This window comes from Acutalibacter sp. 1XD8-36, from assembly GCF_009917525.1.
Taxonomy (GTDB): Bacteria; Bacillota; Clostridia; order Oscillospirales; family Acutalibacteraceae; genus Acutalibacter.
The window spans coordinates 1-52798 of record NZ_QZDU01000001.1 but is presented as its reverse complement, the minus strand read 5'-3'; the positions used below and the strand labels follow the sequence as shown (position 1 = coordinate 52798).

Annotated in this window: 76 protein-coding genes (1 of these 76 cut by a window edge); 4 read left to right on the top strand and 72 right to left on the bottom strand. The window is 52.8% G+C overall.

Translation table 11 applies throughout. From position 1 onward, the window contains the following. The 45 genes from D5270_RS00385 to D5270_RS00155 all read right to left on the bottom strand — a co-directional run. Positions 1 to 400, bottom strand: the beginning of a protein-coding gene (locus D5270_RS00385; protein WP_166542234.1) for a baseplate assembly protein. The gene continues 755 nt to the left of window position 1, outside the view; the window shows 400 of its 1155 coding nt (coding positions 1-400); its start codon is at positions 398 to 400; the stop codon falls past the left edge of the window. Beyond that, a complete protein-coding gene (locus D5270_RS00380) occupies positions 393 to 704 on the bottom strand; it encodes a GPW/gp25 family protein (RefSeq protein ID WP_166542233.1) in 312 nt (103 codons plus the stop codon). The genes D5270_RS00385 and D5270_RS00380 overlap by 8 nt, the downstream gene beginning before the upstream one ends. Positions 705 to 715: 11 nt before the next feature. Next, a complete protein-coding gene (locus D5270_RS00375; RefSeq protein ID WP_161474324.1) occupies positions 716 to 1111 on the bottom strand; it encodes a phage tail protein in 396 nt (131 codons plus the stop codon). 14 nt (positions 1112 to 1125) lie between these two features. Beyond that, positions 1126 to 1617, bottom strand: coding sequence for a hypothetical protein (locus D5270_RS00370; protein ID WP_161474325.1), 492 nt, complete (start codon positions 1615 to 1617; stop codon positions 1126 to 1128). Between the two features lie 10 nt (positions 1618 to 1627). Then, positions 1628 to 2656 carry a phage late control D family protein gene (locus tag D5270_RS00365; RefSeq protein ID WP_161474326.1) on the bottom strand — a complete coding sequence of 343 codons (1029 nt, stop codon included), beginning with the start codon at positions 2654 to 2656 and terminating at the stop codon, positions 1628 to 1630. A 2-nt stretch (positions 2657 to 2658) separates the two neighbouring features. Further along, positions 2659 to 2883 carry a tail protein X gene (locus D5270_RS00360; RefSeq protein ID WP_161474327.1) on the bottom strand — a complete coding sequence of 75 codons (225 nt, stop codon included), beginning with the start codon at positions 2881 to 2883 and terminating at the stop codon, positions 2659 to 2661. Between the two features lie 11 nt (positions 2884 to 2894). Then, positions 2895 to 6155: a phage tail tape measure protein gene (locus tag D5270_RS00355; RefSeq protein ID WP_166542232.1), complete on the bottom strand. Its 3261-nt coding sequence runs from the start codon at positions 6153 to 6155 to the stop codon at positions 2895 to 2897. A gap of 168 nt (positions 6156 to 6323) precedes the next feature. Beyond that, positions 6324 to 6689: a phage tail assembly protein gene (locus D5270_RS00350; RefSeq protein WP_166542231.1), complete on the bottom strand. Its 366-nt coding sequence runs from the start codon at positions 6687 to 6689 to the stop codon at positions 6324 to 6326. 33 nt (positions 6690 to 6722) lie between these two features. Continuing rightward, a complete protein-coding gene (locus D5270_RS00345) occupies positions 6723 to 7247 on the bottom strand; it encodes a phage major tail tube protein (protein ID WP_166542230.1) in 525 nt (174 codons plus the stop codon). A 6-nt stretch (positions 7248 to 7253) separates the two neighbouring features. Next, a complete protein-coding gene (locus D5270_RS00340) occupies positions 7254 to 8741 on the bottom strand; it encodes a phage tail sheath family protein (protein WP_166542229.1) in 1488 nt (495 codons plus the stop codon). After that, complete coding sequence (locus tag D5270_RS00335) at positions 8742 to 9044, bottom strand: hypothetical protein (RefSeq protein WP_166542228.1); 303 nt, start codon at positions 9042 to 9044, stop codon at positions 8742 to 8744. Continuing rightward, positions 9041 to 9595 (bottom strand): hypothetical protein, encoded by a 555-nt coding sequence (locus D5270_RS00330; protein ID WP_166542227.1) that lies wholly within the window; start codon positions 9593 to 9595, stop codon positions 9041 to 9043. Before D5270_RS00330 ends, D5270_RS00335 begins: the two co-directional genes overlap by 4 nt. Beyond that, positions 9592 to 10191 (bottom strand): phage tail protein, encoded by a 600-nt coding sequence (locus D5270_RS00325; protein WP_166542226.1) that lies wholly within the window; start codon positions 10189 to 10191, stop codon positions 9592 to 9594. Before D5270_RS00325 ends, D5270_RS00330 begins: the two co-directional genes overlap by 4 nt. Next, positions 10188 to 10523, bottom strand: coding sequence for a hypothetical protein (locus D5270_RS00320; protein ID WP_166542225.1), 336 nt, complete (start codon positions 10521 to 10523; stop codon positions 10188 to 10190). Before D5270_RS00320 ends, D5270_RS00325 begins: the two co-directional genes overlap by 4 nt. After that, positions 10520 to 10885: a DUF2190 family protein gene (locus D5270_RS00315; protein ID WP_166542224.1), complete on the bottom strand. Its 366-nt coding sequence runs from the start codon at positions 10883 to 10885 to the stop codon at positions 10520 to 10522. The genes D5270_RS00320 and D5270_RS00315 overlap by 4 nt, the downstream gene beginning before the upstream one ends. Positions 10886 to 10900: 15 nt before the next feature. Then, complete coding sequence (locus D5270_RS00310; protein WP_166542223.1) at positions 10901 to 12451, bottom strand: phage major capsid protein; 1551 nt, start codon at positions 12449 to 12451, stop codon at positions 10901 to 10903. Positions 12452 to 12453: 2 nt separating this feature from the next. Beyond that, complete coding sequence (locus D5270_RS00305) at positions 12454 to 13062, bottom strand: HK97 family phage prohead protease (protein ID WP_166542222.1); 609 nt, start codon at positions 13060 to 13062, stop codon at positions 12454 to 12456. Next, positions 13028 to 14587 carry a phage portal protein gene (locus tag D5270_RS00300; RefSeq protein WP_166542221.1) on the bottom strand — a complete coding sequence of 520 codons (1560 nt, stop codon included), beginning with the start codon at positions 14585 to 14587 and terminating at the stop codon, positions 13028 to 13030. Before D5270_RS00300 ends, D5270_RS00305 begins: the two co-directional genes overlap by 35 nt. Before the next feature lie 5 nt (positions 14588 to 14592). Next, entirely contained in the window at positions 14593 to 14847 is a 255-nt protein-coding gene (locus D5270_RS00295) for a peptidylprolyl isomerase (RefSeq protein WP_243150027.1), read from the bottom strand. A 77-nt stretch (positions 14848 to 14924) separates the two neighbouring features. After that, positions 14925 to 16757 carry a phage terminase large subunit family protein gene (locus D5270_RS00290; protein WP_166542220.1) on the bottom strand — a complete coding sequence of 611 codons (1833 nt, stop codon included), beginning with the start codon at positions 16755 to 16757 and terminating at the stop codon, positions 14925 to 14927. After that, positions 16754 to 17374 (bottom strand): hypothetical protein, encoded by a 621-nt coding sequence (locus D5270_RS00285; protein ID WP_243150025.1) that lies wholly within the window; start codon positions 17372 to 17374, stop codon positions 16754 to 16756. Before D5270_RS00285 ends, D5270_RS00290 begins: the two co-directional genes overlap by 4 nt. After that, positions 17371 to 18759 (bottom strand): site-specific DNA-methyltransferase, encoded by a 1389-nt coding sequence (locus tag D5270_RS00280; protein WP_243150023.1) that lies wholly within the window; start codon positions 18757 to 18759, stop codon positions 17371 to 17373. The genes D5270_RS00285 and D5270_RS00280 overlap by 4 nt, the downstream gene beginning before the upstream one ends. A gap of 13 nt (positions 18760 to 18772) precedes the next feature. After that, positions 18773 to 19243 carry a hypothetical protein gene (locus D5270_RS16660; protein WP_243150021.1) on the bottom strand — a complete coding sequence of 157 codons (471 nt, stop codon included), beginning with the start codon at positions 19241 to 19243 and terminating at the stop codon, positions 18773 to 18775. Positions 19244 to 19925: 682 nt separating this feature from the next. Next, positions 19926 to 20288, bottom strand: coding sequence for a hypothetical protein (locus tag D5270_RS00270; RefSeq protein WP_166542219.1), 363 nt, complete (start codon positions 20286 to 20288; stop codon positions 19926 to 19928). Between the two features lie 20 nt (positions 20289 to 20308). Further along, positions 20309 to 20725, bottom strand: coding sequence for a VRR-NUC domain-containing protein (locus D5270_RS00265; RefSeq protein WP_207709264.1), 417 nt, complete (start codon positions 20723 to 20725; stop codon positions 20309 to 20311). A gap of 149 nt (positions 20726 to 20874) precedes the next feature. Beyond that, positions 20875 to 21603 (bottom strand): hydrolase, encoded by a 729-nt coding sequence (locus D5270_RS00260; RefSeq protein WP_207709263.1) that lies wholly within the window; start codon positions 21601 to 21603, stop codon positions 20875 to 20877. A gap of 351 nt (positions 21604 to 21954) precedes the next feature. Next, entirely contained in the window at positions 21955 to 24669 is a 2715-nt protein-coding gene (locus D5270_RS00255) for a DUF927 domain-containing protein (protein WP_166542218.1), read from the bottom strand. 87 nt (positions 24670 to 24756) lie between these two features. After that, complete coding sequence (locus D5270_RS00250) at positions 24757 to 25638, bottom strand: hypothetical protein (RefSeq protein ID WP_166542217.1); 882 nt, start codon at positions 25636 to 25638, stop codon at positions 24757 to 24759. Positions 25639 to 25640: 2 nt separating this feature from the next. Beyond that, the gene (locus D5270_RS00245; protein ID WP_166542216.1) at positions 25641 to 26168 is read right to left on the bottom strand and encodes a hypothetical protein; all 528 of its coding nucleotides are present in this window, start codon (positions 26166 to 26168) and stop codon (positions 25641 to 25643) included. A gap of 17 nt (positions 26169 to 26185) precedes the next feature. Beyond that, entirely contained in the window at positions 26186 to 26623 is a 438-nt protein-coding gene (locus D5270_RS00240; RefSeq protein WP_166542215.1) for a gp33 family protein, read from the bottom strand. Between the two features lie 12 nt (positions 26624 to 26635). Further along, positions 26636 to 26938 (bottom strand): hypothetical protein, encoded by a 303-nt coding sequence (locus D5270_RS00235; RefSeq protein WP_166542214.1) that lies wholly within the window; start codon positions 26936 to 26938, stop codon positions 26636 to 26638. Beyond that, the gene (locus D5270_RS00230) at positions 26935 to 28299 is read right to left on the bottom strand and encodes a ParB/RepB/Spo0J family partition protein (protein ID WP_166542213.1); all 1365 of its coding nucleotides are present in this window, start codon (positions 28297 to 28299) and stop codon (positions 26935 to 26937) included. Before D5270_RS00230 ends, D5270_RS00235 begins: the two co-directional genes overlap by 4 nt. Before the next feature lie 12 nt (positions 28300 to 28311). Then, positions 28312 to 28701 (bottom strand): beta-sandwich lipoprotein, encoded by a 390-nt coding sequence (locus D5270_RS00225; protein ID WP_166542212.1) that lies wholly within the window; start codon positions 28699 to 28701, stop codon positions 28312 to 28314. A gap of 216 nt (positions 28702 to 28917) precedes the next feature. Continuing rightward, complete coding sequence (locus D5270_RS00220) at positions 28918 to 29268, bottom strand: hypothetical protein (protein ID WP_166542211.1); 351 nt, start codon at positions 29266 to 29268, stop codon at positions 28918 to 28920. Positions 29269 to 29341: 73 nt separating this feature from the next. Beyond that, positions 29342 to 31021, bottom strand: coding sequence for a DNA cytosine methyltransferase (locus tag D5270_RS16655; protein WP_243150019.1), 1680 nt, complete (start codon positions 31019 to 31021; stop codon positions 29342 to 29344). Next, positions 31018 to 31215, bottom strand: coding sequence for a hypothetical protein (locus D5270_RS00200; RefSeq protein WP_166542210.1), 198 nt, complete (start codon positions 31213 to 31215; stop codon positions 31018 to 31020). Before D5270_RS00200 ends, D5270_RS16655 begins: the two co-directional genes overlap by 4 nt. Continuing rightward, positions 31215 to 32540 (bottom strand): DEAD/DEAH box helicase, encoded by a 1326-nt coding sequence (locus tag D5270_RS00195; RefSeq protein WP_166542209.1) that lies wholly within the window; start codon positions 32538 to 32540, stop codon positions 31215 to 31217. Before D5270_RS00195 ends, D5270_RS00200 begins: the two co-directional genes overlap by 1 nt. A gap of 49 nt (positions 32541 to 32589) precedes the next feature. After that, positions 32590 to 33135, bottom strand: coding sequence for an HNH endonuclease signature motif containing protein (locus tag D5270_RS00190; protein WP_166542208.1), 546 nt, complete (start codon positions 33133 to 33135; stop codon positions 32590 to 32592). Next, complete coding sequence (locus D5270_RS00185; RefSeq protein WP_166542207.1) at positions 33132 to 33488, bottom strand: hypothetical protein; 357 nt, start codon at positions 33486 to 33488, stop codon at positions 33132 to 33134. The genes D5270_RS00190 and D5270_RS00185 overlap by 4 nt, the downstream gene beginning before the upstream one ends. 180 nt (positions 33489 to 33668) lie before the next feature. Next, positions 33669 to 34052, bottom strand: a complete 384-nt coding sequence (locus tag D5270_RS00180) for a hypothetical protein (RefSeq protein WP_166542206.1) — start codon at positions 34050 to 34052, stop codon at positions 33669 to 33671. Between the two features lie 84 nt (positions 34053 to 34136). Then, positions 34137 to 34370: a hypothetical protein gene (locus tag D5270_RS00175; protein ID WP_166542205.1), complete on the bottom strand. Its 234-nt coding sequence runs from the start codon at positions 34368 to 34370 to the stop codon at positions 34137 to 34139. After that, positions 34358 to 34648 carry a hypothetical protein gene (locus D5270_RS00170; RefSeq protein WP_166542204.1) on the bottom strand — a complete coding sequence of 97 codons (291 nt, stop codon included), beginning with the start codon at positions 34646 to 34648 and terminating at the stop codon, positions 34358 to 34360. Before D5270_RS00170 ends, D5270_RS00175 begins: the two co-directional genes overlap by 13 nt. Next, positions 34632 to 34916 (bottom strand): hypothetical protein, encoded by a 285-nt coding sequence (locus D5270_RS00165; protein ID WP_166542203.1) that lies wholly within the window; start codon positions 34914 to 34916, stop codon positions 34632 to 34634. The genes D5270_RS00170 and D5270_RS00165 overlap by 17 nt, the downstream gene beginning before the upstream one ends. Before the next feature lie 14 nt (positions 34917 to 34930). Continuing rightward, complete coding sequence (locus D5270_RS00160) at positions 34931 to 35119, bottom strand: hypothetical protein (protein ID WP_166542202.1); 189 nt, start codon at positions 35117 to 35119, stop codon at positions 34931 to 34933. Positions 35120 to 35155: 36 nt separating this feature from the next. Then, complete coding sequence (locus tag D5270_RS00155) at positions 35156 to 35329, bottom strand: hypothetical protein (RefSeq protein ID WP_166542201.1); 174 nt, start codon at positions 35327 to 35329, stop codon at positions 35156 to 35158. A 150-nt stretch (positions 35330 to 35479) separates the two neighbouring features. On the opposite strand from D5270_RS00155, the gene D5270_RS00150 reads away from it, so the two are divergent. After that, positions 35480 to 36037: a helix-turn-helix domain-containing protein gene (locus tag D5270_RS00150; protein WP_166542200.1), complete on the top strand. Its 558-nt coding sequence runs from the start codon at positions 35480 to 35482 to the stop codon at positions 36035 to 36037. A gap of 53 nt (positions 36038 to 36090) precedes the next feature. Continuing rightward, positions 36091 to 37722 carry a recombinase family protein gene (locus D5270_RS00145; RefSeq protein ID WP_166542199.1) on the top strand — a complete coding sequence of 544 codons (1632 nt, stop codon included), beginning with the start codon at positions 36091 to 36093 and terminating at the stop codon, positions 37720 to 37722. On the opposite strand, the gene D5270_RS00140 is transcribed toward D5270_RS00145, so the two are convergent. Genes D5270_RS00140 through D5270_RS00130 form a run of 3 tightly spaced genes read right to left on the bottom strand, consistent with a single transcriptional unit; the run spans position 37702 to position 39456 of the window. Beyond that, positions 37702 to 38865, bottom strand: a complete 1164-nt coding sequence (locus D5270_RS00140; protein ID WP_166542198.1) for a tyrosine-type recombinase/integrase — start codon at positions 38863 to 38865, stop codon at positions 37702 to 37704. The two genes, D5270_RS00145 and D5270_RS00140, sit on opposite strands and share 21 nt — an antisense overlap. Then, positions 38865 to 39113 carry a helix-turn-helix domain-containing protein gene (locus D5270_RS00135; protein ID WP_166542197.1) on the bottom strand — a complete coding sequence of 83 codons (249 nt, stop codon included), beginning with the start codon at positions 39111 to 39113 and terminating at the stop codon, positions 38865 to 38867. The genes D5270_RS00140 and D5270_RS00135 overlap by 1 nt, the downstream gene beginning before the upstream one ends. Further along, a complete protein-coding gene (locus D5270_RS00130) occupies positions 39103 to 39456 on the bottom strand; it encodes a helix-turn-helix domain-containing protein (protein ID WP_166542196.1) in 354 nt (117 codons plus the stop codon). Before D5270_RS00130 ends, D5270_RS00135 begins: the two co-directional genes overlap by 11 nt. A 93-nt stretch (positions 39457 to 39549) precedes the next feature. Between D5270_RS00130 and D5270_RS00125 the strand changes: the two genes are divergently transcribed. Continuing rightward, positions 39550 to 39837 (top strand): hypothetical protein, encoded by a 288-nt coding sequence (locus D5270_RS00125; RefSeq protein ID WP_166542195.1) that lies wholly within the window; start codon positions 39550 to 39552, stop codon positions 39835 to 39837. A gap of 255 nt (positions 39838 to 40092) precedes the next feature. Here D5270_RS00125 and D5270_RS00120 read toward each other — a convergent pair whose 3' ends face one another. From D5270_RS00120 to D5270_RS00040, 18 genes are all read right to left on the bottom strand, one after another. After that, positions 40093 to 40536, bottom strand: a complete 444-nt coding sequence (locus tag D5270_RS00120; protein WP_166542194.1) for a hypothetical protein — start codon at positions 40534 to 40536, stop codon at positions 40093 to 40095. A 13-nt stretch (positions 40537 to 40549) separates the two neighbouring features. After that, positions 40550 to 41143, bottom strand: coding sequence for a hypothetical protein (locus D5270_RS00115; protein ID WP_166542193.1), 594 nt, complete (start codon positions 41141 to 41143; stop codon positions 40550 to 40552). Positions 41144 to 41146: 3 nt separating this feature from the next. After that, positions 41147 to 41407, bottom strand: coding sequence for a phage holin (locus D5270_RS00110; RefSeq protein ID WP_166542192.1), 261 nt, complete (start codon positions 41405 to 41407; stop codon positions 41147 to 41149). A 53-nt stretch (positions 41408 to 41460) separates the two neighbouring features. Further along, a complete protein-coding gene (locus D5270_RS00105; protein ID WP_166542191.1) occupies positions 41461 to 41616 on the bottom strand; it encodes a hypothetical protein in 156 nt (51 codons plus the stop codon). A 10-nt stretch (positions 41617 to 41626) separates the two neighbouring features. Then, positions 41627 to 41923, bottom strand: coding sequence for a DUF4406 domain-containing protein (locus tag D5270_RS00100; RefSeq protein ID WP_243150017.1), 297 nt, complete (start codon positions 41921 to 41923; stop codon positions 41627 to 41629). Between the two features lie 43 nt (positions 41924 to 41966). Then, positions 41967 to 42224, bottom strand: a complete 258-nt coding sequence (locus D5270_RS00095; RefSeq protein WP_166542190.1) for a DUF2829 domain-containing protein — start codon at positions 42222 to 42224, stop codon at positions 41967 to 41969. A 32-nt stretch (positions 42225 to 42256) separates the two neighbouring features. Next, positions 42257 to 42592 (bottom strand): hypothetical protein, encoded by a 336-nt coding sequence (locus D5270_RS00090; protein ID WP_166542189.1) that lies wholly within the window; start codon positions 42590 to 42592, stop codon positions 42257 to 42259. A 15-nt stretch (positions 42593 to 42607) separates the two neighbouring features. Then, positions 42608 to 42847: a hypothetical protein gene (locus D5270_RS00085; RefSeq protein WP_166542188.1), complete on the bottom strand. Its 240-nt coding sequence runs from the start codon at positions 42845 to 42847 to the stop codon at positions 42608 to 42610. A gap of 182 nt (positions 42848 to 43029) precedes the next feature. Next, positions 43030 to 43161, bottom strand: coding sequence for a CD1375 family protein (locus D5270_RS17020; RefSeq protein WP_279286456.1), 132 nt, complete (start codon positions 43159 to 43161; stop codon positions 43030 to 43032). A gap of 47 nt (positions 43162 to 43208) precedes the next feature. Then, positions 43209 to 43346 (bottom strand): CD1375 family protein, encoded by a 138-nt coding sequence (locus D5270_RS00080; protein WP_166542187.1) that lies wholly within the window; start codon positions 43344 to 43346, stop codon positions 43209 to 43211. Positions 43347 to 43417: 71 nt separating this feature from the next. After that, the gene (locus tag D5270_RS00075) at positions 43418 to 43594 is read right to left on the bottom strand and encodes a hypothetical protein (protein ID WP_166542186.1); all 177 of its coding nucleotides are present in this window, start codon (positions 43592 to 43594) and stop codon (positions 43418 to 43420) included. A 47-nt stretch (positions 43595 to 43641) separates the two neighbouring features. Further along, a complete protein-coding gene (locus D5270_RS00070; RefSeq protein ID WP_166542173.1) occupies positions 43642 to 43932 on the bottom strand; it encodes a hypothetical protein in 291 nt (96 codons plus the stop codon). 14 nt (positions 43933 to 43946) lie between these two features. Next, positions 43947 to 45083, bottom strand: a complete 1137-nt coding sequence (locus tag D5270_RS00065) for a reverse transcriptase/maturase family protein (protein ID WP_442858581.1) — start codon at positions 45081 to 45083, stop codon at positions 43947 to 43949. A gap of 159 nt (positions 45084 to 45242) precedes the next feature. Continuing rightward, on the bottom strand, positions 45243 to 45572 hold the full coding sequence (locus tag D5270_RS00060) for a hypothetical protein (protein ID WP_442858580.1): 330 nt from the start codon (positions 45570 to 45572) through the stop codon (positions 45243 to 45245). A 23-nt stretch (positions 45573 to 45595) separates the two neighbouring features. Continuing rightward, positions 45596 to 46330: a DUF6353 family protein gene (locus D5270_RS00055; RefSeq protein ID WP_166542185.1), complete on the bottom strand. Its 735-nt coding sequence runs from the start codon at positions 46328 to 46330 to the stop codon at positions 45596 to 45598. Between the two features lie 48 nt (positions 46331 to 46378). Beyond that, on the bottom strand, positions 46379 to 46537 hold the full coding sequence (locus D5270_RS00050; protein WP_166542184.1) for a hypothetical protein: 159 nt from the start codon (positions 46535 to 46537) through the stop codon (positions 46379 to 46381). 181 nt (positions 46538 to 46718) lie between these two features. Then, complete coding sequence (locus tag D5270_RS00045; RefSeq protein WP_166542183.1) at positions 46719 to 46928, bottom strand: hypothetical protein; 210 nt, start codon at positions 46926 to 46928, stop codon at positions 46719 to 46721. 22 nt (positions 46929 to 46950) lie between these two features. Then, a complete protein-coding gene (locus D5270_RS00040) occupies positions 46951 to 47265 on the bottom strand; it encodes a DUF6431 domain-containing protein (protein WP_166542182.1) in 315 nt (104 codons plus the stop codon). Between the two features lie 286 nt (positions 47266 to 47551). Between D5270_RS00040 and D5270_RS00035 the strand changes: the two genes are divergently transcribed. Beyond that, the gene (locus D5270_RS00035; protein ID WP_166542181.1) at positions 47552 to 48616 is read left to right on the top strand and encodes a hypothetical protein; all 1065 of its coding nucleotides are present in this window, start codon (positions 47552 to 47554) and stop codon (positions 48614 to 48616) included. A 566-nt stretch (positions 48617 to 49182) separates the two neighbouring features. Here the strand turns inward: D5270_RS00035 and D5270_RS00030 are convergent. From D5270_RS00030 to D5270_RS00005, 6 genes are all read right to left on the bottom strand, one after another. Then, the gene (locus D5270_RS00030) at positions 49183 to 49518 is read right to left on the bottom strand and encodes a hypothetical protein (protein WP_166542180.1); all 336 of its coding nucleotides are present in this window, start codon (positions 49516 to 49518) and stop codon (positions 49183 to 49185) included. Positions 49519 to 49732: 214 nt separating this feature from the next. Next, positions 49733 to 50641: a hypothetical protein gene (locus D5270_RS00025; protein WP_243150016.1), complete on the bottom strand. Its 909-nt coding sequence runs from the start codon at positions 50639 to 50641 to the stop codon at positions 49733 to 49735. Between the two features lie 352 nt (positions 50642 to 50993). Further along, positions 50994 to 51197, bottom strand: a complete 204-nt coding sequence (locus tag D5270_RS00020; protein WP_166542179.1) for a helix-turn-helix domain-containing protein — start codon at positions 51195 to 51197, stop codon at positions 50994 to 50996. Next, on the bottom strand, positions 51169 to 51627 hold the full coding sequence (locus tag D5270_RS00015) for an RNA polymerase sigma factor (protein ID WP_166542178.1): 459 nt from the start codon (positions 51625 to 51627) through the stop codon (positions 51169 to 51171). Before D5270_RS00015 ends, D5270_RS00020 begins: the two co-directional genes overlap by 29 nt. Before the next feature lie 358 nt (positions 51628 to 51985). Next, on the bottom strand, positions 51986 to 52159 hold the full coding sequence (locus D5270_RS00010; protein ID WP_160208122.1) for a cysteine-rich KTR domain-containing protein: 174 nt from the start codon (positions 52157 to 52159) through the stop codon (positions 51986 to 51988). After that, positions 52156 to 52566, bottom strand: a complete 411-nt coding sequence (locus D5270_RS00005; RefSeq protein WP_166542177.1) for an FMN-binding protein — start codon at positions 52564 to 52566, stop codon at positions 52156 to 52158. The genes D5270_RS00010 and D5270_RS00005 overlap by 4 nt, the downstream gene beginning before the upstream one ends. Positions 52567 to 52798: the final 232 nt, after the last annotated feature.

Genomic DNA, 52798 nt, shown 5'->3' with positions numbered 1-52798 from the left:
TATTACCGTTGGTCACTCTGGTCTCCGCCGGGATGGCGCTGGCGTAGGGCTTCTCCGCCGAGAGGGTGAATCGCAGGGTCGTCCGGGCGGGGCTGGCCCCATGCCGGGTGACTCCCCTGGTACCGGCCAGGTTGTCCAGAAAGCCGCCGTAGCTGTATTTGAGAAGGTCCTGCTTCCCGGCCCTGTCCACAAACTGCTCTATCTGGTACAAATCCAGGGCGATGGCGTAAAGCTGTACCCGTACCGGGTCGGCGGCCCCCAGGCTCACAGTTTTCCCGGTAACCTCCTTGTACCGCTTCTCGTAGTTGCTCACCAGCCTCTGCATCATGGCGTCCAGGCTGTCGTTCTCAATGAAGGAAATATCCGGCAGGTCATACACCGATTTTAAGAGGTTATCCACTTCCAATCACCACCTTAACCCCCAGATTCCCGGCAGGGTCCGGGACAAAGCTCACATCCCGCACACGCACACGAGGCTCCCATTTCTCTATGGCGTCTATCACCTCCACAGCCATCATGCTTTGGGCCGTGTCCAGGGGGTAGTCCAGCACGGAGGTGTCAATGCCGAAATCCCGGTAGAGCGGGTCGGTGCCCACCGGGGTCAGAAGAATATTCTCAATGTTGCGGACGATCTCCCGCCGCTGGGCCTCATCGCCCCCAGCACGGTCAAAGGAGATTTCTATCCCGGACAGAGTGATACTCATACACGCACCCCCTACAGGTATTCTTCCATCGTCACGGTCACTTTGGCCCTCACCAGCTCGCCCCGGTTCAGCACGGTTTCCCATGCCTCGCTGAGATTGGTGATGCGCCACTTGTTTTTCCCTATGCGCCGGCTGCCTATCACCAGAGGGTACACCCGGCCAGTTTCCGCATACTCGCAGAGCTTATCCAGCATGGCCCTGGGCCGCACCCCCAGAAGGGCGTTGAGTTCCATCGTGAAGGTCAGCTTCTGCAGGGCCGGCCGGAGATACTCGACTTGGTCCTTCAGCCCGATCCGGCTGTGGGTGGCCCACTCGGAGGCCACAGTCCGGCTCATATCGTTAAAGGTAAGTACTTTCTTATCGCTGACAGAAAACACCAGGCCTGGCCCCCAGCTGCCGATTGGCATACGCACACCTCCCCTTAATGCGGCCCACTTGTTCCACCATGCACACCGGTGTGGGTGTGGCCTGTAAGGCTGATTCCGCTGGCTATCACATCGCCGTTTACAGTCACATTGCCCGGAACAATGATATTGATATTCCCGCTGTCCCGGTTCATTTCCAGGATGCAGGAGCCGACCTGAATCTTATACACCCCGGTGTTGGCGTCGTACCTTTCATAGGCTTCCCCAGGCTTTTTGTAGTTGTACTCCTTGCGGTACAGTCCCTTGAAGCCCTCCGCCGGGCGCCACTCGTTATGCCAGGTAGGCCCCAGGATGAATGCCATGCCGGTACCGTTGGACAGATGGGCCACTAGCACCTGATCCCCAACCTCCGGCATCATGTACTGCCAGGAGAGGAAAGGGAACTCGGCGGTGGTGCTGCCGCCCTTATCCTCGTAGGTCACACGGGCCGTGCCCTTTGGGTAGTTGAAGCTGGAGATTTTTCCGATGCGTAAGTATTGGGTCTGCATGGCGTCCTCCTTACGATACCGTACTGGATGCTGATTTTGCGGCCGTCACTCTGGGCTGCACCAGCCGCATATCCAGAGCCATCTTGTAGCCGCTGCCGATATCGTGGTCTATCTTCTCCACATAAAACTTGCCGGAGAGCTTGCCCAGGCCCCTGATTTCCACACAGTCGGAGGCAATCAGTCCGGGCCGGGCCATCATGGTGATGCTCATGGTGGTGGCCCCCCGGTTGGCCTTGTTCAGCGCGGCCAGGGCGATCAGCGTGGCTTCCCCCAAGTTTTCAGCGGCATCGTTCACTTCCAGAATGCGGCCCCCGCCTCCGGCGGTCACCGTGAAGGTGCGGTTCTTCTCACTGTTGGTGTACTGGTACTTCACCCCGGTATAGGTCTGGTCCAGCTTGGTATTCCATGACCAGCCGGGTTCAAAGTCCTTTTCGGTGAGGATGAGTTTGGGGGCCTTATCCTCGTACTTTCCTTCATCGAACACCACCAGCTTGTCATTGTATATTTTCAGCGCGTATCCGTACTTCTCCACCAGGGAGCCGAAGAACGCGCAGTCGGTCTGGTTGTTCTGCTCCACCTTCTCGATGCTCACGGCCCCGGCCTCATAGTGCAGGGCTACTTTGGCCCTGGCGGCCACGATTTGGCCGATTTCCTTAAGGGTGGTACTCTCATAGGTTTCTGTGCGTTCAGTGGCCTTAAAGCCGCTGTCAGCGGGCAGAGCGAGGCCCTCCAAATCCAGCCGGATGGGCCCGCCCTTAAAACTGAAATCATCCACCAGGAACTTCCCGCAGGGAAACTTGCCTTTCTGCCCGTCACGCTCCCAATTAAGGGTTTCTATGGTGGGCTGCAGCCGGTCCCCTTTTTGGGGGAACCAGCCGTTTATCCACCTGCGGTCCCGGTCATTGATGGAGATACTGATACTGTCGCTGGAGCCGGAGGCCACATCCGTGTATTTGAAGGAGCTGAGATAGGGGGCCAGCTGCACATTGGCGTTGGTACCGTTATACAGCAGGGCCACCCTAGCTTTTCTCGGATCCATAGCTACTTCCTCCATTCAGGCAGGCTGTCCGCTGTCTCATAGTCATCCACGTCCGGCACAGCGACCACGATGCCAGTGGGAAACACCTGGTAATCCAGGAGCCGGATATTCTCCCGAGCCTCCATCAGAAGCTGCGTGTGCCGGGGCAAAGCACGAGGTTCCCCGCCGTAGGCTCTCAGCGCGATGGTGTCCCAGGTGTCGCCCATTATGGTGGTTATAGTATTCATGGCCGCGCCTCCTAGAAGTCTTTCCTGCTATGGTCTTTCATCCACTTGTTCATCATCTCATTGAACTTGCTCTGGGACATTTCCTCCGCGCCCTCCAGGTCGTCTTTGGTGGGAGCCTCGCCCTGGAAGTAATACTGCGGTGCGTAGGTGATCTGCATGGGAGGCCCGCCTGCGGTTGCAGGCTGCGGCCCACCTTTCACGCCATCCAGCAGGCCGGAAAAGGACAGCCGCCGGCTGTTTTCCGCCAAGCCTAGCTGCTGGCCCAGAGCGTTGATGCGCTCACGCACACCGCCGGCAGATTCAGCGAACATCCCCCGCATCTGCTGCCAGAGCGTGGAAAGGGGCAGCACAGCCTCTTTCCCTGCCTCGCCGCCGCCCAACAGGCGGTTGCCCTGCATCCCGAATATCTGGGCGCCGCTCAAAATACCGCCCTCTTTGTACCAGCTCACACTGAAATTAGGGGCCGTGGGCGGCTGCAGGCTGAAAGCCCCACTGATATTCACATGGGGCACCTTTAGATGCGGAAGTGACCAGGAGAAGTTCATGGCCGCCCGCATTTTGCCGATGGCGTTAGTAACCGCTGTGGCTGCCGCGTTCATCTTGGTTTCCACGGCGGATCGCACCCGCTCAAAGCTGGATGTGGTCTGCTGCACCACAGCGTCACAGCCGGTCTGAGCCGCGCTCTGCACCCCCGGCATACCGCTCTGCAGTCCGGCGGTCATGCCGTCCGTGTAAGCGGTGCCGGAAGCTACGGCGGAGGTGTTCACCGAGGCCAGCCCCTGATTGATGGAACCGTTCAGGGAGGCTGTGGCGGACGTACCCATGCTGGCCACCGTACTGTCCAGCTGGCCCGCGCCAGACGCTACCCCGGAGTTGATCCCGCTGGTAAGCGCCGCGCCAGCCGCGTTGGCGCTGGCGGTCATGCTGGGCAGGGAGGTGCTCAGGCTGTTCTGCATCCCGGTCACAGCGGATCGGCCCACTCCGCTGGCGGCTTCTTGAACCGCCGGAGTGGTGCTCTGTATGGCGGCTGCGGTGCTGTCGCCAGTTTCCTTGCCCTTGCCGGTGAAGAAGCTGGTCACATTGTTCCAGATATTCCCCACAGACTCGAACAGGCCACCGACTGCGGACAGGATGCCATCTTTAATTGCGTTAAGGATATCCATGCCCAGCTGGAGCCAGTCGATGCTTAGAACGCCATCCACTAAGGTCATGAAGATGTCCCAGCCCACCTGCAGCCAGTTCACGGAGGTAAGTGCGGTAATAATCGACCAGGCTATCTGGGGGATAGCCGCCAGCAGGGAGGGGATAGCCTGTAAAAGCCCCTGGGCCAGCGTTACAATAAGCTGCACACCGGCCTGCAGGATGGTGGGAATATTGGATATAATTCCGTTCGCCAGGCTGGAAATGATGGAGGGCACCGCCGAGATAATTGCCGGCAGCCCCTGCATCAACCCGCTCACCAGGCCGTTGATAAGGGCAAGGGCCCCGTCAATGAGCATCCCCGCGTTGGCGCAAATGGACGCTACCAGGTCGACCACCATCTGTACACCCTGCTGAATGACCGTGGGAAGGTTCGCCTGAAGCTGGGAGCCAAAGTCGCTCATCAGCGTAAAGGCCGCGGCGGCTATCTGGGGTATGGCGGTAAGGATCCCCTGCACCAGCTGGCCTAAAATCTGGCCGCCCATTGAGAGCAGCTGGGGCAAAAGCACACCGATCCCGCCGATGAGCTGGACAATGATGTCCGTACCGGCAGACAGGATGGTGGGGAGGTTCGCTGTAATTCCGGCTCCCAGGCTTTGCATTGTCTGGGAGCCTATGGCAATTACGTTGGGTATCTCCCCGGCCATGCCTTGTAGGAATTGGGCCAGAAGTGCCGCCCCGGTGCTCCAGAATTCCGAATAGAAACCCGCAAAGGCTCCCAGCCCTTGAACGACCAGCTGGGAGAGGCCCTGGGCCAGTACAGGGCCGTTCTGTACCAGTCCGTTCAGCAGGCTGGTAGCGATGACCGAGGCCATCATGATAAACTGCGGGGCAAAGTCCACCACCTTTGTGAAAGCATTGCTTAGCACATTGCCCACGGCAGAGGCCATGCCCTCAAAGCCACCATTGTTGAGTGCGTCTGATAGGGTGTAGATTTGCTCTGTAGCGAATTGCGCCGCGCCCCGGAGGGGCTCTTGCAGGTTCTGGTATACCCGTATCCCGGTATCCTCCAGGGCCGATTGCAGGGTAGCCAGGTCGCCGTTGAGGTTGTCCAGTTTGGTCGCCCGCATGGTTTCCAGTGCGCCATCCGCATTGTATAGCTGCTGGCTTAGGGCCTCCCATTCAGACACACCGTCCGCTGTAGTAGTGTTGAGACCGGACATCAGGTCGTTCAGCGCGTCAATGTGCTGCTTGCCTCCTATGGCCGCAAGGGCCGCGTTGCGCTGTTCCTCCGAGAGCCCAGCCGTGGCCTGGTTTACTTTCTGAAGGGTCGCTTCCAGGCCGATAAACTTCCCCTCACTGTCAAAGGCAGAAATCCCCAGGCTTTCCATCATCTTGCCCGCCGCGCCTGTGCCCGTGGTTAAGTTCGCCATAATGGCGTTCAGTGCGTTGCCCGCCTCCGAGCCCTTGATGCCTCGGTTAGCCAGCACGCCCAGGGCGGTCGCCGTATCCTCTATGGGGATATTCAGCCCCTTCATGGTACCGCCCACCCCGATGAAGGCTTCCATCATGTGTTCAGCGGTCTGGTTGGATTTGTTCTGGGCCTTTGTTGCGATGTCCAGGTATCCCGCCAGGTTATCCACGGACACACCCGCCGCGGACATGGAGTCCGTTATCAAATCGGAACAGTGGGCCAGGTCCATACCAGACGCCTCGGACATTTTCAGCACCGATGGCAGAGCCGATATGGACGTGTCCACATCCCAGCCAGCAAGAGACATATACTCCAGGGCATTGGCGGATTCTGTTGCGGTTTTGGAGGTAGTGCGGCCCATTTCCATAGCCGCGGCCTCCAGCTTTTTGTACTCTGCCTCGGTGGCATTTGCCGTAGCCGCTGCGGAGGACATAGCCGCCTCAAATTCCCGCCCTGTGTTCACAGAAGCTACGCCGGCTGTAGCCAGCGCACCGCCTACAGCGGCCAGAGAGCCTGCGGCGACTTTCGCGCCTGTCGCCGCCATACCCCCCAGTCCCTTCAGGCCGGATACCGCTTTCTGCGCCGCGGAGATGGCGGAGCCAAAGTCCTTTTCCAGCTTAGCCGCGATCTTTATCGTTACTTGGGACGGCCCCGCCATACGCTCACCTGCCCTTGTTGGCCTTTAGGTCTTTCACATAGTCCGCCAGTTCTTTGGCTATCTGCAGAAGTTCCAGGTAGTCCATGTTCATCAGCTGGAATAAGTCACAGCGCATAGAGAAGGAGAGCTGCACACACAACTTGCGCAGCTCCCCTCCATCTCCCGGCCTTATTCCTCGCCGTAGAAAAAATTTGTTACCTTATTCTTGACTTTCTCCATCTCCCGGGGCGGCAGTCCCTCGAAGAACTCCACCGGCAGCTTTGCCGCCTTTGCCGCCATGATGCACACATAGTTGATGTTCATCTCCGGCAGCGGGGTAAACACACCGGTACGGGCCAGCCGCTTCTCCGCCTCGATCATGTCTTTGGTGGAGAGGTCCTCCAGGCCCGCCAGGTCCACCTCGGTGTAGTCTTTGTCCTCGAAGCGGTACGGCTTCTTAAACTCTACCAGGGTATCGGGTATAGGCTCCGCCTCGGGGGCCGCCAGCTCGGTCACGTTCTCGGTCACGTCGATGATGTTGTTGTCTTTTGCCATGATGATTGCCTCCTAAAATTTTTTTGCTTTCTATCAGGTGAGGGCGCGGACCTTTGCCAGCTGATCCACACCGTTTACCACGTACTTGGGGTTGAGCTTGTCCAGCTCCAGCTTCTTTTCGTTGCCCATCTCAATGAGAATGTAGGTCAGCTCCAGAGTGACGGAAGCGTCCATCACGTCATGCAGCTTGACCGTGCCGGGCTTGACCTTCTTGCACTTCCCCCGGAACACCACACGCAGGCCCATATAATTGGTGTTCTGCGTGGCCTGGTCCGTATACTGGATGGCGCCCCGGAGGGTAAGGCCTACCGCTTTCGTGGGGGCGATCATGTCAAAGAAATCTTTGTTGACCACCCGGAACGGTACCTCCTGCTCCAGGCTGCTGAAGTGCCCGGCTACCACAGCCTCGTATTCGCCCAGGATACCGGCCCCGGATACAGAAGCCGTGAGGGCCTCCAGGTCAGGGAGCGCAACCTCGCCGGTCACACCGACCTGCTTTTTGCCGGCATTATAGGTGTTGAAGTCATGGACGACTTCGGGGATTCCTGTTACTGCCATTTGCTATCAACCTCCATTCAGAGCCGCACTGAGAGCGTCGGGGTCAAATTCCAGAATGTTCAGAATGTCCTCCGCCGGCACATAGGGGGCAAGGTGCTGGTGGAAGGTGAGCTTGCCGTTGATCAGGTCCGTCACCGCGTTTTCCTCGGCGTTGAACTCGATGTAGGCCGCCGCGCACTTCCCCTGGGCCACATAGGCCCCGCCCCGGATGTTCTCCGTGTCCACAATGGCCTGGATCAGCCGGGGGTCAGCGGGATCGTCTACCTTCTGGGCATAGGTCAGGATGAAACTGTTGCCCCACCAGCTGAAGAACCGGCGGCAGCACAGCCACATATCTTTAGGATCGGAATTGGCCGGGTAGGCCGCTGTGCGGTTGCCCCAGGTTTTCCAGCCATTGTTGTTGATGGCCGTGGTCACGCCGAAGCTGTTGACCGCGTTGCCCTGGAGCTGGTCCAGAATGACCTCGCTCCCATCCGCCAGCACCGTGCCGGTGGCCCCAATGAGCTTGTTGGAGGGAGAGAGGCTGGGCACATCATCATTGCTGGCGTCCAGCTGGGCGGTCACAGCGGCCATAATGGCGGAGTACCAGAACCGCTGGGAGCCCACCTCGATGCAGGGCCACAGGGCCATGATGTGGATGGACGTACACCCTGCCGCTTCCTTTGCTTGCTTGACCTTGTCATAAGCGGTACAGCCCTCGGGAGTGCTGTCGATGTCAATGAAGCCCTCGCAGGAGAAGTAGCCGTTGATCTCCACGCACTTGGCCGCGATGGCTATGCCCACGTCCGGGATATGGCTCCAGCCGGGAGCCAGAAGCAGTCCAGGAGTCATGCCAAACTTGGGATACACCTGCCGGAGCACCTCCAAGCCCTTTTCACCACCAGAGGCGCTTGCACCGATGATATCCCACTCATCCACGGCCTCGGGGTCGATGGAGGTACACTCTACCTTAAGAGTTGCCGCCGTGCCGCCCGCCCCCGCGGGGGCAAGGCTTACCGCCAGATGGCCGTCGTCGTTAAAGGAGAGGATATAGTCCACGTCCGGGGTCAGGTCGGTTTCCGTGGCCCCGTCACCCTCGCCGGATACCGCCTTGACAGCGACCGTGTCCAGCAGAATGCCGGTCAGGGGCACCAGGGCCTCAAGATCCTCCACAGGTACGGTCTGCGGGTCGTTTTTCTTCTTATGGGTCTTGGGATCCAGGACGTTCACGAAAATAACCGGGGCCACCGCCGACAGCTTGAAGCTGGCGTACATGGCCGCGCACAAGGTGTACTTGTGGTGCCCCAGCGCATTCAATTCCTGGCTGTACCCCAGCTTTTTTACCGCCTCCGCCCAAGAGTAAGCAATCACCGGGGTGTTGGTGACGGTGTAGGGATCCTCCGCCAGATTGACGGGCGCGGTGCCGAACACCACCTGAAGCCCGGCTGTGCCCAGAATAGGGGCTACCAGGCTTGTGGCCTGTTCCTGCACCCTTACACCATGCTGAAACGCCAATTAAATCACCTCTTTCTGAACAATTTCCTGAATCTTGGCGCTGTCCTCCTGCGCCTTGCAGAACAGGGTGTAGCTGTGCCCCGCCTGCTGCTGGATCTGCGTCATGGCCTTGCCCAGCCCGGAGAAGGGAATGCAAAGCCCCGCCATATACGGCAGGGCTTTTACCACCTTGTTCAGTTCCTCGGGAAGGTCGTCATACACCGTGTTTCTGGCAGCCACGCCTGTGATGGTGGGGCCGATGTATACGGTCTTGGTTTTTTTGGCGGCCCTTTCCGCCGCCTTTACGGCTTCCTTTTTGGTCATGTTAAATCACTCCATTTCGCTCTGGGGGCCTGCATGGCAAAGGTCAACTGGCAGGCCCCGAAATAGTAAGGATAGCTTTCTTCGTCCTGAAGCGCCCACTCAAAGGGATCCTGGCACACGAACTGTCCCATGAGAAGGGGCGTTTCCTGGTAGTGCATCTGGATGCGCTCTATCATCTCCAGCACGGCCCTGTGGCCCTGGTTGATGGGGTCGTCGTCAAATATCCCGATGAACAGGATCACGTCTGCCTTATGGGCATCTGCGGGCCCTTCTATGCCGCCCTTGTCCGCCCGGACGATGATATAAGGGAAGGGATCCTCTGCCTCGGGGTCAATGGAGCCGTTGTCCATTGTCTTGAGGGGGAGGAACTGTTCATAGGCTTTGGGGGCTGCCATGCGGTGGGTGTGCCACTCCGGCACTGGCTGGGGCAGCTCCTTAAGCCAGTCAGGCCATTCTTCCTCCGGGGCCGCTTCCGGGGTCTTGAAAAAGTCGTTTTTGAACAGGGCCTCCAGGTCGGCGGCCACAGCCTTTTGCAAATCACGGACAATCATTCACCCATCAGCTCCCCAATTTTCTGCTGCACCTTTTGGTTGTAGATTTTCTGAATGTCTTTCTTCAGCACCCGCTTGGCGGCGCCCCGGCCCTCATACACCATTTCCAGCATTTTGGGCACAGACACCGAGTGCAGCACCTGCACCGGGTACCGGGCCGCGCCCTGGCGCTGGAGGATCTGCTTGGTGCGGCTTTTGCCGGAGGGGACGGTGGAGGAGAACGCCTTGATGCCGCTGGTGCCGCGAATCTCTTTGAGCCCGCCGCCGGCCACCACCTCTGCCTTTGCGCCGGGAGCTCCTTTTTTATGGCTCCTGGGCCGGGTGACATGGAACCGGGGAATATCCAGCTTCCTGCCCCCCGCGTGGATGGTGGCCACCAGATTGCTCACCGTGGCCCGGCGTATCTTCGCCGCGGAATTAAAACCCGCGTTTTTCACCGTGTACCGGTTCTGGGCCTCCTGGGCCAGCTGCTTCCGGGCCTCCACCGCCGTGCTGTTGATGGCGCTGCGCAGTACCTTTGGGGCTTGGTCTTTCATCTTCCCCAGCTTGCGCTCCACTTCCTCCAGGCCGGAAACGTCAACCTCAATGCGTATCATCTGCTTCTGTTCGCCTCCAATGTGATAGCATACACGCCACCTTCATCGGTGGCGTCTGCCACCTGATACTGCTTCCCATCCAGCTTGATGAGAACGCCATGAGGCGGGAATTCGCCGAAATCCTCAGCAGCCACATAGAGCAGGAGCTGTCTGACATACACACCGTCCATATTGGACTTCATGCGCTTCTCCCGCTCGATGTGCTCCATATCGTCCAGGACTGCCAGCATTTTGCGGCCATTGACGATATGGAGCTCCCCAAACTCAGCCGGGTTCAGGAACACCGCTTTGACGTCATTCTGAAGGGCCTCCTTGAATGTCCGCGCCCTCATCCCGGCAGCTTTACCAGCACAAAAATGTCGCCGGCCTCGCTGGGCGCGGCAGCATAGCCCGCCGGGGTGGTAGTCCCCTCCGTTGCCGTGGCGGTGATGCCCGCGCCGTCAAAGTGGACGGCCGTGCCCATCTCAATGGCGTCCGTGCCGGTCTTGGGCATTTTGAACACCCCCACCATGTGCAGGGAGCCCAGCTCGCCGGGCTTTATCTCGCCGCCGGTGACGCCGATCCTGCCGCCCACAACTACCACCGCGTCGCAGGGGATGGTCTTATCCGTGGCGTTCTTGTAGTCCAGGGCCTCACCCTTCTGGATGTACGCAGCGGTCACATGGGTCTTTGCGGCTTCTCTTGCTGTTGCCATAGTTCAGTTCCTCCCTTACGCGTTATTGAGGGGGCTTTCCAGCTTTACGCCGGGATTTTTAATAGCCCCACGATAGTCCATTACGTTGATGTTGAAGTCCAGGAAAATATCCCACACAAAGCCCAGCTGGCCTACCGTTTCACTGCGGCGGATGCTGGGTACCTCCTGGCCGTTGAGATAGTCCACCTCGATGAAAGCGGTGTCAGTTTTGGCGCCCGTCAGGAACCAGGGTACAGGGTTGCCCTCCCCGGCCAGCTGGTTGAGGGTGGCGTCCTCGATAACTTCCAGCCCCCGGTACTGGTAGAGCGGGTTCACGGCCTGGGTGTTATCCGTGGTATGAATGGCAGGAGAGTTGAAGAGGCTGTAGATGTCAAAGCTCAGCCCAACAGGCACAATAAAGGCTTCAGGCCGGATGATAATCGCCTGGTCGAACTGGTCCTTCTGGGTGCCGATGGCCATAATCATGGCCTGCACAGCCTCTCTGGTGATGCCAGTGCCATTCGCCAGCTGGTTCTTGTGGTCGCTGCAGAACAGGGCCTTGCCGTCATAGATTTTCTGTCCGGTCTTGCCCGCACGGGTCAAGCCCAGCAATTCCTGATAACAATGCCGGTTGATGGTGCGCCGGGCCGCCGCAGCGTAGCGGGCGGGCATCCGGGTCACCAGGTCGATATCGTCGTTAATGAACGCCTGGCGGGAAAGGGTGAACTGCTTGCCCCAGGTCTTGAGCTGCCGGGTGGGCAGCTTGGCGTCCACGGGCTTATCGTTTTTCAGCTCGCCGCCCTCCGGCACTTCCTCGAAGTCACCAATGGGCCCGGCCAGATAGTTGTTGTCGTGAACCTTAAAATCCTTCAGGCTGCCTTTGGTCGTCCAACGGTCAAAGGTCACCGGGGCTTTCTGGTGGCCCTCCACATAGGACTTTTCAATGGCATTGTCCAGAATGGCCGGAAATGCCGCAGTGGGGTTCAGGTATTGCCGCTGCATGATGGCCGTGAACAGCTCATCCGAGCTCATGCGCCGGGCCCCGGCCTCCCCAGCCCGCTCCATGCACTCAATAGCCAGGTCGCGCAGGCTCATGGCGGAGAACTGTCGGGCACCGTTCCCGGCCCCCTCGGGGGTCAAGCCACCCCGCATGACCAGGCCGTCGGCAGCGTCCCGCCTGAATTCATCCTCGCCGCTCTCGCCCACGGTAACGCGACTACCCAGGGGAGCGCCCTGCTTGATCATCTGATCCACCAGGGCGGCGCGGGTTTCATCCAGGGTCTTGCCCTCGGTGATGAACTTGTCCGGGTCAACACCCAGGCCCCGGCACATGGTAGTGATGCCAGCTACCCGCTGGCGCTCACCAGCGATGGCCTCATCCACCATCTGGCGGGTGTTGGGATCAGGCTCACCGCCCGGCTCATTTTCCTCCGCCTCGATTTCACGGGTCAGGTCGTCAATCTCCCTCTGGAGAGAATCGAACTCTGCCTTTTCCTCCGTGGTAAGGTCGCGGTTTGCGTCCTTTGCGGCATTCACAAGCTCCTGCTGGCGCAGCAGCTTTGCCGCCCGAATTGCTTTTCTGCCCATTCTTACATACCTCCAATGATATTTTTGTTTATTCGTAACTGCCGCTCATACACCGAAAGGGGAGCGCCAGCGGGGGCCGTTTCTAAATCCCTGCCAACACCAACCGTGCTGTCGGCAGGGATACTCACGATACTGATTTCAAAAGGCTGCCACTTCTTCATCACGCGGCAGGGCCCGGTGAAACGCCCGTCCTCAGATTTCTTTCCAGCCCGGACGTCCTCCGACTCCTTCATATTGACCATGTACCCCACGGACACCCCCTTGAGGGAGCCGGACTTCACCTTTTTGTAGATGGTGTCTGACTCCGGGTCATCGTCAAACTCCACCTCCGCCATGCCACGGCCATTCTCCACCCAGGCGCGGAGGATCTTGCCGATCACCTTGTCCCGGTTGTGGTTGTAAAGCACACAGCCGATGGAGTTAAGCCGGGAAAGGTCAACAGCCCCCTCCGAATGGTCGAGGATCTCCGGGCCGAAGAACCGCTCATAGGGTTCCTCACTGGAAAAGGAGAGGGTAACTTTGCGCCCCTCTCCTTCCTCTGCCCGGATGGCCGACACGGTCATATCTCGGTGGAAACTATTGCCTTTCTCCGCCTCCGCTGCCCTTGCCATCGGGATCATCGTCCTTATCTGGCTCATCTCCATCGCTGTCCTCTTTGTCGGGGTCAGTATCATCCTCGCCGGCGGAGTTGTCCGCAGCTGACTGCATTGCCTGTCCAAAAATCATCCCTCCTAAATCCAGGCCGTATTCGTCCTGGGCGTATTGTAAAACCTCCGCGATATCGTCAATCTGATCCCGCCAGTCGGCGCCGTTCTCAGCTGCCACCTGCTTGAAGGTTTTCTGTCCGGTTTTTAGCGCGGTCATGACCGCCGTGGCCTCCTTCGCCGGATCGATCCAGGGTTTGGGCGGCTTCACCCACTTATGGGCGAAGTACACCTCTTTCTGGTTCCAGAAATCAGGGGCGGAGATTTTCCCCGCCAGCATGGCCGAAATGACGAAGGTTTCGTATATCTCATCGATGACCTCCACCAGCAGTTCCACTTCATCCGCATAGGTCATGCCGTCCTCGATGAGATTCTGCCGGGTGGAGCTGTAGGTGCTGCCGCTCATATCGCGGGCCACCGCCTCATAGCTCAAGCCCTGGCCGGAGGACACCAGCCGCTGGAGCAGCTTAACGTAGGTAGCGGCATCGGTGGCCTGGCCCTGGGGGTTAATCAATTGGATTTCATCCCCAGCATTTAACTCTGTGACCATGCCGGGGGTAAACATCTGCCGGGAGTAGGTTTTGCCCAGGCTCCCACTGGTTCGCCCCACCCCTGTGGGGTTCACCTTCTTCACAGCCAGAGCGATGCTGGCCTGTACCCGCTGCTTCACATCCTCCGACACCATGAATTCGTTTGCGTCCCGGATGCGGGTGAGGGTTTGGGTCATGTCGCTCATTTCCCGAAGCTGGGAGGGGCGGCGCTTGCTGAAGTAGAAGATAACGTCCTTTGCATCGATATACACCGGCTCAGGGGCCGTGATGCCATCAATGGAATACTGCCGGAACCAGTAGCCCACGGGCTTATTGTATGGGGTATACTCAATGCCACCGCACACACGGTTGCCCTTATGCTTGGCCACGATGGTGCTGCTGTCCAGTTCGTCTACCTCCATAGCCTGTAATTTGAAAGGCAGCAGGCCGTCCCCGGTGTACCTTTTGACGAAAAGCATACCGCCGTCCACCTTTTTCCGGCGCACGGCCATGCGCAGCATCTGACTGAGGCTCTGGGTGCCGGTGACGTCGCAGTTGCGCTTTTTGCACCACTGGGCCCAGAGCTTTTCTATCTCGTGGTTCAGGTCAGGGTTCCCAGTTTCCGCCTGAAGAGTAAAGCCCCCGCCCACCACATTGCGGACGAAGGCCCCCACCACTCCATTGAGCATATCCGAGTTGCGTTCCAGGTCGCGGGCGCGGGCCCTAACGGTGTCCCGGCTGTAGCGGTCGGTCTGTTCCGCGCTGGTGTTGATAGCTCGCCAGTTGGCGTTCAAGCGGGAATCGTCCCCCGCGTCGTAATGGCGCAGAGCGTCCCGCCACGCTTGCCGGGCAAAGCCGCGCTGGGGGCTGAACCAGCTTACAACTTGGTCAATTATATTCATGCGCATCACCGTCCCTCAAAAAATGCGGCCACTGTTCCGGGGAGAAGGCACCCATCTGCATCGGCGTTTTCCTGCGCCAGCAGTTCATTCCGCATCTGCCGCAAAAGGGAAAGGTCGGCCCTTGTCAGGCTCCGGCTTCCCAGCTTGTAACTCTGGCCGCCTACCAAGATATTCAGGATGGCATCGTCTACATAAGAAAGCAGCTCCGAATTGGAGAACCGTTCCAGGTTGATAGCCATGCCCTCATTGGTATTTTCCATACAATTCACCATCCTTATGGAGTTTTCCGCAGGAAAACTCGTTGACTTGCCCGCAGGGCAACGTCATACACACACCCTTATATCCAATTCTCATGGCTCTTGATCCATTCTTCCTCCGGCGCGGGGGCCGGCTCCGGGGTCGCCGGGGCCTGGGCAATATCTTCCAGGTACAATTCCCGGACGCCCAAAATGTCAGCCGACGCGGCAGCATACACCTCGCAGTCCAGATAATGGTTATCGCCGTGGGAGTTTTTCTGCACCCAGGTCAGCACATTCTTTTTCCCGGAGCGTACATTGACCTTATGCTCGGCGGTGACCTGTTCGGCATACTCCCGGTCACACCCCTGATACACCATCCAGCTGCCCTTGTCTGTGTTCTTTTTGTGCATCCGGCCCGCAATCATGTCCTTATACAGCCCGGTATTTACCAGCACCATCTGCATACCGTGGGCCCGGCTGGTGGGCCGGTTCACCTGGGTAATGCGGTAGTGGTCGTTCATGGCCCCGCTGGCGCCCTTGCTGGGCAGGGCCCACTCGGAATTTTCCGAGCAGAAGTCATACACCATATCGGTATCGTAGCCGCTGTCGATCAGGCACAGGTTTACCACCATCGGAGCGCCTCCATCCTCCCGCTGGTACTGCAGGTTCATGACGTGTTCCACGTCCGCAAGGCTAAGGGCTTGGCCGTGGGCAATATTCTGGGAGGTGAGGTAACTGCCCCAGGCCCGGATGGTCCAATACACACAGGTTTTCTGCACGTCCACACCGCCGGTGAGCAGCTTGGCCCAGGCGGGCACCACCAGCTCCGGCACATGGGTCTGGCGTTCCAGCACCAGGTCGGCATCGGTTTTGAGGGCCGTGTCCTCCCAGGGCTCTGCCATCCAGGAGTTGACAAAGTTCTGATGGGATTCCGGGTCATGGCGGCTCTTAAAATATTCTTTTGCGATATCCGCGAACCGCACGAAGGGGGAGTAAAAGGTGTTGATCCAGAAGCCCACCCGCTTTCCGTGGGGGCTGTGCTGCTTGACCACCCGCCACTCCCCGAGCCTAAGCATCTGCCCCTTGTGTTGGTCAGTAATGACCCCGCCGCACTCCGGGCAAGCGTACACCGCCAGCTCCGCCCGGTCAACATAGCTCATACCCTCATCATTGGGAAACTTGAGGTTTGCCCATTTGAATTCTATCATCTCCCCGCAGTGGGGGCACGGCACAAAGTAGTGTTTCTCCATGTCGCAGTTCTGTAAGGCTTTCCACACATGGCCTGTGGTGATGGTGGGGGTGCTGGTGATGAAGATTTTCCGATTGCCAAAGGTTTTTGTGCGCTCCCTTGCCAGGGCGATAGGGTCGGCTTCCTTTGCGCTGGCCCCGGGGTATTTGTCCACCTCATCCAGAAACAGAAAACGGATGGCCTTGCTGGCCAGGTTCGAGGGGGAATTGGAGCCCACCAGGCTGAGATACATCCCGTCAAACTGTAGCTCCAGCTTTTTGCTTTCAAAAGGCTGGTACCGCTCCCGAAGCGTAGGCGAAGTCTGCACCATCGGGATAATACGGTTCTTGGAGATACTCTCCGCCAGCACGTCGGAAGGATACACCACAAGAGTGGGGGAGGGATCCTGCTGTATGATGTAGCCCAGAGCGTTGAGAATCGCCTCGGTGCCGCCCAGCTGGGCCGACTTGCACAGCACGATTTCCTCCGTCTCATAGTCCAGCAGCGCGTCCATAATGCCCACCAGGTACGGCGTCATCTCATTGCGCCAGGGGCCGGGGAGGGCCGAGGTCTTGCTGTCCAGCATACGGTACTTCTCCGCCCATTCAGAAACCGTCAAGTCCTCCGGGGGCATGAGGCTTTCCAGAGCCTTGCGCTGATAGTCCGTCACCGGGTACTTGCGTATCCGGGGTTTACGGTTCATTTTGCACCAGTCCCTTGCACCTGGCTCTCATCCACCCCGGCCACCACGAATGCCCGGAGCAGCTTGGTCACATCCCCCTGCAGTTCCTTTTCAATGCGCCGGGCCTCTGTAGGCTCCACTACCCCGCCGATCCGGCTGATGAGCCGCCCCGGCAGGGACAGAGCAAACTTTTTAAAGGCCACGAAGAACCGGGCATAGTCCAGAGTGGCTTCTTCCACAGGGATGTACTTGCCCGCCGCGATATCAAGTTTGAGGCGGTGCAGCTCGTTTTGGGTGCCCTTGAGGGCCAGGTCGGCCTCCAGCTTCTGCTGCTTCAGCTCCTGTTCTCTCTCGGATCCGGTCTTACCGTGGGCTGCGTCCCGCAGGTAGCGGATGTAGGCTTGAATGGTGGGCACCAAGTCATACTGCCGGCCGCTGGGGGTTTCTGTGGCCGGGAGCACACCGTCCTTTGTCAGCTGCTGGATGTGCCGGTCGGTCACACCGAACAGCTTGGCGATGGTGCGGGTGGGGTACATAGAGCCGCCGGTGATATTTCCGTCTGCACTCACGATCAGTTCAACTCCTTCCAGAATCAATTCCAGGGTATCAAGCGCAAGATTCCGCTGCCGGCGGCTCATTGTCCAGCCTCCGATGGCGCCGTTTTGACCGCTTTCTCCCCGGTGTATTCCTCCCAGCGCCGGACAATAACATCGCAGTTGCGCTCATCCAGCTCCATAAGGTAGGCCGTGCGGCCCAGTTGCTCACAGGCCATGAGCGTGGATCCGCTGCCACCGAAAAAGTCACCCACACGCCACCCCGGCTTGCTGGAATTGTTTACCAGCCTGCCCACCAGGGGGACCGGCTTCATGGTGGGGTGCATATCGTTTTTGCTGGGCCGTTTCTCATAGAGAACGGTGGTCAGGTCTTTATACTGCTTGATGTACCCCTCCACAAAGGCCCGCAGCTCTTGCTTGCTCATCTTCTTAAAGTCCGGCTCATCCTCCAGCAGAACGGTGTCCTGGGAGCGGTCGTGTATAAAATAATGGCCCGCGCCCTCTTTCCAGCCGTACAGAATGGGTTCATGCCGCCACTGGTAATCCTGCCGGCCCAGCACAAAGCTGGACTTTTCCCAAATAAGGCACTGGGATAGCTTAAAGCCGGAGTCGCTGAACGCCTCCCGGAACTTAGTCCCTGTGCTTTCCGCATGGAAAATGTAAGCCGCAGCGCCCTTTTTCATCACGTCAAAGGCACAGCGGAACGCCGCCCGGAGGAACTTATAAAACGCGGCGGAGCTCATCTTGTCATTCTTTATCTCGCTGGTAGCTCTGGGGCCGGTCTGCCCCAGATAGTTCTCCAGGAACACGGCCTTGCCGCCATAGTCCACGTTGTAGGGAGGGTCTGTGACCAGCAAGTCAAGCTCCGCCCCGGCCATGAGCGTGGCCACATCCTCTTTCAGGGTGGCGTCGCCGCACAGGAGCCGGTGCTTGCCCAGCTGCCAGACGTCGCCTCGGTTGGTGACAGGTGTCTGAATCTCAGCCGCAGCGGCGTCCGGGTCAAATTCATCATCCTGAGCTTCATCGGGGATGTCCAGCGCCTGGATCAGATCCTCCAGCTCATTCCGGGTGAAGCCCGCAGCGCCGAAGTCGTAACCGTCCAAGTCCAGGCCCACCAGAATCTCCTTCAGCTTCTCGGTGTCCCACCGCCCGGAGATTTTGTTGAGGGCAAGGTTGGCCATGCGCTCTTTATTCTTGTCTTGGATATTCACCACGACCACACTGGCCTCGGTATAGCCCAGGTCCATCATTACCGTGCGGCGCTGATGCCCGCCGATTATTGTGCCGTCGAAGTTCACCACGATGGGCTCCACATAGGTGTTCTCCTGGATGCTTTTCTTCAGGGCCTCGTACTCTGGGTTGCCGGGGGCCAGGGGTTCCCGGGGGTTGTAGTCCGCGGGGATAAGGTCACTAAGTTTGCGGACTTCCATCCGCATATCGGCTCCGGCGGTTTTGTTCATAGAATCCATATCGGTGCCTCCTTTACTCGCCCCTGCGCCAAATCTCCGAGAGGTTTTCCAGGGCCTGCAAAACTGCCTTGCGGGTTTTCCGGGCTTCCTCCGGGAGGGGCTGGGCGGCGTCAAATGCGTTTATGAAGCGGCGCGTGACTTCCTCAATCACAAAACCGCTGAGGTCATCCTGATCGGGGGCCTTGTTCACCGCCTTGTCATCCCAATACTCGCTTGCCCCCACCTTGCGGGGAGCGGTGCCAAAGGCGGCCGCCCATTCCGGCAGGCTTTCGTTTACGGCGTCGAACCGCAGGCCCCACCGGCGGCAGGCGTCTACCGCCTCCCGGAGCTCATCCCCCTCCCGGCAGGTCCAAAGGATCAGGGCCGCGCCGGATTTCTGGGCAATCAGGGCCTCGGCTATCACCCTCCAGTTAGGTTTGCCGATGTGGGGATAGGCGTTGGAGCAGAGGCACCCGTCAAAATCTATGGCGATTACTTTTCTCATGGCTGGGCTCCTTTGGAGGGGCAAAATAAGGGGTCAACTTGGCAAAGCCAATGTTGAACGAAGCGAAGTGGCATTTTCAAAAATGTTTTCATGCACGAAAACCGCGGGCTCACGCGGCCGCAACGGGTGCCTGGGGTAAGTAGTACCTACGGCCCCCTACCCCCTAGTGCGCTCACAGACGCGCTCAGGCGGCCCTCTTGGGCCTCTCATGTGTACTCGCCTCTCCCTGTGTATGCTGTCTGTCAGCGGCCTTGTCAATGGCTCTGCTGTGCGTCCTCTCATGTACTGCGCTTGCTGTGCGCTATGGTACGGCATATGGCATGGCCCCTATGGCCAGGGCCTGTGTGTATGTGCGTTGTCCCTCACACTGGCAGGGTTCTGGTGGCCCTCTGCTATGGGGGTGTACAGAATAGCCCCCCATATACAGGCCCCTATATACCCCCCGGATATTCGGGGCTATACACGGCCCCGCTATATGGGGGCGTGCTTTTTGGGGTAGCCTCCGGGATAACCTACAGCGCCCTGCACCCGACGTTGGCTTTGCCAAGTCGAAGGCACAGGGCGCTGCAGGGAAAGGAGGTCAACCACATGGATGGGGCCTACTATCTGCGGGCCCTAGTATTTATTATATCGTGTGATTCGCGTGAAAGGTGTGTTTCGTGTGAAAAGTGAGGAAATATTTTTAGTTTTTCCAGAGGCTATAATAATGGTACTTCACGGAGTCTACTGATACCCGGTGCCCCATTTTTGCAGCGACTTGTTCCCAACTCATGCCGTGAATCACCCTGTATTTTACGATTCTTCGCAGCTTACTGTTAGGTAACCCCTGAATAAACTGCTCTATTTCCTCTTTTTCGGCCTCTTTTTGGGCCTTTAACACGGCCAATTCCGGGGGCACGCCTCTGATAGAAACCGTGTGCTGTGTATAGGGAAAATTCAACCCGCTGCCGGAGACCGTATCTGAAACCGGTTCGCTCATTTCGCGCTCCAGATCCTGAATCTCTGCGCAGATGTGTGGATAATCCTCCAAAAGTTCCCTTGTCAAGTTGATTCCCCCTATCTTTGCTATTTGTTCTCGATCAATTTTCGGGCATCATCCGGCCAGGTAACCACCCCGGCCTGGCCCCCGGCTTTTTCTATGGCCTCTATCGTGGCCTGCTGGATGCAGGACAGCCTGCCCACATAGGGTCGCTTGACTTCAAAGCCATAGAAACGGCCGTCTATCACCGCACAGATATCGGGCACTCCTTGACGGGCATAGGGGCCAGTCTGTACTTTCCACACGAAAGCGGCGGGGTAGTTCTCCCTCAGCCAGCGGAGGATGGCACTTTGAAAATAGCTTTCCTTTGGCAGTGCGTCTCGCAGCAGCTTGTCTGCCTGGGCGGCGGAGAGGAGGTGGCCGGTCTGAGCTTCCAGGTAGGCGCGTATTTCCTCCAGGGTGAAAACACGACTTTTGTTGAGAATATCATTCCTATTTATCATGCTTGGCTTCCTCCTACGGCCTCTCATAGCCCTTGCATACCTTTGTTCCGCAAAGAGCGGCATACTCAATGTGTTCTCCCTTCGGCGCGTTTTTGGAATTGACGGGGCAATCCTTATTTTTACAATTGTTGCAACAGTATTTCATTGTCTCATGCCCCCGGCGCCAACGGCGGCGCTTCCTCAAACTGCGGTGTGTCAGAGGCTGGTGCAGTTGCACTCCCTGCCGCTTCCTGCCCGGCGGGCATATCTGCAAAGGCTTCTTTATTCCCGCTCTCGCCCTCCATGAACCGGCTGGCCATCATGTCGGCGGTATGCAGAGCAAGCACTGCCGGGTGGAGCTCCATCGCCCGGCCCACCGTGCCGAAGTCCGCACCCTGCTCGGTGAAACCCATATGGTGCCAGATGGCATAAAGTTCGGTGTTGGTCAGCTTTATAAACTGCATGGCCAGCATGGCGCTTTTGGAGCCATGTCCCAGGGGCATCTTGTCCTCCACCGTGTAGAACGGCGCTTTCTCCCACTTCCCGGTCTGCTCATTCTTGACGTTCCGGGTGCTGGTTTTGTAGTAGTGTGTCTTGCACAGGTCGTGGAGCAGGGCCATGAGAGTAACGCTCTCATCAGGGATTTCACACACCACCCGGCCAGCCGTGAGGTATTCCCATGCCCCCTCATGGCCTGGGTAGAGCATCCCCCGCAGGGCGTCCAGCACGTTCAAGCTGTGCTGGAGAAGCCCGCCCTCGCAGGAGAGGTGATACCGGGTGCTGGCCGGGGCGGAGTAGAAATCGCTGTTCCGTATGTAGCGCAGAAGTTGGTTGATTCCGGGGCGCTCGATTTTCTTGAGTTCATTTTCAAAGCGTTGTATGTTTTTGTCTTTCAACATTTTGGTCCCTCCGATTGCAAAAGTTGTTTTTGGGGAGTGTTCCCACCAATTCCAGCACTTGGTGGGAACGCAGGTTTCCCTTGATATTACTGGGGTTGCAAGGTTACTTTCGGGGTGTTCCCACCAATCCGAAAATATACCTCTGCTTTTTGAATTTTTGCAAAATTACAATGAAATCTGTGTAGATTTTGCATTTTTGCGTTTTTGGTAGATTGGTATGTTTTTGGTGGGAACAGTGGGAACAGTGGGAACAGCACATCGGGAAGCCGCATAAATACTAGATTTGTGAAGCACTTGAGGTGTTCCCACTCCTGCTCCCACTTTCAACATCGTTGTGGAAAGTGGGAACACTTAGAACGGCAAATCTCCATCATCGTCTACTTCCGTCCATTGCTGATCCATCGAAGTCTGAAGTTGCTCATCTCTATCCCAGCGGTCATATTCGTCGGCCAGGGCCTCCACTTCATCGGTCGTTTCAGATAGGTGCCCGATATTAAAGCACACAAAGTTTGCCAGCCTACCACCGATACGGCGTTTCACCGTATTTCTCATCACTATGTTTCCATTGGCTTTCTTCTCGGCGGTTTGCTCAATCAGCCCCTGCTCCGCCATATACCGTAGTGTCTTTTGGTTTGAGAATCCAGCCTTTGTCAGCGCTTGACTCAGGACGGATGGGAATATGTAGGCCACCTCCCCCTCGCTGCTCATCATGCCATAGCAGGTGCCTATAGTCTGGGGGTTAAAAAATGCTTTGTTTGCCAGCACCCAGTCCACAATGAACTGCACCGCGTTCTCATTCACATCGCCGGAGCCGCCGGCTTGTTGCTGTTCCAGGATGTCAGCGGCCATCGCTTTAGCCCGCGCCCAGCTCTCCGGGGCAATATCTACCTCTTCCCGGCTCTCAAAGAGCCAGGTATCTATCATGGCATCGGCCAGGGCCACCAGCGCGATTGCCGCCGTGTGCGCGCCATTTTTGCCGTCGCTAAGGCTCTGCACATAGTCCCGCATTTCCCCGAATGCGGCCTGCACATCCTCCTGGGGCATCTCTACCAGCCGCTTGATAAACGCTGGCCCCGCCGTGCCGTAGTTCTCCGCCACCTGGCCGTACATGGCGCTGGCACTCTGCTCGTCCTCAAAGGGAGGGCCGTAGATTTGCAGGGCGCGAGTGGAGACACCACCCTTGCTGGTTTCCACGGTCAATGGTTCCTCGCCGGTTGAGAGGGCCACCGTCCGCCACTGGTACACCGACTGCAAGCCACCGCCCTTTGAGCCCCGCACCTTGCCGGTACCGTTGGCCAGCATATAGACTAGCTGCTCCAGGAGGCCCTGCTTGTCCCCGGCCTGCTGCCGTTCGTCTATGCCCATCGGTAGGTCACAGCACAGCCCCGCCCGGCGCTCCAGGCCCACGGCGGTGGTGTTGAAACTGACCATGAGCTTTTCCGGTTCGCCCCACACGGACATGCCAGCCTGCAAGGCCGCCGTCTTGCCGCCTCTTGAGCCGCCCCAGTTGTAAGTAAGGAAATTGCGCTGCCGGGTGATTTTCAGCAGCGGTGCCGCAAAGGCCGAGGCCAAAATAAACCGGAACTTGTTCCTCTCCCTGTGGGGCCGCATGGCCACAAGCCAGCCCTCGAGAGTGCCGCTCTCATGGTAAGCCGCAGCAGCAGCCTGCATGGTGGGGTCGCAGTCCAGTGCCAGGCCATCATCGTGGCCGGGCATGAACTTCCAGTGCTCCCCCGGAGCGCTTGGGCTTTTCCAGCCCAGCACCCCGGTGGCCTGCACAGAGGGTATCTTGTCCAGGTTCTCCCCCTCTAAGCTCCCCAGGAACTTCACCACCTGTTTGGCGTTCTCGCTGGTAACCGTACACCCCAGTTCGGAGAGGGCCAGCACGGACCGGGAGGAGAACACCGTGGAGCGGGGCCACACCGAGGTGAGCCAACGGCCATCCCGACGGAAAGCTATCTCTATCTTTTCTTCCCCGCTGTCCATTGAGCGGATCCGCTTGGTCAGCAGAATGGGTGTGCGGCAGATCAACTCTGAGGTTCCCTTCTTGTCATTGTACTCCCGGATTCCGCCCTCGCTCATGCCCCAGCCGGACGGACACTGCAGGGCAATGGGTGCGCCCTCTAGGCCCTCGGGCTCCGGGTCCTTGGTATAGTCGATTTCTTCAGCCGCTTTCAATGCCTGGCAGATAAGCCGGGCTGATTCTTCCTTGCCGTGTTTCATGTACAGGTCACTGGGGTCCTTCACGCCGAATGGCTTACACGACCAGACCTTGACCGTCCCGGAAAAACCGCCCTCCCGCAGCCCCCTGCAGGTTTTAGCTATAAAGGTATCGCCGCCGCCATCCGGCTCTCGGTGGAGATACAGGGTCATGCCGTCCAAAGCGGGGGCTTGCTCCGGCTTGAAATTCTGGGCCCCAGCTACCCCCAGGGCGGGCAGGCCCAGGTACCAGAGCGTTTGAGTGTCGCTCTCGCCCTCCACCAAAATGGCCGACTGTTTCTCCCTGTATTCCGGCAATCGCCACAGGCCGTATAAAATGGTGTGGCTGCCAAGTTTCCAGCGGAATTCCTTATAGGCAAAGCGTTTACGGTAGGTGACAAGCTCTTTTTGTTCATCCCAGAATGGAATCTTCAGATAGGCGGTGCTTTCATGAGTATTACGGTTGTAGTCGCTGCCATCGGTCAGGCCGCAGCGCTCTCGGAGCCAATCTTCCGGCAGGTGTTTTTCAAAGGCATACTGTTTCAGTGTATATTGGGTGAGCTTGTTCCTGCGTTCCCGCCGGGGCAGGTCTATGTGGTGCTGGCGTAGGATTTCCTTATAGGCCGTTTTTGTGTCCGTGTTGTGGAGCTTAGCATAAAAATCCAGATAATTGCCGCTCAGCCCCTCGGTAAAACACGTCCATAGACCAGTTTTCAAGTCTACAGAAAAGCTGTTATTTTGGTCATCATGGAAAGGGCAGCGCCCGCGCAGCTTGTCCCCGCTGATTTGTGCGTGTTTGACCACCTGACTGTATTCAGTTTTGTAATCTACCAGCTGATCTATATTGATGGAGTCTCGGCTCGTCATGTGGTCGCCCCACTTTCTTGATATAATGCCGCGCAAGGGAGCAGGCTCGTAAAGCTGAGCAACTGCTCCCTGTGCGGCCTAGCTTATTTACGCGAAGGGCAGGTTGTCATCGTCAGGCAAGGGCGGCGCATCTTCAAAATTTGGAGCCAGGGGCGTTTCCTCCACCCGATCCGTGAAGATTTCATTGAGGTCATCATCGGAGTTGATATCAAGCGGATCCCCCTGCGGTGCGTTATACTCAGCCGCATTGATGGACATCTCCTTAAACTTATCCTTCATCTGGCGGCGCAGCTCTTTGGCCTGGGCAACCACACCCGCAGGCAAAAGGCCGGCCTTGTTCAACACGATTTTGGCATAATCCACGCCGCCCTTGTTGGTTTCCTTTGTCAGCTTTATGCTGACCACCATGCCGATGTAAGGGGTACCACTGGTGAGCAGAGCGCGCAGTTTCTTATTCACATCCTTGATGGAGGTGGGCGGCACGGTGAGCAGGTAGCAGTTAGGGTCGCCGCTGACCATCAAGTACAGGCGGCGCATATTCTTGCAGGCTTTTCCATCGCCGCCCCTGGGGTCGGAGCCATACTGATTCAGAGGGCAGGTGTCGCAGCTGATGCACTCTCCGGTGGTGGTGTTGATACCCATTTTCCCATCCATGCTGGAACAGTCCGGCGGGCTACCGCCCTCACCGTCCCCCAGGGCCTTGCTCCAATAGCCGTTGACTCTGTGGGTGTAGAGGATCACCCCCTGCAACTCTTTGACGTACTCCACATCATCCTCGTCCTCCCCCTGAACCTCAAAAGCCAGGGCGCCGCCGCTGGGCATTTTGATGCGGCGGCAGGTGATGCCGCTTTCATCGTCCAGATCGTCCAGTTCATCCTCCAGTTCGGCCAAAAGCTCCGGATCCATGCCCTCATAGGGGTTCGCCAGCTTAAAGGTGTCCAGCACCGCCAGTTCGTTTTTCTTTGCCATAATTATTCGTCCTCCTCATCAAAATCGGTGTCTGCGTCCATATCTTCCAGTTCTTCCGCTTCCTCGAAGCCGCCACCTTCAGCCAATTCCTCAAGTGGTGTGGGTTCACTGCGCTCGGCGGCGTAGAGGTCTGTCATTGCCTTTTTCATTTCAGCAGCCATCGTGATCGCATCCAACGCGGCCAGGGTGGCGCTATTGAGTAGGGAACCCACGGCTTCCAGAGCGGGCCGGTTAGGGTCGCCCAGAGTAGTTAGGAGCAGGCCCATATCCCCGCGAATCTTTTTGACGCTGGCATTCGCCTGGCAGAAATTCTCCGCCGCGATGCCATACGCCTCGTGCCGGTTGCGAACATCAAAGGGTGGGGGATAGGCCCCCAGAAGGGTTTGAAGCCGAAATTCGATGATGGTTTCCAGATTTTCTTTCATATCCCGGTCACTGGCAAGGGTCATATCTATGGCCATCTGGCCGCAGCTTTCCTCCATGAGCCTCTTGGCTTCTGCCGCGGCCTGTTCCAACTGCTCCCCAGTCATAGTAACGACGTTTCCATTCATACTGCTTTACCGCCTTTCTTAGTGTCTTTCCTCCGGTAGATGTCGAAGGTTTCATAGGTGTTGATAACCTTGCCCAGCGCGTCAGAGAGAGCGCCATGTTCCTCTACATAGGCCCGCATGGTGGAGCCCAGTGTCTGGGTGGTCACAGTTTCCTTGATGATATCCCCCAGGCCTTCCTCGCGGAGCGTGTCAAAGAAATCCACGCCGTCTGCGGCCATATCGGCCTCGCTGCGCTTACTGTAGATGGTTTTCTCCTGGAGGCTAAAGCTATAACCCCCGGTGCTGATTTTGGGGCAGTCATCGTCAATCATCTGCTGGGTGATCTGCTCCTTTGCCGCCTCGATAGCGGCGTTGTTGTCTTTGGTCTGCTTGGCGAGGGCGTCCTTTTTCTCCAGCAGGGCTTGGTAATTGCTGAGCATTTCGAGCAGTTCCATGTGCATCACCTTTCATTGTATTAGAATTTTATCCCAGTTCAGCGCCTGACCACAGTGGTAGCAGTAGGCCACATTCTCTGTCCCGGTGAAACTGCCGTGACAAGTTGGGCACTCATAACAGGGGGAAGGCCGATTTTGATGGTTGTTCACCAAGATAGGGTGCTGTGGTATCTGCTTTTTGATGGCCTCGTCAAGCAATTCTGCGGTTCGGTTCACTTCGTCCATGTCGCATTTTTCCACAAACCCGCCGCCGAATGGATATTGAAAACCATTGCAGTATGCGGAGCGGATTCTGCTGGCTTCCTGTTCCGTCATGATTGCGCCTCCTTTCGGAACACCTCATGGCTTCCATCCTGCATGGCCTTTTCCTCGTCGGACATCTCATAGCCCAGGGAGGTGAGCCAGGAATATAAGCTATCCAGCTTGACGGAATGGCTGTGCTCCGGGAATATCTTCTCATAGCTGCCGGAGTAGCACTCCTTTGGCCCGTCGTTAAACAATGCGTAAATCAGCGCCGGATAAATCTCAGGGTCAGCGGCATGGAAAGCGGCCATTTGCTTTGACGCCCGGTCCTGCGCATAATAATTAGGGTCCACTCCTAGTAGTTTTTTGATTGCCTCTCCGTTGGAATAGGAGTAAACGGTAGCGTCCAGCACACCGTAGGTCAATGCACCCTTTAGAATCAAATTGGCGTTCTTTTGAGTATAATGCAGCCCTTTCACAAAATCGCTGCGCAGCTGATAGGCCACCGCCGCCTGCTCGCGAATAACGGCCCAGGCGTCAGCGATGCACTTCTCCCTGGCCCGCTGCTCGGGAGATTTCTTCTCCGGCGCGGCCCGCTTGTGCTTTTCAAAGAACCGAAGGCTGCCGCTGTCCTTATCCAGTGTGTAGAAAAGCTGGCCGCTGTACTTCTTGTCAAACAGGGGTGTATCTTCTTCCCAATCGGCAAGGTAAATATATCCACTGATACTGTCGTAAGCGTTGCCCCAGGTTTCGCAATTCTGCAATTCTTTGGCCCCTAGCTTTTTCAGCAGTTTCCTTGCAGCAGGCAGCTTTTTCTTGGTAGCCTGCCGCTTCAACTCCCAGGTGATGCTCTGGTTAAAGTCATGGGTACCCATCTTATCTAGGCACTGGTTCCTGACCTTAATATCTTCAATCTGGGCCAGCTTGTCAAAGTCGGCCAGGGAGAGCTGGCGCTTGCTCACCTCTCGGAGCTTGTCCTGATCCAGCTCCATCATCTTCACCCGCCGCCGGACCGTAGTCTGGGAGAAACCGGACTTCTCTGCGATCTCCTCCACCGTACTGCCCATGTCCAGCATCATCTGGAAGCCCTGGGCCTGCTCGTATACCGTCAGGTCAGAGCGCTGCATATTCTCCAGGAGCATGGTCTGCAGCTGTTCTTTGGGGGTCATATCGGCTACCACGCAGGGTACCTTTTTGAGGCCCGCCGCTTTTGCCGCCGCCAGCCGCCGGTGGCCGATAATCACCATGTAGCCACGCTGCCACGTTTCCCCAGTGATATTACCAGTCACCATGTTAGGCACCACTGTCAGGTTCTGGAGGATACCGTTTTGCTTGATGCTCTCCGCCAGCTCGGACACGTCTCCAATCTCCTTGCGGGGGTTGTCTGGGTGGGGGGAGAGACTCGTCACTTCTATGTATTGCAGTTCGGGCATGGTTGTCACTCCTTAATCATCTGAAATCACCGTGAAAGGCTGGATCATCTGCGGCAGGAAGTTTACCTCATAGTGGTAAGGGTCGGCAAACACGCCGCTCAAGTCCTCTACTGTGTAGGTGATCCACTCGTTCAGGTATACCAGGTGCTTTTTATAGCGCCCTTTGTCAACCTCTACCACTACTTCCAGTTCATTGGCGGAATTGTTCAGTATGGCAAAGTTCCCGATAACCTCCAACACGGGCTTGTCTGTGCGGGTGTTAATAGCTACCAACCGCCGGGTTATGTTGAAATTGTCCGCCTGCTGAGATACGTTGTAAGCCACTTTTTCCGATTCCCGGCACCCGGCAAGTGCAAAGACCATAACAGTGGCGAGTATAATAGTAATAATCCTTTTCTTCATTTTGTTGAACTCCTTTTCTTTTTGGTAGTTACTTGTGGCTTTACCAGCCCACACTTTTCCGGGCTGTTTTTACATGGCCTGCAACGCTGGCTTGCGCCAGGTTGGCAGGCTTTCTTGTAGCCGCAGTCGGCGCAGCAGTAGTTGCCATGTCGGCGGTCGCAGTTGAAAATCGTGCAGCCGCGGGGGAACAGTTTACTCATGATTTGGCTGTGCTCCTTAACCCGGCAAGTCGATGTTAACGACAATGGCCTTTGTCCATGGGAGCGCATCGAAAACTTTTCGGCACTCCTCCTCACTCTCTGGAAGTATGTCAAATTCCTCGCCGGGAAGAAATTTCTCCAAAGTGTCAAATACATCATCATCGCTTTTGAAGATTACAGGCTTATAGTTCTGTGGTGGGATGAGATATTCGTCCACACAAGAGGTACCCCAGCTCCCCATCCATATCCCGAAATCGTCTCCAGCAACGATCTCGCCGTCTACAAATGGAATAACAGGCAAATCCGGGTTATCCTGCATGAGCTTGAAAAGCTCCTCGTGGCTCTTGCGCTCTTTCTCTGTAATCATGGTTTGTCTCCTTTTCTCCTATCTCTATGTGTCTTTGTACCGTCAATGTGCCCTCACACTATTTCGGCATAAATTATTCATCCTTTCCGAATCTAAACTTAGTCACCGCTATAGCAAACTCATCTATCTCGCTGGCCCACAGGCAGGTGCCGGGGCCGTTGAGCCGCTCCCAGATCAGCGGGAACCCGCCGATCCCGTCAAAGAGGCTGGCCATCGTTGCGGGGCGCTCGTAGCAGGCGCACAGGCGTTTGAGCACCCAAGCCCAGGGCGGTATGGCGATGGAGTTGCCCAGGGCCGTGTAGCGGGCGCTGGCGGTGCACTCCTTGTGCCGCTTGCCCTTGCTGTCCACCCAGGGGCCGATGTCTGTCCAACCATCCGGGAAGCCCTGGAGCCTCTCACACTCCAGCTCCGTCAGGCGGCGCACAACCCTATTTGTTATTGGGTATGTTTCCATATCTGCCCGCATTGCAATATTTCCTTTTGCACGAAGCGTGTGCGCCACGATAGGCTGTTCATGGTTGCAGTTGAGGGTGGGGCAGGCATCCGCTGTGATTTCTGCATTGGCCTGCCCTGTAGCCATCACCAGTGGGGTGTTGTTCCCACCTGTGCCAAACTGCCGGGCTACCGTGGGAGCCACGTCCAGAGGTCCCGTCAGGCGGCTGTCTTGGCCGTGGTTCTCATACACGGCGCATTCCTGCTCTGCCGTGAGGGTGGGGGCCTGCTCCGGCTGATAGCCTATACTCCCGGCTTTTGCTCCCGCAAAGGGCTTGAATCCGGCGCACACGACCGGCTGGTGGCCGTGGGCCTCTGCCCGGAGGGTACCAGCCTTGTCGGCGCTGACATCCATCAAGCTGCCGCCCTGATCGTTCAGGCACAATACCGCATGGCGGTCTACTGTATTCAAGGTGTACATGGGGCCATCTGAAATGCCAGAGCCGTTCATACCTACCTCCCGATCCACGGCGTTGCCCTGCAGGCTCCACACCTTTTCCTGTGTAGCTGGGGGAAGGTTGTCAGTTAATACACAAGGGTACTGCTGCCCCTCTGCAGGCTCGGCGGTAAAAAGCGCCTGGTCATTGTGGCAGGCGAGGGTGCCGGACTTCTCTATCTGAAGGAGCGCTCCCTTGCCACCGCCCTCACACCCGGCCCTCATTCTAAGCGTGACTGCAGAATCAGCGCTGCCTCCAGTTCCGGTGGCAGGGGTTTCCCCCTCCGGCTGGCCCGGTTCAATATCCCCGCACACGCTTTTGCGGACAAAGAGTATTTCTGGTGCGGCTTGTCCTCCAAAATCTGCGACAAGCGCGATTCTACGTCTACGCTGGGGCACTCCCCAAAACTGAGCATCGAGAACTCGGTAAGCGATCGACCATCCGTCTCCCATGACGCATCCGCTGGTAGTCCACTTGCCCTTTGGAGGTCCAGGTATAACGGCGGCCGGATCCGCAATTTTCGCGGTTTCCTCGAGGACGGCCTGGAAGTCGGCGGATTTGTTGCTGCTAAGTGCTCCGATGACGTTCTCCCACACCATGTACCGGGGGCGGATGAACCGGCCCCTATGCCCGCGTTCTGCATCTGTCTGCCTCATCTCCTTTATGATTCTGATCTGTTCCATAAACAGCCCGCTGCGCTCTCCTGAGAGCCCCTGCCTCTTGCCAGCTATGCTAAGATCCTGACAGGGTGAGCCTCCGATTACCACGTCCACCGTGGGCGTGTTGCGGCCGTCTATGGCGGTGATGTCGCCTAAATGTATCAATCTACCACCTCCACCTCCTCCAGCTTGCATATTCTATATGAACTGTGCGCTTTCAGGTCTTTTAGTTTTGCTTGATACCAATACTCGCCAGTGTCCTCATTTTTATTGATGATAGCCGCCACAAACTTGTACTCGATACCATCTGGGAGTCGAACACGCTGGTTAAGGCTGGCTTTTACACTTCTCTCATCCATCAGTCAAACAGCCGCCTCCAATCGTCTACTACCGTTTTGGCAAGGTCCTCTTTCCGGGCCAGAGCCTTGAGAATGGTCTCGTCCACGGTCTTTTCCGTCACCAGGTGGATGTATGTACAGCGGTTCTTCTGCCCGATCCTATGGATCCGGCTGAGGCTCTGGCTGTAGGTGGCGTAGTTGAAATTTACCGAGTAATACACGCAGGTGTCGGCGGCGGTCAGGGTGATGCCGGTACCCGCCGTATCTATTTGACCTACGAACGCCATCGTGTCCAGGTCGGTCTGGAACTGCCGGACTATCTCACCCCGCTGCTCTTTGGGGATGTCCCCATAGATGGACACACACTGTTTCCCGGCCTTGCCCAGCATATCCCCTGTGAGCTTGATGATCTCCATCACCTCTGGGATGAACCGGGCGAAGATCACCAGCTTTTTGCGGCCCTCCAGCACGTAGTCGTGGAGGATGTCGGCGAGTGCGTCCAGCTTACCCCGGCTCACCAGCTGGGGCTTTGTGGCTTCATCCTCCACCAGAAAGCCCCCTGTGAACTGCTGTAACCTCAGGAGCCGGGTCAGCACCGTGGTGGCCGTCACCTGGCCGCCGCCCTCCAGCTGGGCCACGCTGTCCCGCTTTAGCTGGTTGTAAATGCCCCGCTCTTTCTTGCCCAGGGCAACTATCCTGTTTTCAAAGGTCTGCTCGGGCAGGTCCACCGCTTCTTCTTTGGTGACCCGGTAGGCGATGGAATGTTCCTTGCGGATGAGCTCGTCCATGTCCCGATAGCCTACCACTTGCTTTTTGTTAAAGCCTCCCATCACGGCGTAGCGGTTGCGGAAAGTATAGTAATTCTGGCCGAAGATAGTGGGGTCTAAAAAGCGGTACTGACTGAAAATATCCATTGCGTCGTTCTGTACCGGGGTGCCGGAGAGGATAAGCTTATACCGGGCCTGGTCACCCAGCTTATGTATTGCCTTGCTCTGGGTGGCATCGTGGGTCTTGATACGCTGGCTTTCGTCGCATATTATGAGGTCGGCATCAAAGGTTTGCAGGCGCTCAAATATGCCCTCTCTCCATGTACTCTCATAATTTATCACCGCCACCTGCAGGGCCGGGAACGGCCACTTCTCCAGGTCGTCCAGTTCCTTAAGGCGCTGGGCTTTGGTGCCCAGCAGGGTACGCACGGTGTAGGGAAAGTCGGCGTACTCTTGAAACTCTTTGGGCCACACGGCGCACACGCTGGTGGGGGCCACGATGAGCACCCGCTTCAGGTGGCCCAGCTTGTAGCCGGTTCCGGCTACGGCGATAGCTGTTAAGGTTTTGCCACAACCCATAACGGCTATTCAAACAGGAATCCGAAGCCTTTGCTTGTTCCTGTTTGCATTAAATCACACCCCTTTCTTTGGCAAGCCGCCAGTGTAATTTCATATGTTCGCGGTGCGGCATGACTACTAGATTTTCTATTCGGTTGTCCGAGTGAATACCGTTGATGTGGTGGACATCCTCCCAGGGCTTTAGCTTTCTGCCCAGGTGTTGTTCCATGATTCTGCGATGGTTGGTATAAATGCCTCGGTATGCTGCGTCTTGCTCCAATGCCAACTTAGGATTTCGTTCCTGGTTCAAAGCGGTAAGGTGCGGTGCTTTATGCCTCACACTGTGACCGGGGACATTCATCTCTTCCTTGACGTGTTTGCTTAACCACTTGAGCCTGCATTCATTGCTACAGAAATTCCTTTCCCGAAGTAATGATGGCGATACGCGAAACTCTTTACCGCAAGTGGCGCACGATATGATTTCCCCTTTGGTTTGTGCGATATCATGGCACTCCTTGCTACAAAACTTAGTGTGCTTTAGTGCAGAGGGCTTAACGTGAAATCTTTTACCGCATTGCTGGCATTCAGCATTTAATTCTAAGACCTTTTTCCTCATGCACACCCTTCCTTTCTCCGCCGCTGGTGATAGCCCGTGGTCGTTCTGGCCGGGAGGCCATTGCGGTATCTCCAGTGGTACACGCTGCCGGGCGACACTCCCAGCTTGTCAGCTATTTGACCGTCATTGAGGCTCAGGTCATAGAGCCGTCGGGCTTCCTGCTGATCCAGCCGCTTTCGCTTCTTGCGGGTCGGCGGGGGCGTGTCCAGCACTACCCCCTCCCGGATCAGCGCAGCAGTAATGTCCGAAGGACCGGCTCCGTTAAGCTGAGCCAGGATCTTGACCGCCTTTTTCGGGTCAAGGGCGTTGCGGTAACGCCTTGCGATTTCGGCATCGCTCATGGGTAATTTCATCGGATGCCCCCTTTTATCTAACGATAATTTCTGTATGGATTTCTTTCTTGCTACAGCCATGCTCCACAGCTAATTGTTCTTTTGTGGCTGTAATCTCGCCAGGAAAACTCCCTCGAACGGTAATCGCGCATAGTTCTTTGTCTTGCAAGTAAAAAACAATCCACGACTCTTTCATTGAAATCACCCTTTCCAGTCCTTCAGCCGGAGAATATTCCCCTCCGGCGGTACCCAGCCAAACTCCAGCAGGGCCATATTTGCCCCTCTCACCTGATGGGCATACAGCGGCAACTTCACCGGGTACTTATAAAAAGGCTTGGGCTCGGGGTTCGTGCGCTCCCTATCTACTGCATCCAGCACCCGGCGCAGCTCCTGGCGGCGGGCTTCCACGCTGGGGGCCAGCCGAACCAGCCCCGAGAGCTTGTCCAGCAGTTCCAGGTCGGCGGTACCGCGCAGTTGCTTTGTGGTCTTGTCCCAGCGCATTTTGTTCCAGCTCTTGATAATGGTAAATTGGGCTGTGTCCACCTCAATCAGAATGAGGGTGGCTCCCTGCAATGCCATTTTCATTGACAACCGGTTCCTTTCCCGATATAATGATAGTGGTTTTTTAAGCCTGCCGCTTTCCCGGTGCCAGCCGGGGAGCGGCTTTTCTTATTCACGTCCTGCCTTCTGCAGCAGTATGGCTTTCAGCTGCGCAGTCTGCTTATCCATCATGCCGAACACTTCCTTATAAAGCCGGATAGTTTCCTCCCGCAGCGTCAGGGTTTCCCGGTAATTCCTAATCGCCTCGTTCTGAAGCTGGATGATTCGCTGCTGCCGGAGGATGTAAACCAGGGAAACAATGCCGCAGAGCATGGTAATCATTTCCTGTATTAATTTTGCCACCAAGTCTTTTTCCCCCTCATCCCCAGGATATCCCGGATAATACGGGACATCATCCAGTAAAATAAGGGGAAAAACAAGGCGAAAACTTCTCCACCAAACGCCTCGTATCCCCGCTCGGCCAGGGCGCGGGCCTGCCCGGCCCGGAAAAGCAGGATTCCGGCCAGCGTCAGAGCGGCGTATTTGACTACAACAGCCAGCCGGATATGGTCGCGGAGCCGCCAGTGGTTTTGCTTTCGGAATAGGTTCACCGGCTCGCGTCGCTCAATCTTCATCGGCATGGGGGTCTCCTTCCACGGTAAGCACTTCCCGGCTTAATCGGATGATCTCATGGCAGCGGGCGCCCAAACTACCTTCTGCCGCCATGATGGTGCTTTGGAAAAGGGCCTCATCATAAACGCTGCTGCAATTCAGAACGTCTTTCATTTTATCTGGGTGGTAGGCTTGGAAAGCAACCTCTGCCCTGCTCCTGTCCGGAGCCTCCACCACTGACCAGCCGCCACAATAAGGCTGGCCCTCTGTGCCATATGTAAAATAAAATCTTGCCATCTTCATAGTCCTTTCTATGTGGTTTTTTGTGCAGCGGTTCCTGCAGCTTTGGCTCTTGCCGCTTTCCACCGTTCGTAATCTTCCCTAACCTCAGGCCGCTCGAAGTCCCGCTTAATAGCTTCGAATGCGGCCTGGGCCAGAGTGAATTGGATGCTCGAAGGAATCTCTTTCGTGATGACATGGGGCTCATTCAATCCCTGCATGGGGCTTGCCTCCCTCCGTTGATTATCTCTGAGGGACTATGCCCCCTGCTGTGCCTTAGCCGCCAGCTGCTCCTGAGCGTTCATGCCGTTGATGAATGCCTCAGCCATCAGGGCTACGATGTCCTGTTTATCTTCGGGCACGCTTTTCAGCGTGTCGTAGAACAGTACACCCTCTGCGGCTTGCTGGGCTGTGTACCTCTGCTCTGTCATGTGCTCACCCCCCCTCTTTTCTTTGACTGTGTGATTATTATATCTCGCTTAGCTACATTTGTCAAGCGTTTTTCTTTGACTTAGAAACTTTTTATTGACAGAGCGAACTTGATGTGCTATGATATATGTCAGCAGGAGGTGAACGGATTAATGACTTTGGGCGAACGTGTAAGGAAAATACGCCGCCAGATGGACTTGACCCAGCAGGATTTTGGGAAACGCATTGGCATTAAATCTAACAGTGTTTCTCTAATCGAGTCTGGAGGTAGGAACGCTTCTGATCAGGTTATTTTAGCTATTTGTCGGGAATTTGATATAAGCGAAGATTGGATCCGCACGGGTGCAGGGGAAATGTTCGAGCCGGAAGCCACCAATGCACTTGATGCCCTTGTCAAAGAGCGCGGAATTAGTAGGGCAGAACAGATTTTGATTGAAAAGTTTTTGAACCTAAAGCCAGAAAACCGTCAGGCAGTGATGGATTATCTGCTTGATGTTGCTGCTGCAATTTCTGGTACGGTTACACCCAATGATAGTTCTGCCAGTGTCTATGTCCCGGAAGTACCAGTTGATGAATACAATGCAGCTGCAGATATTGATATTGATGCCGAGGTAGCTCGGTACCGTGCCGAACTTGAAGACCAGAAAAAAGCGGCGGAAAAATTACAAGCCTCCGATGGTACCGCAGGCATTGGGGAGAAGATGGCATAAAATAAAAAAAGCCCCCGCCATATAGGCAAGGGGCTCGAAAGGAGGATATGGGCATGGCTCGAAAAGCACAGCCGCCAGATACACAATTCGCCGTAATCTATGCCCGGTATTCCTCCCATTCCCAGAACGACGCTTCTATCGAGCAGCAGGTTGCGGACTGCGAGGCGTTCGCCCGGATGAACAATCTGGAAATCGTTAAGGTTTACGCCGACCGCCACCTGACTGGCACCAACGACAAGCGCCCGGAATTTCAGCGGATGCTCCGGGATGCCGAGCGAGGCCACTGGCAGTACGTCATCACCTGGAAAGTGGACCGTTTTGCGCGGAATCGCTATGACAGCGCCACCTATAAATACCGTCTTAAGAAACACGGAGTCAAGGTGCTTTACGCAAAGGAGGCCATTCCCGATGGGCCGGAGGGTATCCTGCTGGAATCGGTACTGGAGGGCTCGGCGGAGTATTACTCCGCGAATCTCTCCCAGAACGTCCGCCGGGGGATGCACTTCAACGCCCTGGATTGCAAGGTGAACAGCGGTAGTTTGCCGTATGGGTACCGCAAAGGGGCGGACGGCAAATTTGAAATACACGAGGCCCAGGCAGAGATCGTCCGGGAGATTTTCCAGAAGGTTGCCGCTGGTACACCTTTTGTAGAGATTATCAACGACCTAAATGGCCGGGGAATCAAGACCCGGAGCGGTGGTCTTTGGAACCGTAGCAGCTTTCAAAACATGATGCACAATGAATCCTATATTGGGGTGTACCACTTTTCTGATGTCCGCATTGAGGGCGGTGTCCCCGCGATTATCAAGCCAGAAATTTTTTGGGAGGTGGACCGCAGATTGAAAACAAAGAAAAATGCCCAAGGCCGTAAGCGCGAGGGCAATGAATATCTCTTAACAGGAAAGCTATTCTGTGGGATGTGCGGCTCACACATGGTTGGCATATCCGGCACCGGGCACCTGGGGCAACTGCATTATTACTACTCCTGCCAGCGCCGGAGACTTGAAAAGGACTGTAAAAAGAAACACATTCGTCAGGATTATCTTGAGAGAGTCGTAGTGGATGCAACCCTGCGGTATGTTCTTCAGCCGGATGTGATACAGTGGATCGCCGATGCAGTGATGGCCTATCAGGAACGCGAGGGCGCGTCTGCAGAATTGAGCATGCTGCAAGAGCAGAAGTCTGAAAACGAAAAGGCCACCGCTAACCTAATGAAAGCCATTGAAAAGGGCATCATTACTGAAAACACCAAGCGCCGCCTGCTGGAGTTGGAGCATGAGGCGGTGGAACTGAAACGCTCCATAGATTTGGAGATCGCATCGCACACACACCTGGAACGAGAGCAGATCATCTACTGGATGGAGCGGTTCCGGGACGGTGACCGCAAGAGCCAGGACTTCCGCCGGAAAGTTATTGATTCTTTTGTGAATGCGGTTTATCTTTGGGATGACCGCATACGGATTGCATTCAACTATTCCGGCAAAAATAACACAATATCCCGAGAGCTGGTCACGGATGCCGAGACTGTGGCCGGAGATAGCCAATCGTATATGCTCTGTGATGGTCTGCCAAAAAAGCCAGGAACTTCTAGGAGTTTCGGGCTTTTCTTTTTTCTTTCTATCAGCCAAAACCGCCTTGTCTATCATTTGTCTATCAGACATGTTTCACTGCACGCGGTTTTTTAACGCCTTTTCCATCGCGTCAGCCATATTTTCTTTGGCTTTTTTGTCAACATGGGCGTAAAAATCTAACGTGGTTGACGCGCTTCCATGACCAAGCCATTGCTGCACTTCCACTATGGAGAACCCCATGTTGAGCAAATTTGAGGCCGCGCTGTGTCTCAAATCGTGCAAACGGACGTTTGGCAAGTCGCTTTCTGATATGATTTTGTGAAACGTTCTGGATAGGTAGTTTGGCGAAATGACAGTTCCGTCGTCAAAGGTGCAAACGTAGTCGCTCTTGATATAGCGGCTGCGAAGAGCAGCTTGACGGCGTTTTTGTTTCTTGTGCTGATCTTTCAGCATCAGGCGCGCGGAGTTGGTCATGGGCAGTGTCCGATAACTGCTGTGCGTTTTAGGGGTGTCGACGTAGTTTCCGCCTACCCCTTGTTGTAAGGTCTCGGCAATGGTAATAGAACCCGTTTCGAAGTCCACATTCTCCCACTTGAGACCAAGAACTTCGCTCCTGCGAAATCCATAGATAGCGCACAGATTGACTGGCAGCTCTACAGGGCTGTCAATAAACAATGCCAATAGCTCGTCAAGTTCGCTTGGATTGAGGAAACTTCCCACATACCGCTCGGCCCTCGGAGTCTTTGCAGCAGAGGCCGGGTTAAAGTTGATAAGCCCTCTCCGCACAGCATCCGTAAGAGACTTGGAAATCAACTGATGCATATGCTTGATGGTTGCGGCCGATAAAGGCTTGTTCGTACGCATATTACTGCCTTCCGTTTGCAAATAGTGGTAAAAGTCCTCCAGGTGCATGGGTCTCAGGTCTTGCAGCATGATACGGTGCCGTTTGAAGTATGGCAGGATATGATTCGCCACATTAAGCTGGTACATACGGTATGTATTGGGCTTGATATCGGCGTCTGCCGTTTCGATCCACTGCTCAAGATACTCATCAAATGTCATCGCGCAGAAGGGTGTTTCTTTGCTCTCCCACTCCTCAATCAAATCCCGCAGGATTCTCTCGGCATTGCGTTTGTTTCCTCTGAGAGGCAGGTCCGTAGGGAACCATTTCTGCTTACGCTGGCCCATTTCATCATAAAGATTCAGTACGGCGTAATATTTGCCGCGCTTGGTTGTCACAAAACCGGTGATAGCCATTACATTATACTCCTTTCCAGGCTGTCAGCGGCTTCATCCGATGGGAACATTATAACACTTCCCGGCTCTGAATGCAAACCGCGTGCCAAAAATTCTATTACACTGGTTTTGGGGATGATGTAGCGTTTGCCGACTCGTATGGACGAGATTGCGCCGCTTTTCAATAGGTCATAGGCTGTGTTACGACCTATGCGGAGCATGGACTGTAATTCTGCGATGGATACAACGTCTGGATAATCAGAGAACATGGCGATCCTCCTTTTTAAGGGTCGTCAATGTACTTATGGTTTCATTTAACACCAACCTCAATTGCTCAAGTTGATCTATAACGGCTTGCAGTTTGTTTCGATCTATCTCAACAGCCATTGTCTTGCTTTCAATGTCTATATTTACCTTCCCAAGCAGATAATCCGACGAGGTACAAAGTACGGTTGAAATGTTTGCGAGCACTTCTGGGTTCGAATCTCTTTTCCCAGAGATGTACCTTGATATGGTGGATTCAGTCAGACCGATCCGCTCGGCCAATTCTTTTTGCAGCATTCCTTTGCTATGCAGTAAATCTGCTATCCGTCTTCCCAATTCTCGACTCATGGCAATCCCTCTTTCTTGTTTTTGATTGACTTTCTCTGACCAATAGACTATAATATATTTTGGAAAGCGTATATGTCTCCTGCTATGGCGTGCATGGGAGCCACGTTAGGAGGATTATTCTACGCTTTATCAAGGGAAAGGAAAGAGGTGAAAAATGTGACAAAAAATCCTGATTTTTCTTATATAAATAAGGATGGAAAGCGTGTTGCTGGTGCGGCGGCTTTTAATCACCATGTTTTTACGGAGATGGGCGGTATTCAGCAATACAATGATGCGGTTGGTATAATGTATATAGAAGCGTTCGTCCAAGCGCATTCCGATTACATCAACACTGAAGTTACCGCTCAGGCCCGTAGAAAGAGATTGAAATTGGTCGGTTAGCTATAAACCGCAAAATTTTTGATTGATATCATCATTTTTACGTTTTCTCCGTAATTGTGCGGAGAAAAATTCAATCATTGCAACGAAGTGTTCTTTGATGCTCCCCATCGAATAGTTTGTCGCAGAAGTGTTAAGGAACTGTTTGCCCCGACAGTTCCTTTTCCTTTTCCTTGATAAAGCGTAGAACTTCCTTAAATATAAAAGAAGTCCCGGCCATCGAGAGATGATATCTCTTAGACAGCCGGGTTCTTCTACCTACTCAACGGTCACATCCACCTGCGAACCGCTGTACGAAATTTTCTTGACCTTGGCATTGCCGTGCCAGTCTGTGATGGTGACCTGGGAGAAGTCCTCCCCGTAGGTCTTCACCATCGTTCCCAACTCTACTCCGTCTGCATCGGCGAGTACGGACGTACACGTCTTCCCATCTTCGGAGAACGTCCGAGTCAGCGTCCTGCCGGCAGAGTCCCGCGCTACGACAGTACCGTCATCCGTAAATGTTCTTGTTCCCTCAGAGAATCCATACGTCAGTGCCCGGTCAATGTCATCCATTTCTTCACTTTGGTCAAGCGTTCCAGTGATAATCTCACCGGCCTTATCATGGGCTGTCACGCCCTTTTTCAGCGAACCGGCGGTTACCGTGTCGCCAGTCAGGTCGATCAGGACTTTGCCGTTCGCTATAACTTTATTTACAGCCATCTGGCTCACTCCTTCAGCCAATGGTTACGGTGGTGCCTCCGGCCGCGTTTTCCGCTTCCACATAGGGAATCGCCGCCACTGTCACCTGGGACAGGCAGTTGTACTCCTCGTCGGGAAGAACTATTTGCTCCTCCGCGGAGGGTATTACGCTCTTGGCCTGGGGTTTGGAGTCCTCGCTACCGGACATAGTACCCTCAACACCCAGGACAGTCACGCCCTCTCGGATGTTGCCGGGAACCAGTTTGGCCTGTTCGTTGGCGTCGATGGACACCTTACCCGAACCATCGTGGTAGCCCTGTGGAACGGTGTACTCCTGCTCCTTGGTGGCAATCACCCCAGCGACAGCGGCGTTGTCCTTCATGGCGCCGGTAATCTTTGCCCCTCTGGCGTAGGCGGTCTTGCCTTCCAGCAGTTCGCCGACCGCGGCGGTAGCATCGGAAGAATCCACGTCAAAGGGACAAGCGCCGATAATCGCCGAGCCGGACTTGTCGTGGGCCGTGACATCCTTCAGCAGGTTGTCCGCGGTCACAGTATCGGCGGTCAGGTCAATAAGTACCTCGCCGTTGTAGATGACTTTGTTGATGCTCTTGGTTACAGTTTCCGGCATAGGTTAATCCTCCCAAGGAGTCTCGTAATGCCTTGCCCGATGACTGTCACCATACCCGGCAGTGGTGGGGTCATTGACGATGCCCAACAGCACCAGGATAACGAACACTGCGTCCACAAAAGCCAGCAGGCTGTTTCCAAGCTCGCCGAAATTCACAGTATAACCAAAGATGGCCGCGCCAGCCTGGATAACCAGCAGAATCGCCGGTACCAGCGAGAACCAGAACTGCTTGTTCGCAATACGTACTTTCCAGTTGATGTTCATTTTGAATCACTCCTTATTTGCTGCAAAATGCTCAGAAATGTCCTTGTCTTCTTTCAGTGCTTCCTCTGAGCTAAAAATGGTTCTTTTATGCCCTGAATGCGTTTTCTCGTAAATCTCCATTTCGAGATCATAAATGGTTTTTCTTTTTCGAGCCCTTTTATAAACTCAGAAATTTCCTTAACACTTCCTTCGATAATAATGGCTCTCACAAGAACCCTCCTACTCGTCGTACATAATGTTTAGGCCATATGCCCCGGCGATCGCGTGTTCGAACTTGCAGCCACGAGCGTTCTCCCAGCCCTTGCAGAAGTAGACCGTGTCGCACAGGCTCATGCTCTCCAGAGATTTTGCCAGAAAATAGAGCGGAATCTGAGTGATGCCACGCTCCCTCATCTGTTCGTCGCTGTAGAAATCACCCCCAAACAGGGTATCAACCACCTCGTAGCCCATGCCACGAAGAACAGCTACAGCCCTTTCTCTGACAGCAGAAATTTCCTCGTCAGTCTTGTCAGCCATGGCTGACTGATCATTGCTTTCTTCATTTTGGATTGTACTCCTTTCAGTCAGGTAGAATCTGCCAATCCTCGGTAAGCATATCTGCCTGGGAGGCCAGCCAACCGAGCTGCACGCCGGAAGTACCGACAAACGCAATCGCATTGTTGCCAAGCGCCTGATGATTTACGTTGATGATTTCTCCGGCTGCATTTTTATAGCTGACGCAGGCAGCCAGCTCGATATACTGGCCTTTGCCGTTCCATCCAGCGCGGGATGCTTTCCTACCCGCCTTTATTGCCTCGATTGCCTTTCCAAAATCCATAGATTATTCCTCCCACTTCATGATATTTGATGTTAAAAAATCCCGGCCTGCTTAAACAAAAATCCGACAATAACACCCACAGCGGCTGCAAAGATATATCCCACAAACTGACGCCACTTCTGCCCATCCTGGCTCTCCAGCACGGTCAAGCGTTTACCCTGGGAAATCTGCTCCTTTAGCATATTCTCCATGTTCAGAGCTAGCTTTTCTACCGATGTAGAAATGTCCCCGATTTGTTTAGTGGCGCTTTCCAGGATTTCTAAGCGGCGGTTCTGACGGTTATTTTCGTCTTCCAGACGCTGGTGCTCGGCGTCCATACTGCGCCGGAACTCCTCGTGCTCAGCTCGTGAAATGAATTCACCTTCCATTATCCATCACCTCCATCAGCTTGCTGCAATGCTTACCGTGGTACCGTCAGAGGCGTTGCTCGTCTCGGAATATGGGATTTTAGCCACGGTAACATTGTTCTTCATGTATTTGCTGGAGGTGGGCAGGATTTGCGTCACGGACGCTTTCGGGGTCACGCTGTACGATCCTGTGTAGGACTCCACCCCCTCTGGAGCCGAACCGCTGCCACCCGAGGATGGCATGGGATACCAGGTATCGGTAGTCTCCTCAAACATGTAACGGTCTCCTGTGTCGATGCAATAAGCCGTGCTGCCTGTACATCCTGTTTTGGGCAGCATATCAAGATCAGCAGAAAGACCGCACCAGGACTCGATTGCCTTAGAATCCGGTCTGGAATATGGCGGCAGCCTCCTGCTGACCAGCACCCAACTTCCGGTGTCAACCATAGGCGGTCACCTTACACCGGGTCGCCGTTCTCGGTAAGGCCCAGGGCCTCCAGGTCAGCCCTGACCGCATCCTTGAACTTGTCGGGCACCTTGTCGAAAGACCGCCTGCCGTTGATAATGAGCGCTACATACAATGCAACCATGTTGTTACCTCCAATCAGAAGTTTAGTTAAAATATAAAAAAGCACGGTTACGCCTCCAGCTTGTTGCCGTTCTGGTCGTAACCGAGTTCTTTCAGCCGGGCTTTTACTTTTTCTTTGAAGTCCTCCCGGATGTCATCAAAGCTCCTTCGCTTATTGATGATAAGCGTACAGTAGATGTTTACCATGTCAACAGCCCTTTCGATTTGTACTCTTCTCTTGCACCATAACCAAATACCAGACGGTAACGAAGTCCATATCAATTTTTCAGACATGTTTCCTTCGGAATCTTCCCCGGAGATCTCTCGTCGTTTAGACTCGCTTCCACCCGAATTTGCACGCGATTCAGTTCCTGCACGGTATCTATCAGTTCGTCCAACTGCCGCTGAGCTTTCTCTGCTATCGCAGTCAACTCATCAATGCCATCTATCTTCAAACAGATTTCTTTGGTAAAGTGCATGATTGTCTTCCTTTCTTCTGCTTTTACTCCATCAGCATAGCCAGCACGTCATACATATCAGCCATGGCCTCCATAATGGCCAGCATGTCGCCGTCACTGTTCAACTGCCTCTTCAGAAGAAGAGCACTGGAATTTCGGTTGAACTCCTCTGTAGACATAGCCGCCTCCTGGTACGTCCAATAGCTGACTGTCCCGCCGTCCATATCCTCACGCTTGGATTCTTTGATGTCCTTGCGCAGATATACGGTATCGCCGGAAATCTGGACCTGCTCTGGCCGGACGGTGCTTTCGGAATACCGGTAAGTAGGTTCCATGAAACCGCCTCCTTTTATGTTTGATAAACCCTCGCCAGCCGGTAATATATCTGTAAGGGATTATTCTTGTCAGACTTGGATACCTTTCGTCTCAATTTCCTAAAGTTGACATAAGGTTTAATCCATTTTGAATACATAGCATAGGTGTCTGTGGACTTGATCCAGCCCAGATACGACAGCATCTGCCGGGCGTCGTAAACAGTTGGCCGGGCCTTTGACGCAAGTTTTTTCGCTTTCCTACTAGCCTTGTACATGATACTTCTTCGCAAAACAGTGTGGTCCCGGTAAAACCGGAATCCCATAAAGTCAAGGTCTCTCCCCAGGTATTCGCCATTCTTCACATAGGAGAAACGGAACACCTGCCAATTTCCTTTTAACGCTAGACCAAGCTCTTTCCCAAGATACTCCGAAATTGCCTGACGCATCTTGTGGAGGGCTTTCTTATTGCTGCCGAAAATCACCATATCATCCATATACCGGACATAATGGGCTGCTTGGAGCTGTTCCTTGATGTAATGGTCCAATCCTTGCAGGAACCAGTTTGCCAGCCACTGGGAGGTATGAAACCCCAGGGGAATCCCCTCGTCCGTGGTGTCAATAATCTTAAACAGCAAATCCAGCATAAGCTCGTCATGAATGTGTTTGGAGAGCTTTGCCTTGAGAACATCGTGGGGAACGCTGTCAAAGAAATGCCTGATGTCCATTTTCAAGACATACTTTACATTCTTTGCGTCAGTGCGAATCCACTTCTCGATGACCTTTTTGGCTTTGTGGGAACCTCGCCCCGGCAGACTGGCATAGCTGTGCTCATACATACCTTTATAGAACATGGGCTTGAGAACGTTCACTACGCAGTGCTGGACAATAAGCTCTTCCAGGGTCGGCACACAGATTTCCAACGCTGCTTGCTCTGATGCAGCGGCGTTAGTTTCGGATTCTTTGGCTGCTGATTCGGACAGGGCTGCTTTCTCCTCTGATGCCTTTGCGGCAGCAGCGCTGTTCATAGCGGAATCCTTTGCCGTAGCCGCAAACTTCATGGCGGCGTTTGACTCCACATTCATGGCCGCCAGAGCGTCATGGATAGAACCTCGGACCTCTTCGCCATATATGGCTTCCAGTATTTTTTGGAGCTGTGAAGAAATATCTGCCATGACCGAGAACATTATCAGGACTATTGTGCTGATGATTCCAGACCAGAGGCCGGGTCAATCCATCGCAATCTTTGAATGCGTCTCTCACAATGGTCCTACCATCGGAGCAGCGCAGATTGTTTCGGGTGGCCCAGCCTCCAAAGTCATACTTCTTTGGCTTCATTTTGATTTTCCTCCTTCTCGGAATTTGATGGGTATCCCCCCATTTGGAGCACTTAGATTTGAGTTCCTCAATTCGTCGGCTTTCGGATCGCTGGACGGCATCATACCAGCAATCTGCCGGATCTCGTTGGACGTCATGATTTCATTCCTGGTAAACTTGTCAGCGATCTCAGCCATGCTGCTGACCGGTACCAAACGGAACGGGTCGCGATAGAACTCAACCGACTGCTTTTGAGAGCGAGCTGTTTTAGTCAGGAACTTACGCTTTAGTTCAGTGGCAATAGCAGACAGAATAGGCTCGATAGTACGGTTATAATAATTCAGCATGGGGGCTGGTTTTGGAAATTTAATCATCCACCCATCTCGAACCCGAATAATATCTGCGCTGCGGATACTTGTCCAACCAATTTTATTGAGCGTGTAGTTATTTGTGTCAATATCCGCCGCCTCGTACAAATCGCTGACACTGACGATACCGTACTGGTCCAAAATATCGTCCATGTATAACCCATAGACTGCATCTCTTGATTGAGATAATATTCTGCTTTCCGGATGTAGTCTATGTCTCCTCTGAAATATCTGCCACACCATGGGTCGTAGCAAAGGGTATTGCCCTTAGACGTGAAGATGATCTCTTTGTCAGAAACCGGATTCTTACCAATTTGCTCTTTTGCAACGTCGTCCGCAATCTCCTTAACTTTCTTTTCGCCGATACGCTCGATGGCATGGGATTTAAAGTTTGCCAATGCTGTTTCTGACAAAGCGCATGCCGCCGACAAGGCTGCTTTCCTACGCAGGTGTATAGAATTTGCGCCAATAATGCAGGCCGCCGAGAGCGTCCCCGTTACTACGGACGGAACATAATTCCTCCACGTTACCTTGAAAGTATCTTTAGGAGTGAGCGACTCCTTCGTTTCCCTTTCAGTTTCTTTAATCTGCTCCAAGGCTTTTGGTGTAGCCTTTACCGCCATAATAGCTGCACCTATCATTCCGACGATACCTATACCAACCAGGATTTCAGGACTTCGTTCCTTCAAACCTCGGCCAAAAGTTTTGGCAATGGCTGAAAAATTGATCTTAGCCATTTCTGACTCTCCTTTCGATTGTAAAAATATAAAGAGAAAGAGTCCCTGTCAGGACTCCTGCTCTCTTTTGGACAGCGCTTCATTCACTTTTTCCTCAATCTTTTGCTCCATCTTCTTGTCATCGATAAAACTGTTCAGTATGTTCAATACTAAACCGGCTCCTGCGGCAAGAAGACTCAAGCCTTTCAAAAGGTCAGATTTGTTCATTCACTACGCCTCCTTTCATAACAGAGCCTGCGATTTTTGCGGATAATACGCCTCCAGCATTTTATTGTACTCCTCAACGTCTTCGAGAGTAGCTAACAGATGAACTGGCGGAAATGGATAGTTTATCAAGCAGCATTGCGAATTTCGCGGAGCAAAAAAAGAAAGAGGCCGTGCTGGCCCCTCACTTCTTTTTTCTATACATCTTTCTGAAGTTATGTTCCCGAACACACTGCTTTATACTCTCAACGGTAAAAAATGCCAGAACCGATGCCCCGGCGCATAGCATAACCAGCGTTACAGTTTCTTTTACAACTATCTTGTGGTACTCTTGCGCAAAGTGCTCAAGTAGCTTTACCATCTCTTTATCCATGTCGGTATTCTTGTTTGCCATAGTGAACCTCCTAAGTATGTATTCATAAGAGGAACTGGGATTTATGCGAAATCCAGTTTGCCATGGTCATACCACAAGGATAATCCTCATATCCAAGGGTGTCTGATGTAATTATCCCATCCAAAACACCCGTGATGACTTCCATCTCATACTGTTTATACGGATATACATACTCTGGAAGCTCTCTGTGCAGCATACCACATCTGCAACATCTCAGGCGGCGTACTGTTACCCACTTGGTACGGCGGCCTTTCGTCCGTACAATTCTCTCAACTCTATCGTAATATTTCAATTTACCTCCGCACTTTGGACAACTTGATTCATTATTGATAACCATACCCGAGCTCTCCTTTAATCTAGGATAGAATTCGGACAATGTTCTCAATCACATTCTATATGATTACGGATAATGAATCAACTAGGAAAATATTTCTTATTGTTTTAGGTAAACTATAAAAAATGAAGTATCTGCTGTACTGAAGGTTTCAAAAAGTTTCCCTTATTTTTTTCCTTGAAGGATTCAAAAAAATCGAGAGAGGATGAAATATTATAACTAATTTTATTAAAAATTATTCCGACTATATATAAGATGATTCATGACATATCTGGAAGGGGATTTAAAAATGAAGAAAAAAAGCAGGAAAGATACTTTCAAAAAACTTATAGCCAGAATAAAACATGAAATATGCACTTTTTTCAAAAAAGATAATCTAGAGTTTGCAGTTAAAACATCAACAGGACTTATAACTTTCATTGCATCAGACGGTTGGTTAATAAATTTAGGAAGCAAGATGGATTGGAAAGCATTTTTACTTTTACTAGCATCCATAGCATCTTTTAGTTATTTTTTGCTGCAAATATATAAGCGATATCGATACTATAGCAGCGTATTTAATGAATTGAAATCTACTGACTATCCTGCTTATTTGGTTTGTACATATCTAGCTTCAAGAAAGGCAGGGTTGAAAGTTAATACTAAAAATCATTTTAACATTGAGAGAGTAGAGGTTACCTACCAGATTGAGCTGCCAAATCCAAAGAGATGTGATAATTGCAAACTGTCAATTCATTATTCATTCCAACATGCAACTGCGACAAAGGGAGTGCGAGGTATTTTCTTTACTACACTTTCGTCAAATAATACTAAAACTGACATATCCAATAAGAAATTCACCCCTCGTTTTCGTATATCAATGAACGATAAGGATGAAATTGATAAATTGAATTACGTACATATGTCTTTATATACTGAAGGTTATAAGAGTCCGCACCTTCATTTGTGGAATTCACCAACAGTTGGAGATGACTTGAAAGTTGGGGATGTGGCAACGTGGGAAATTAACATGGAATATAAAAATACATATGATATGACCAAATCTAACAAATTTTTAATCGACCCATCAAATTATTGCAATGGTTCGATCGATGAACTACACATCGCTGTGAATCTTTTAGCCGATGAAGGTGAAATTAAGCTGATTCGTCATCCAGAAGTTTTTCAGATGAATGGCGGATTAAATGGGTTAGATGAACATAATCGACCATACAGATTAGCTATGAAACCTTCACAAACCGATACCTCTTTACCAAAACCAAGAGTGTATAGGTTTGAGAAAACAATAAAAGAACTGGATTCATATGATAATAAATTATTTACGGTAATTATACCTCCAAACGAAAAGGAATAATTATTGTACAATGCGAATCACAATAGATTTTCATAACAGCCATTTGATAAAGAAGATATAAACATTATAATACACGAGCGAAAAAATAAGAGGGGATGTAAGGTTTGCCTAAAAATATAAACCGGATAAAGAGCCGCTGAAACAGTTGTCTATCATATTACTGTTTTTCTGTCTATCAATTTGTCTATCAAATATGCATAAAACTTGCATATTCGAACGCCTGTTTTAGCCTTCATAAGGCTTTTTTTCAGGTTTTTAGCCAATTTTCAGCACTAGGTAACACCAAATAACACGAGAAGCAAACAGTTAAAATGTATATTACCGTTCTCCAAAACCGCGTGCCGAGGGTTCGAATCCTTCTGCCCCTGCCAAAGATAAATCCCGGAATTCCTTGATTTTACGTTGATAAGGAAGTATTTACAACAACTTATTATCAACGCTGACAAACAGAGTGCAAATAAAAGCAGAGAGTTGATTACTTCAAAAAGCAGTCAGCTTTCTGTTTTTTTGTTGAGTTTCGATATTAACTTATAAAGCAGTATTTTGTTTCACTAGAAAAGGTACAATTATTTAAAAACTACCCTTTCGTTAGCTTTACAGACCGGAGCAACACACATAACAGCAGTTAGAGGGTCTATGTTAAAATCTGTAGCAATAATATGTGCATCAACCATTACAGAAAGTTCCCACGCGACATCAACTTCTCCCTTTGGAATCTTTACTCTCCGAATCTTATCATATTCTTCAAATAATTGTTTTATCTTTATACGTTGTGTTGAGTCGAGATTGTTAAATTGTTTAAGAGCATCATTGGGTGAAATCATACTTTTTGCAAAAAGGTTTGCAATACCTATCCATTTTATAAATTCATTTTTAGTCTTTATAATAGTTTTAGTTTTCATAACAATTCTCCCAAAATGTTTCAACTGATTCAAATTTGAGTTTTCCTTGTTTAAAAAGATTTGGCAAGATATTTCTAATTATGTTACATTCACTTTTATCAAAGAAATAATATACACATTCTTCTAAATCAGCAAGATTGATGGATTCAAAAATATGAAAATCATTCCATGGAGACAAACCAAGGATTTCCAACGTTCCAGAAATAGATTTAAATTAATCAAAGTGATAATTGTCAGTAAAAGTTAACGAAGAATTAGATGCTTTAAGCTGGATAGCATAGCCAAGGTTTGCTGTAAGCGTATTGGTATTATGAGTCCAAGCATCTACTTCTTGCTTAATTTTAGAATCAGTATTATACGCTAAAGCCATTTTTTCCACGCAACTATTTGCTTGTGAATGTTGCTTTAATTGAAACTCTTTATATGCTCCACAATGTGTAGTCATTGCATTTGAATAAAGATAAAAGTAATTTTCATCAACATCAATTTCTTTAATTGGAGCATCTGGAAGTTGATTTCTAAAAGAAGATGTAATATAGACATCACTTTTTTTATCAAATTGACCATGAATGTGAAAAATTTCTTTCCCTGTAGCTAATTCAATATTTGAATCATAATTAGTCGTAAAGATATTGTCAAATTTTATAAGAAATTCAATAAACAATCTAGGATAATTTTTATATAACTGATTTATTTTTCTGTCATTATAAATTGAATATAGGTATGCAACTTTCATGGATTCTCTTATATAAAACTGTTCTGGATTATATACTTTCATTTTGTGGCAGACTAAATCATGAATTAAGTAGTAATCTTCAAATCCGATATCTGTAATTCTTAGCATATTAATTTTATCAGTGTATTGTTTTTTAAATGAAACCAACGAATTTTTTTCGGCAGAACCAAATGTATAGTTATCATAATCACCTAAAATGATTTTTCGTGATTCTAAATAAAGCTGTCCAATATAATTTTTTAACAAATAAGGGAAATTTACAATGATATGTGACGGAAAATCATCTCTATCACAATTCTTTAAAATTCTAAGCACAATTTGCTGAGAGGTATAGTCCGTTTTATTAAATTGAATATTGATTCCATTTCCAACAAGTAAATTATTCATAGTAAACCCCTTAATTTTGATTATTTTTTCACACATACAAGCATATCACATTTATTACATATTTTCAATTTCCCAAGTTAATGCTATTCACTTTTGTTCTGTTACGCAATAGAACGCTGTTTTTGAGGGCAGACATATAAAACCCTTACCCCGTCATTTCAATGCCCACAAAGCCGCATAAATCAAGGGCAAAATAACCTCTACTGCGTAACAACTCCCATAATAAACTGAGGGCGAAAGCGGTTTACTGATTTCGCCCTCTTGACTGCCCATTAGTAAAGTCGGGAAAAGCTGTCAAGGGCGCGTAGCGCGAAGTTTACCCTTGACAGCTTTTCCCGACTTTGCTACCTCCTTATTGGTCGAAACGGAATTTCAATATGGCTTCAACCTGTTTTGTTTTTAATCTGTCCTGTGTGTCGTCATTGATATGCCCCTTATACATAGATAGGGATTTGATATATGCGGTGTAGTGCCGCAATACTGCGTCTACCGCTTCCGGCTCTCCGACAACAGCTTTTTGAATTACCTCAAAAGGTATCAGTTTTTTGTTCCTCATGTTTCAATCTCTCCCATTCTTTCCGCAACTGTTTCAGCGCAACATTTCTTCGACTGTTTATTGTACTTCTGCAACGCCTGTACAGTCTGCCGATTGCTTCATCACGATAGCCGACAAAATAATACAATAGCAAGACTTCCCGACGCAATTTCGGCAATTTCGATAATGCCGTTGCTAACCGTTCATCATCAACGATAACTTCCTTTCCAAACACAAGAAATACAGTCGGCTTGTCCCGTTTTTCAAAGTAACTGTCCATAGCAGACGGTTCAAAATATCTCTCTGACATTAGATAGTAAAGGGATATTTCTCGTTCCGCTTTCCGCTTCAAATCTCGCCATGCGTTAATGGCTTCATGGCGCAGGACAATCTTGCAGAACGCATTGAACGCATATTCGATATGTTCCGTGAACTGTTCAGAATATCTCATTTTCACTCACCCCCTTTCTTCCCGGTAGGGGGCTATTACAACAAACGCCCATACAACATGAAGCGGTACAGGCGTTTGGGTAATGTGAGTTATTAAGACATACTACATGATGTGTGTATTCATATCCATAGGCGCAATAGTCCTTGTTAATGGCTTGGCTTTTTTTGACAGGTCAATGGCTATACGATTTTGTTGCTGACATACTTTACATTCCATCACGATACCCTTTGTTAGCTGTAATACACAATCTGCTGATTTTGTAAAAATTGCTTTCTTGAACATAAAGAGAGCCGACAAACTGTGATTTCTCACAAGTCTGTCGGCTCTGCGTCTTTTATGCGTCTGGCTCTTCACTTTATTAAAATTTTTTCTCGATAACGGTTATATGCAATTCTTTTACGTCAATCAAATTTTCCTGTTTACACTTCGGACAGTAAAGAGGAAAATTTTTCAATTCTGTATCTAACCGAATTTGTAACCTTGTTTTGCTTCCGCAGACAGGGCAATAAATCCACTCTGTTTTCTTGCTCATTTTCTATTTTCCCCTGTTAAGGCATTTTCAACAGCTTTCTTTATGACGGTGCTTGAATTTGTTGCCCCCAATACTGCGTCAACTTCTATTTTCTGTTCTTCAATGATTCTGTCAACAACAACTTCTGCGCGGCTTCCACGCCCGTTTTTATGCTCCAGAATACCAATGTTTGTAATCACTCCGTTTTGAACCGTTACTTCCACTTTGGCATAAACAAAATTCACGTCATATTCTCCGACATAAACTCCATCGGGAACAATGGAAATATCTAAATTGCTGAATGTTGTTTCTTTTACTGACCTTTTATAATCTGCCACGCTTTTCAGATAAACCGCCGTAAAAATCAAAACAATAAGGAAAAGAAAAATTGCTGTAAAGGACAGGATTCTTTTATGGGATAATTTCATTTCAGACACCTCTCAATCTTTTTCATTGTTCGCTTAGGCAGTTCTTTCTTATTCTTTGCATTTGCACATACCACTTTTCCCGCCGATTTCATACCTGCGGTCTTGAAAAATTCGTCCATACTGGGTAGTGCCAAGAATTTTTCGCAAATAAGATTGCAGGGTCTGGCTTGAATAAAGTCAGCCAGCGATGGAGGCGTCCTCCAGAGAGGCCTCCAGGTGCTTCATGTTCATG

Excerpts from the sequence above, each read along its gene's own strand:
- D5270_RS00380 (WP_166542233.1), bottom strand. The coding sequence starts at position 704 with ATGAGTATCACTCTGTCCGGGATAGAAATCTCCTTTGACCGTGCTGGG.
- D5270_RS00375 (WP_161474324.1), bottom strand. The coding sequence starts at position 1,111 with ATGCCAATCGGCAGCTGGGGGCCAGGCCTGGTGTTTTCTGTCAGCGAT.
- D5270_RS00370 (WP_161474325.1), bottom strand. The coding sequence starts at position 1,617 with ATGCAGACCCAATACTTACGCATCGGAAAAATCTCCAGCTTCAACTAC.
- D5270_RS00365 (WP_161474326.1), bottom strand. The coding sequence starts at position 2,656 with ATGGATCCGAGAAAAGCTAGGGTGGCCCTGCTGTATAACGGTACCAAC.
- D5270_RS00360 (WP_161474327.1), bottom strand. The coding sequence starts at position 2,883 with ATGAATACTATAACCACCATAATGGGCGACACCTGGGACACCATCGCG.
- D5270_RS00355 (WP_166542232.1), bottom strand. The coding sequence starts at position 6,155 with ATGGCGGGGCCGTCCCAAGTAACGATAAAGATCGCGGCTAAGCTGGAA.
- D5270_RS00350 (WP_166542231.1), bottom strand. The coding sequence starts at position 6,689 with ATGGCAAAAGACAACAACATCATCGACGTGACCGAGAACGTGACCGAG.
- D5270_RS00345 (WP_166542230.1), bottom strand. The coding sequence starts at position 7,247 with ATGGCAGTAACAGGAATCCCCGAAGTCGTCCATGACTTCAACACCTAT.
- D5270_RS00335 (WP_166542228.1), bottom strand. The coding sequence starts at position 9,044 with ATGACCAAAAAGGAAGCCGTAAAGGCGGCGGAAAGGGCCGCCAAAAAA.
- D5270_RS00330 (WP_166542227.1), bottom strand. The coding sequence starts at position 9,595 with ATGATTGTCCGTGATTTGCAAAAGGCTGTGGCCGCCGACCTGGAGGCC.
- D5270_RS00325 (WP_166542226.1), bottom strand. The coding sequence starts at position 10,191 with ATGATACGCATTGAGGTTGACGTTTCCGGCCTGGAGGAAGTGGAGCGC.
- D5270_RS00320 (WP_166542225.1), bottom strand. The coding sequence starts at position 10,523 with ATGAGGGCGCGGACATTCAAGGAGGCCCTTCAGAATGACGTCAAAGCG.
- D5270_RS00315 (WP_166542224.1), bottom strand. The coding sequence starts at position 10,885 with ATGGCAACAGCAAGAGAAGCCGCAAAGACCCATGTGACCGCTGCGTAC.
- D5270_RS00310 (WP_166542223.1), bottom strand. The coding sequence starts at position 12,451 with ATGGGCAGAAAAGCAATTCGGGCGGCAAAGCTGCTGCGCCAGCAGGAG.
- D5270_RS00305 (WP_166542222.1), bottom strand. The coding sequence starts at position 13,062 with ATGGCAAGGGCAGCGGAGGCGGAGAAAGGCAATAGTTTCCACCGAGAT.
- D5270_RS00300 (WP_166542221.1), bottom strand. The coding sequence starts at position 14,587 with ATGAATATAATTGACCAAGTTGTAAGCTGGTTCAGCCCCCAGCGCGGC.
- D5270_RS00295 (WP_243150027.1), bottom strand. The coding sequence starts at position 14,847 with ATGGAAAATACCAATGAGGGCATGGCTATCAACCTGGAACGGTTCTCC.
- D5270_RS00290 (WP_166542220.1), bottom strand. The coding sequence starts at position 16,757 with ATGAACCGTAAACCCCGGATACGCAAGTACCCGGTGACGGACTATCAG.
- D5270_RS00285 (WP_243150025.1), bottom strand. The coding sequence starts at position 17,374 with ATGAGCCGCCGGCAGCGGAATCTTGCGCTTGATACCCTGGAATTGATT.
- D5270_RS00280 (WP_243150023.1), bottom strand. The coding sequence starts at position 18,759 with ATGGATTCTATGAACAAAACCGCCGGAGCCGATATGCGGATGGAAGTC.
- D5270_RS16660 (WP_243150021.1), bottom strand. The coding sequence starts at position 19,243 with ATGAGAAAAGTAATCGCCATAGATTTTGACGGGTGCCTCTGCTCCAAC.
- D5270_RS00265 (WP_207709264.1), bottom strand. The coding sequence starts at position 20,725 with ATGATAAATAGGAATGATATTCTCAACAAAAGTCGTGTTTTCACCCTG.
- D5270_RS00260 (WP_207709263.1), bottom strand. The coding sequence starts at position 21,603 with ATGTTGAAAGACAAAAACATACAACGCTTTGAAAATGAACTCAAGAAA.
- D5270_RS00255 (WP_166542218.1), bottom strand. The coding sequence starts at position 24,669 with ATGACGAGCCGAGACTCCATCAATATAGATCAGCTGGTAGATTACAAA.
- D5270_RS00250 (WP_166542217.1), bottom strand. The coding sequence starts at position 25,638 with ATGGCAAAGAAAAACGAACTGGCGGTGCTGGACACCTTTAAGCTGGCG.
- D5270_RS00245 (WP_166542216.1), bottom strand. The coding sequence starts at position 26,168 with ATGACTGGGGAGCAGTTGGAACAGGCCGCGGCAGAAGCCAAGAGGCTC.
- D5270_RS00240 (WP_166542215.1), bottom strand. The coding sequence starts at position 26,623 with ATGGAACTGCTCGAAATGCTCAGCAATTACCAAGCCCTGCTGGAGAAA.
- D5270_RS00235 (WP_166542214.1), bottom strand. The coding sequence starts at position 26,938 with ATGACGGAACAGGAAGCCAGCAGAATCCGCTCCGCATACTGCAATGGT.
- D5270_RS00230 (WP_166542213.1), bottom strand. The coding sequence starts at position 28,299 with ATGCCCGAACTGCAATACATAGAAGTGACGAGTCTCTCCCCCCACCCA.
- D5270_RS00225 (WP_166542212.1), bottom strand. The coding sequence starts at position 28,701 with ATGAAGAAAAGGATTATTACTATTATACTCGCCACTGTTATGGTCTTT.
- D5270_RS00220 (WP_166542211.1), bottom strand. The coding sequence starts at position 29,268 with ATGATTACAGAGAAAGAGCGCAAGAGCCACGAGGAGCTTTTCAAGCTC.
- D5270_RS00200 (WP_166542210.1), bottom strand. The coding sequence starts at position 31,215 with ATGGATGAGAGAAGTGTAAAAGCCAGCCTTAACCAGCGTGTTCGACTC.
- D5270_RS00195 (WP_166542209.1), bottom strand. The coding sequence starts at position 32,540 with ATGGGTTGTGGCAAAACCTTAACAGCTATCGCCGTAGCCGGAACCGGC.
- D5270_RS00190 (WP_166542208.1), bottom strand. The coding sequence starts at position 33,135 with ATGAGGAAAAAGGTCTTAGAATTAAATGCTGAATGCCAGCAATGCGGT.
- D5270_RS00185 (WP_166542207.1), bottom strand. The coding sequence starts at position 33,488 with ATGAAATTACCCATGAGCGATGCCGAAATCGCAAGGCGTTACCGCAAC.
- D5270_RS00180 (WP_166542206.1), bottom strand. The coding sequence starts at position 34,052 with ATGAAAATGGCATTGCAGGGAGCCACCCTCATTCTGATTGAGGTGGAC.
- D5270_RS00170 (WP_166542204.1), bottom strand. The coding sequence starts at position 34,648 with ATGCCGATGAAGATTGAGCGACGCGAGCCGGTGAACCTATTCCGAAAG.
- D5270_RS00165 (WP_166542203.1), bottom strand. The coding sequence starts at position 34,916 with ATGGCAAGATTTTATTTTACATATGGCACAGAGGGCCAGCCTTATTGT.
- D5270_RS00160 (WP_166542202.1), bottom strand. The coding sequence starts at position 35,119 with ATGCAGGGATTGAATGAGCCCCATGTCATCACGAAAGAGATTCCTTCG.
- D5270_RS00155 (WP_166542201.1), bottom strand. The coding sequence starts at position 35,329 with ATGACAGAGCAGAGGTACACAGCCCAGCAAGCCGCAGAGGGTGTACTG.
- D5270_RS00150 (WP_166542200.1), top strand. The coding sequence starts at position 35,480 with ATGACTTTGGGCGAACGTGTAAGGAAAATACGCCGCCAGATGGACTTG.
- D5270_RS00145 (WP_166542199.1), top strand. The coding sequence starts at position 36,091 with ATGGCTCGAAAAGCACAGCCGCCAGATACACAATTCGCCGTAATCTAT.
- D5270_RS00140 (WP_166542198.1), bottom strand. The coding sequence starts at position 38,865 with ATGGCTATCACCGGTTTTGTGACAACCAAGCGCGGCAAATATTACGCC.
- D5270_RS00135 (WP_166542197.1), bottom strand. The coding sequence starts at position 39,113 with ATGTTCTCTGATTATCCAGACGTTGTATCCATCGCAGAATTACAGTCC.
- D5270_RS00130 (WP_166542196.1), bottom strand. The coding sequence starts at position 39,456 with ATGAGTCGAGAATTGGGAAGACGGATAGCAGATTTACTGCATAGCAAA.
- D5270_RS00125 (WP_166542195.1), top strand. The coding sequence starts at position 39,550 with ATGGGAGCCACGTTAGGAGGATTATTCTACGCTTTATCAAGGGAAAGG.
- D5270_RS00120 (WP_166542194.1), bottom strand. The coding sequence starts at position 40,536 with ATGGCTGTAAATAAAGTTATAGCGAACGGCAAAGTCCTGATCGACCTG.
- D5270_RS00115 (WP_166542193.1), bottom strand. The coding sequence starts at position 41,143 with ATGCCGGAAACTGTAACCAAGAGCATCAACAAAGTCATCTACAACGGC.
- D5270_RS00110 (WP_166542192.1), bottom strand. The coding sequence starts at position 41,407 with ATGAACATCAACTGGAAAGTACGTATTGCGAACAAGCAGTTCTGGTTC.
- D5270_RS00100 (WP_243150017.1), bottom strand. The coding sequence starts at position 41,923 with ATGGCTGACAAGACTGACGAGGAAATTTCTGCTGTCAGAGAAAGGGCT.
- D5270_RS00095 (WP_166542190.1), bottom strand. The coding sequence starts at position 42,224 with ATGGATTTTGGAAAGGCAATCGAGGCAATAAAGGCGGGTAGGAAAGCA.
- D5270_RS00090 (WP_166542189.1), bottom strand. The coding sequence starts at position 42,592 with ATGGAAGGTGAATTCATTTCACGAGCTGAGCACGAGGAGTTCCGGCGC.
- D5270_RS00085 (WP_166542188.1), bottom strand. The coding sequence starts at position 42,847 with ATGTTTGAGGAGACTACCGATACCTGGTATCCCATGCCATCCTCGGGT.
- D5270_RS17020 (WP_279286456.1), bottom strand. The coding sequence starts at position 43,161 with ATGGTTGCATTGTATGTAGCGCTCATTATCAACGGCAGGCGGTCTTTC.
- D5270_RS00080 (WP_166542187.1), bottom strand. The coding sequence starts at position 43,346 with ATGGTAAACATCTACTGTACGCTTATCATCAATAAGCGAAGGAGCTTT.
- D5270_RS00070 (WP_166542173.1), bottom strand. The coding sequence starts at position 43,932 with ATGGAACCTACTTACCGGTATTCCGAAAGCACCGTCCGGCCAGAGCAG.
- D5270_RS00065 (WP_442858581.1), bottom strand. The coding sequence starts at position 45,083 with ATGGCAGATATTTCTTCACAGCTCCAAAAAATACTGGAAGCCATATAT.
- D5270_RS00060 (WP_442858580.1), bottom strand. The coding sequence starts at position 45,572 with ATGCTGAATTATTATAACCGTACTATCGAGCCTATTCTGTCTGCTATT.
- D5270_RS00055 (WP_166542185.1), bottom strand. The coding sequence starts at position 46,330 with ATGGCTAAGATCAATTTTTCAGCCATTGCCAAAACTTTTGGCCGAGGT.
- D5270_RS00050 (WP_166542184.1), bottom strand. The coding sequence starts at position 46,537 with ATGAACAAATCTGACCTTTTGAAAGGCTTGAGTCTTCTTGCCGCAGGA.
- D5270_RS00045 (WP_166542183.1), bottom strand. The coding sequence starts at position 46,928 with ATGGCAAACAAGAATACCGACATGGATAAAGAGATGGTAAAGCTACTT.
- D5270_RS00040 (WP_166542182.1), bottom strand. The coding sequence starts at position 47,265 with ATGGTTATCAATAATGAATCAAGTTGTCCAAAGTGCGGAGGTAAATTG.
- D5270_RS00035 (WP_166542181.1), top strand. The coding sequence starts at position 47,552 with ATGAAGAAAAAAAGCAGGAAAGATACTTTCAAAAAACTTATAGCCAGA.
- D5270_RS00030 (WP_166542180.1), bottom strand. The coding sequence starts at position 49,518 with ATGAAAACTAAAACTATTATAAAGACTAAAAATGAATTTATAAAATGG.
- D5270_RS00025 (WP_243150016.1), bottom strand. The coding sequence starts at position 50,641 with ATGAATAATTTACTTGTTGGAAATGGAATCAATATTCAATTTAATAAA.
- D5270_RS00020 (WP_166542179.1), bottom strand. The coding sequence starts at position 51,197 with ATGAGGAACAAAAAACTGATACCTTTTGAGGTAATTCAAAAAGCTGTT.
- D5270_RS00015 (WP_166542178.1), bottom strand. The coding sequence starts at position 51,627 with ATGAGATATTCTGAACAGTTCACGGAACATATCGAATATGCGTTCAAT.
- D5270_RS00010 (WP_160208122.1), bottom strand. The coding sequence starts at position 52,159 with ATGAGCAAGAAAACAGAGTGGATTTATTGCCCTGTCTGCGGAAGCAAA.
- D5270_RS00005 (WP_166542177.1), bottom strand. The coding sequence starts at position 52,566 with ATGAAATTATCCCATAAAAGAATCCTGTCCTTTACAGCAATTTTTCTT.